Annotated in this window: 54 protein-coding genes, 1 pseudogene and 2 riboswitches (2 of these 57 only partly in view); of the genes and pseudogenes, 43 read left to right on the top strand and 12 right to left on the bottom strand. The window is 28.5% G+C overall.

All coding sequences use genetic code 11. From position 1 onward, the window contains the following. Together FGL08_RS09255 and FGL08_RS09250 are read left to right on the top strand one after the other, a co-directional pair. Nucleotides 1-347, top strand: partial view of a polysaccharide deacetylase family protein gene (locus FGL08_RS09255; protein ID WP_138210513.1) — the 3' portion only. Its footprint begins 577 nt before the window's first position; only the last 347 of its 924 coding nucleotides appear in the window; the start codon falls outside the window, past its left edge; it ends in the stop codon at nt 345-347. Nucleotides 348-376: 29 nt separating this feature from the next. Further along, on the top strand, nt 377-976 hold the full coding sequence (locus tag FGL08_RS09250; RefSeq protein WP_138211318.1) for an HD domain-containing protein: 600 nt from the start codon (nt 377-379) through the stop codon (nt 974-976). 419 nt (nt 977-1,395) lie between these two features. On the opposite strand, the gene FGL08_RS09245 is transcribed toward FGL08_RS09250, so the two are convergent. From FGL08_RS09245 to FGL08_RS09235, 3 genes are all read right to left on the bottom strand, one after another. Beyond that, a complete protein-coding gene (locus FGL08_RS09245) occupies nt 1,396-2,091 on the bottom strand; it encodes an LrgB family protein (RefSeq protein WP_138210512.1) in 696 nt (231 codons plus the stop codon). Beyond that, complete coding sequence (locus tag FGL08_RS09240) at nt 2,088-2,438, bottom strand: CidA/LrgA family protein (protein ID WP_138210511.1); 351 nt, start codon at nt 2,436-2,438, stop codon at nt 2,088-2,090. The genes FGL08_RS09245 and FGL08_RS09240 overlap by 4 nt, the downstream gene beginning before the upstream one ends. 199 nt (nt 2,439-2,637) lie before the next feature. Further along, the gene (locus FGL08_RS09235) at nt 2,638-3,102 is read right to left on the bottom strand and encodes a methylglyoxal synthase (protein WP_138210510.1); all 465 of its coding nucleotides are present in this window, start codon (nt 3,100-3,102) and stop codon (nt 2,638-2,640) included. A 239-nt stretch (nt 3,103-3,341) separates the two neighbouring features. On the opposite strand from FGL08_RS09235, the gene FGL08_RS09230 reads away from it, so the two are divergent. Both FGL08_RS09230 and epsC read left to right on the top strand, forming a co-directional pair. Then, nucleotides 3,342-4,367 (top strand): WG repeat-containing protein, encoded by a 1,026-nt coding sequence (locus FGL08_RS09230; protein WP_171012033.1) that lies wholly within the window; start codon nt 3,342-3,344, stop codon nt 4,365-4,367. Nucleotides 4,368-4,718: 351 nt separating this feature from the next. Then, complete coding sequence (gene epsC / locus FGL08_RS09225) at nt 4,719-5,219, top strand: serine O-acetyltransferase EpsC (protein WP_415578626.1); 501 nt, start codon at nt 4,719-4,721, stop codon at nt 5,217-5,219. Nucleotides 5,220-5,282: 63 nt separating this feature from the next. Here the strand turns inward: epsC and FGL08_RS09220 are convergent, their stop codons facing one another. Beyond that, nucleotides 5,283-5,855: a flavin reductase family protein gene (locus FGL08_RS09220; protein WP_138210508.1), complete on the bottom strand. Its 573-nt coding sequence runs from the start codon at nt 5,853-5,855 to the stop codon at nt 5,283-5,285. Nucleotides 5,856-5,881: 26 nt separating this feature from the next. After that, nucleotides 5,882-6,754 carry an FUSC family protein gene (locus FGL08_RS09215; RefSeq protein WP_138210507.1) on the bottom strand — a complete coding sequence of 291 codons (873 nt, stop codon included), beginning with the start codon at nt 6,752-6,754 and terminating at the stop codon, nt 5,882-5,884. 197 nt (nt 6,755-6,951) lie between these two features. On the opposite strand from FGL08_RS09215, the gene FGL08_RS09210 reads away from it, so the two are divergent. From FGL08_RS09210 to FGL08_RS09190, 5 genes are all read left to right on the top strand, one after another. Beyond that, a complete protein-coding gene (locus FGL08_RS09210; protein ID WP_138210506.1) occupies nt 6,952-7,152 on the top strand; it encodes a cold-shock protein in 201 nt (66 codons plus the stop codon). A 212-nt stretch (nt 7,153-7,364) separates the two neighbouring features. Further along, nucleotides 7,365-8,792 (top strand): cardiolipin synthase, encoded by a 1,428-nt coding sequence (gene cls, locus FGL08_RS09205; protein WP_415578627.1) that lies wholly within the window; start codon nt 7,365-7,367, stop codon nt 8,790-8,792. A gap of 13 nt (nt 8,793-8,805) precedes the next feature. Then, a complete protein-coding gene (locus FGL08_RS09200) occupies nt 8,806-9,588 on the top strand; it encodes a histidinol phosphate phosphatase (RefSeq protein WP_197733559.1) in 783 nt (260 codons plus the stop codon). Nucleotides 9,589-9,708: 120 nt separating this feature from the next. After that, nucleotides 9,709-10,266, top strand: a complete 558-nt coding sequence (locus FGL08_RS09195; RefSeq protein ID WP_138210503.1) for a cob(I)yrinic acid a,c-diamide adenosyltransferase — start codon at nt 9,709-9,711, stop codon at nt 10,264-10,266. 252 nt (nt 10,267-10,518) lie between these two features. Continuing rightward, nucleotides 10,519-11,040 (top strand): peroxiredoxin, encoded by a 522-nt coding sequence (locus tag FGL08_RS09190; protein ID WP_138210502.1) that lies wholly within the window; start codon nt 10,519-10,521, stop codon nt 11,038-11,040. Between the two features lie 140 nt (nt 11,041-11,180). On the opposite strand, the gene FGL08_RS09185 is transcribed toward FGL08_RS09190, so the two are convergent. From FGL08_RS09185 to FGL08_RS13685, 3 genes are all read right to left on the bottom strand, one after another. Then, nucleotides 11,181-13,268, bottom strand: coding sequence for an Ig-like domain-containing protein (locus tag FGL08_RS09185; protein WP_138210501.1), 2,088 nt, complete (start codon nt 13,266-13,268; stop codon nt 11,181-11,183). Between the two features lie 127 nt (nt 13,269-13,395). Further along, nucleotides 13,396-13,980: a rubrerythrin gene (gene rbr / locus FGL08_RS09180; RefSeq protein ID WP_138210500.1), complete on the bottom strand. Its 585-nt coding sequence runs from the start codon at nt 13,978-13,980 to the stop codon at nt 13,396-13,398. Nucleotides 13,981-14,085: 105 nt separating this feature from the next. Next, the gene (locus FGL08_RS13685; RefSeq protein WP_138210499.1) at nt 14,086-14,898 is read right to left on the bottom strand and encodes a peptidylprolyl isomerase; all 813 of its coding nucleotides are present in this window, start codon (nt 14,896-14,898) and stop codon (nt 14,086-14,088) included. 273 nt (nt 14,899-15,171) lie between these two features. Here FGL08_RS13685 and FGL08_RS09170 point away from each other — a divergent pair, with 273 nt between their 5' ends. The 9 genes from FGL08_RS09170 (at nt 15,172) to FGL08_RS09130 (ending at nt 27,664) form a co-directional block, all read left to right on the top strand. After that, nucleotides 15,172-18,963, top strand: a complete 3,792-nt coding sequence (locus FGL08_RS09170; RefSeq protein ID WP_138210498.1) for a phosphoribosylformylglycinamidine synthase — start codon at nt 15,172-15,174, stop codon at nt 18,961-18,963. 121 nt (nt 18,964-19,084) lie between these two features. Beyond that, nucleotides 19,085-19,182, top strand: a riboswitch (purine riboswitch). 61 nt (nt 19,183-19,243) lie between these two features. Beyond that, nucleotides 19,244-19,723 (top strand): 5-(carboxyamino)imidazole ribonucleotide mutase, encoded by a 480-nt coding sequence (gene purE / locus FGL08_RS09165; protein WP_138210497.1) that lies wholly within the window; start codon nt 19,244-19,246, stop codon nt 19,721-19,723. Beyond that, entirely contained in the window at nt 19,723-20,427 is a 705-nt protein-coding gene (gene purC / locus FGL08_RS09160) for a phosphoribosylaminoimidazolesuccinocarboxamide synthase (RefSeq protein ID WP_138210496.1), read from the top strand. The genes purE and purC overlap by 1 nt, the downstream gene beginning before the upstream one ends. Nucleotides 20,428-20,540: 113 nt before the next feature. Then, nucleotides 20,541-21,968, top strand: coding sequence for an amidophosphoribosyltransferase (gene purF, locus FGL08_RS09155; protein WP_138210495.1), 1,428 nt, complete (start codon nt 20,541-20,543; stop codon nt 21,966-21,968). Between the two features lie 59 nt (nt 21,969-22,027). Continuing rightward, nucleotides 22,028-23,026 (top strand): phosphoribosylformylglycinamidine cyclo-ligase, encoded by a 999-nt coding sequence (gene purM, locus FGL08_RS09150; RefSeq protein WP_171012086.1) that lies wholly within the window; start codon nt 22,028-22,030, stop codon nt 23,024-23,026. Further along, entirely contained in the window at nt 23,014-23,622 is a 609-nt protein-coding gene (gene purN, locus FGL08_RS09145; RefSeq protein ID WP_138210493.1) for a phosphoribosylglycinamide formyltransferase, read from the top strand. The genes purM and purN overlap by 13 nt, the downstream gene beginning before the upstream one ends. 48 nt (nt 23,623-23,670) lie before the next feature. After that, nucleotides 23,671-25,176, top strand: a complete 1,506-nt coding sequence (purH, locus tag FGL08_RS09140) for a bifunctional phosphoribosylaminoimidazolecarboxamide formyltransferase/IMP cyclohydrolase (protein ID WP_138210492.1) — start codon at nt 23,671-23,673, stop codon at nt 25,174-25,176. Between the two features lie 38 nt (nt 25,177-25,214). Then, nucleotides 25,215-26,462: a phosphoribosylamine--glycine ligase gene (purD, locus tag FGL08_RS09135; protein ID WP_138210491.1), complete on the top strand. Its 1,248-nt coding sequence runs from the start codon at nt 25,215-25,217 to the stop codon at nt 26,460-26,462. A 242-nt stretch (nt 26,463-26,704) separates the two neighbouring features. Beyond that, entirely contained in the window at nt 26,705-27,664 is a 960-nt protein-coding gene (locus FGL08_RS09130; RefSeq protein WP_138210490.1) for a YbgA family protein, read from the top strand. 120 nt (nt 27,665-27,784) lie between these two features. Here FGL08_RS09130 and FGL08_RS09125 read toward each other — a convergent pair whose 3' ends face one another. Continuing rightward, nucleotides 27,785-28,546, bottom strand: a complete 762-nt coding sequence (locus FGL08_RS09125) for a TSUP family transporter (RefSeq protein ID WP_138210489.1) — start codon at nt 28,544-28,546, stop codon at nt 27,785-27,787. Between the two features lie 207 nt (nt 28,547-28,753). Here FGL08_RS09125 and FGL08_RS09120 point away from each other — a divergent pair, with 207 nt between their 5' ends. From FGL08_RS09120 to FGL08_RS09050, 13 genes are all read left to right on the top strand, one after another. Continuing rightward, complete coding sequence (locus tag FGL08_RS09120; RefSeq protein WP_138210488.1) at nt 28,754-30,013, top strand: aminopeptidase P family protein; 1,260 nt, start codon at nt 28,754-28,756, stop codon at nt 30,011-30,013. Nucleotides 30,014-30,501: 488 nt separating this feature from the next. After that, a complete protein-coding gene (locus tag FGL08_RS09115) occupies nt 30,502-32,247 on the top strand; it encodes an ABC transporter ATP-binding protein (RefSeq protein WP_415578620.1) in 1,746 nt (581 codons plus the stop codon). Beyond that, nucleotides 32,247-34,034 carry an ABC transporter ATP-binding protein gene (locus FGL08_RS09110; RefSeq protein ID WP_138210486.1) on the top strand — a complete coding sequence of 596 codons (1,788 nt, stop codon included), beginning with the start codon at nt 32,247-32,249 and terminating at the stop codon, nt 34,032-34,034. The genes FGL08_RS09115 and FGL08_RS09110 overlap by 1 nt, the downstream gene beginning before the upstream one ends. 92 nt (nt 34,035-34,126) lie before the next feature. Beyond that, the gene (locus FGL08_RS09100) at nt 34,127-34,381 is read left to right on the top strand and encodes an NUDIX domain-containing protein (RefSeq protein WP_197733549.1); all 255 of its coding nucleotides are present in this window, start codon (nt 34,127-34,129) and stop codon (nt 34,379-34,381) included. 45 nt (nt 34,382-34,426) lie between these two features. Continuing rightward, nucleotides 34,427-34,960, top strand: a complete 534-nt coding sequence (locus FGL08_RS09095; protein ID WP_138210485.1) for a GNAT family N-acetyltransferase — start codon at nt 34,427-34,429, stop codon at nt 34,958-34,960. Nucleotides 34,961-34,975: 15 nt separating this feature from the next. Beyond that, nucleotides 34,976-35,137 (top strand): GNAT family N-acetyltransferase, encoded by a 162-nt coding sequence (locus FGL08_RS09090; protein WP_179951328.1) that lies wholly within the window; start codon nt 34,976-34,978, stop codon nt 35,135-35,137. Nucleotides 35,138-35,277: 140 nt separating this feature from the next. Further along, complete coding sequence (locus FGL08_RS09085) at nt 35,278-35,673, top strand: Type 1 glutamine amidotransferase-like domain-containing protein (protein WP_138210484.1); 396 nt, start codon at nt 35,278-35,280, stop codon at nt 35,671-35,673. Nucleotides 35,674-35,700: 27 nt separating this feature from the next. Next, nucleotides 35,701-36,030: a hypothetical protein gene (locus FGL08_RS09080; RefSeq protein WP_138210483.1), complete on the top strand. Its 330-nt coding sequence runs from the start codon at nt 35,701-35,703 to the stop codon at nt 36,028-36,030. 50 nt (nt 36,031-36,080) lie between these two features. Next, complete coding sequence (locus FGL08_RS09075; protein WP_138210482.1) at nt 36,081-36,275, top strand: GNAT family N-acetyltransferase; 195 nt, start codon at nt 36,081-36,083, stop codon at nt 36,273-36,275. A gap of 282 nt (nt 36,276-36,557) precedes the next feature. Next, the gene (locus tag FGL08_RS09065; RefSeq protein ID WP_138210481.1) at nt 36,558-37,064 is read left to right on the top strand and encodes a GNAT family N-acetyltransferase; all 507 of its coding nucleotides are present in this window, start codon (nt 36,558-36,560) and stop codon (nt 37,062-37,064) included. Nucleotides 37,065-37,214: 150 nt separating this feature from the next. Then, nucleotides 37,215-37,871 carry a hypothetical protein gene (locus tag FGL08_RS09060; RefSeq protein ID WP_138210480.1) on the top strand — a complete coding sequence of 219 codons (657 nt, stop codon included), beginning with the start codon at nt 37,215-37,217 and terminating at the stop codon, nt 37,869-37,871. 192 nt (nt 37,872-38,063) lie between these two features. Further along, nucleotides 38,064-38,585 carry a DNA topology modulation protein gene (locus tag FGL08_RS09055; RefSeq protein WP_138210479.1) on the top strand — a complete coding sequence of 174 codons (522 nt, stop codon included), beginning with the start codon at nt 38,064-38,066 and terminating at the stop codon, nt 38,583-38,585. A 140-nt stretch (nt 38,586-38,725) separates the two neighbouring features. After that, nucleotides 38,726-38,995, top strand: coding sequence for a ribosomal protein L7/L12 (locus tag FGL08_RS09050; protein ID WP_138210478.1), 270 nt, complete (start codon nt 38,726-38,728; stop codon nt 38,993-38,995). 195 nt (nt 38,996-39,190) lie between these two features. On the opposite strand, the gene FGL08_RS09045 is transcribed toward FGL08_RS09050, so the two are convergent. Next, nucleotides 39,191-39,832 (bottom strand): PHP domain-containing protein, encoded by a 642-nt coding sequence (locus FGL08_RS09045; protein ID WP_138210477.1) that lies wholly within the window; start codon nt 39,830-39,832, stop codon nt 39,191-39,193. 194 nt (nt 39,833-40,026) lie between these two features. Here FGL08_RS09045 and FGL08_RS09040 point away from each other — a divergent pair, with 194 nt between their 5' ends. From FGL08_RS09040 to FGL08_RS09020, 5 genes are all read left to right on the top strand, one after another. Beyond that, nucleotides 40,027-41,106 (top strand): ABC transporter substrate-binding protein, encoded by a 1,080-nt coding sequence (locus FGL08_RS09040; RefSeq protein WP_138210476.1) that lies wholly within the window; start codon nt 40,027-40,029, stop codon nt 41,104-41,106. After that, nucleotides 41,093-42,751: an ABC transporter permease gene (locus FGL08_RS09035; RefSeq protein ID WP_197733548.1), complete on the top strand. Its 1,659-nt coding sequence runs from the start codon at nt 41,093-41,095 to the stop codon at nt 42,749-42,751. The genes FGL08_RS09040 and FGL08_RS09035 overlap by 14 nt, the downstream gene beginning before the upstream one ends. Nucleotides 42,752-42,756: 5 nt before the next feature. Further along, nucleotides 42,757-43,710 carry an ABC transporter ATP-binding protein gene (locus FGL08_RS09030; RefSeq protein ID WP_138210475.1) on the top strand — a complete coding sequence of 318 codons (954 nt, stop codon included), beginning with the start codon at nt 42,757-42,759 and terminating at the stop codon, nt 43,708-43,710. Between the two features lie 444 nt (nt 43,711-44,154). Continuing rightward, nucleotides 44,155-44,952 (top strand): DUF169 domain-containing protein, encoded by a 798-nt coding sequence (locus FGL08_RS09025; RefSeq protein WP_138210474.1) that lies wholly within the window; start codon nt 44,155-44,157, stop codon nt 44,950-44,952. Nucleotides 44,953-44,964: 12 nt separating this feature from the next. After that, nucleotides 44,965-46,380, top strand: coding sequence for a YfcC family protein (locus FGL08_RS09020; RefSeq protein WP_138210473.1), 1,416 nt, complete (start codon nt 44,965-44,967; stop codon nt 46,378-46,380). A 205-nt stretch (nt 46,381-46,585) separates the two neighbouring features. Here the strand turns inward: FGL08_RS09020 and FGL08_RS09015 are convergent, their stop codons facing one another. Next, nucleotides 46,586-47,473, bottom strand: a complete 888-nt coding sequence (locus tag FGL08_RS09015; protein WP_138210472.1) for a phospholipase C/P1 nuclease family protein — start codon at nt 47,471-47,473, stop codon at nt 46,586-46,588. Nucleotides 47,474-47,767: 294 nt separating this feature from the next. Beyond that, nucleotides 47,768-48,076 (bottom strand): hypothetical protein, encoded by a 309-nt coding sequence (locus FGL08_RS09010; RefSeq protein ID WP_138210471.1) that lies wholly within the window; start codon nt 48,074-48,076, stop codon nt 47,768-47,770. 287 nt (nt 48,077-48,363) lie between these two features. Between FGL08_RS09010 and rlmD the strand changes: the two genes are divergently transcribed. From rlmD to FGL08_RS08975, 7 genes and pseudogenes are all read left to right on the top strand, one after another. Next, complete coding sequence (rlmD, locus tag FGL08_RS09005; RefSeq protein ID WP_138210470.1) at nt 48,364-49,725, top strand: 23S rRNA (uracil(1939)-C(5))-methyltransferase RlmD; 1,362 nt, start codon at nt 48,364-48,366, stop codon at nt 49,723-49,725. A 209-nt stretch (nt 49,726-49,934) separates the two neighbouring features. Beyond that, a pseudogene (locus FGL08_RS09000) lies at nt 49,935-50,221 on the top strand (transposase). Between the two features lie 212 nt (nt 50,222-50,433). Beyond that, nucleotides 50,434-53,478 carry a DEAD/DEAH box helicase gene (locus FGL08_RS08995; RefSeq protein WP_138210469.1) on the top strand — a complete coding sequence of 1,015 codons (3,045 nt, stop codon included), beginning with the start codon at nt 50,434-50,436 and terminating at the stop codon, nt 53,476-53,478. 112 nt (nt 53,479-53,590) lie between these two features. Continuing rightward, nucleotides 53,591-54,256, top strand: coding sequence for a DUF2691 family protein (locus FGL08_RS08990; RefSeq protein ID WP_138210468.1), 666 nt, complete (start codon nt 53,591-53,593; stop codon nt 54,254-54,256). Nucleotides 54,257-54,472: 216 nt separating this feature from the next. After that, nucleotides 54,473-54,677, top strand: a riboswitch (cobalamin riboswitch). 217 nt (nt 54,678-54,894) lie between these two features. Beyond that, nucleotides 54,895-56,007 carry a DUF4430 domain-containing protein gene (locus FGL08_RS08985; protein WP_138210467.1) on the top strand — a complete coding sequence of 371 codons (1,113 nt, stop codon included), beginning with the start codon at nt 54,895-54,897 and terminating at the stop codon, nt 56,005-56,007. A gap of 45 nt (nt 56,008-56,052) precedes the next feature. Then, the gene (gene srtB / locus FGL08_RS08980) at nt 56,053-56,811 is read left to right on the top strand and encodes a class B sortase (RefSeq protein ID WP_138210466.1); all 759 of its coding nucleotides are present in this window, start codon (nt 56,053-56,055) and stop codon (nt 56,809-56,811) included. Nucleotides 56,812-56,966: 155 nt separating this feature from the next. Then, a protein-coding gene (locus tag FGL08_RS08975; RefSeq protein ID WP_138210465.1) for an LPXTG cell wall anchor domain-containing protein crosses the window boundary here: on the top strand, nt 56,967-57,671 show its beginning. The gene runs 1,878 nt beyond the window's last position; 705 of the gene's 2,583 nt are visible here — the first part of the coding sequence; its start codon is at nt 56,967-56,969; the stop codon falls past the right edge of the window.

Here is a 57,671-nt window from a genome sequence, read left to right as displayed (position 1 = left end):
TAATGAGATTTCCAGGTGGGAGCAATAATACAGTTAGTCACAACTACGGTGGTACGGGAATAATGAAAGAAATTATAAATTATTTTAAACAAAATAATTATATATATTATGATTGGAATGTAGACTCTACGGATGCATCAAAAGCCCTTCAAAGTAAGGAGAGAATAGTTAATAGCGTAATTTATGGTAGCAAAGATATAGATAAAATAATAGTTCTTATGCATGATAGTGGAGGTAAAACTACTACAGTAGAAGCATTACCAGAAATTATTAAAAGTTTAAAAGAGCGAGGATATAAGTTTAAAACTTTAAGTCCATCAGAGTTTAGAATTACTTTTGCAACCTAAGGAGGAATGTTAATTTGGATAGTTTTGAGATGTATAAAAAAATAAATCATGTACTTTTGCAAGAAGAGAACCCCTCAGAATATTTAAATCAAATAAAAGAAGAACTTAAAAATTCACCATCTCCTTTAAATTTTATAGATAAATTGGAAGAAATAAAACAAGAACCTAAGTATCATCCAGAAGGAGATGTGTTTGACCATACTATGTTAGTTTTGGACTTAGCAGCTAAAAATAAAAAGCATAGCCAGGATGAAAGAGTCTTTATGTGGGGAGCTTTATTGCATGATATAGGTAAGCTAAGAACTACAAGAGTTAGAAAAGGAAGAATAACCTCTTATGATCATGATAAAGTTGGAGAAGAGATGGCGCAGGAATTTTTAACTTTTTTCAATGAAGAAAAAGAATTTATAGATAAAGTTAAAGCTATGGTTAGGTGGCACATGCAACCTTTGTTTGTAATAAAGAATCTTCCGTTTAAAGATATAGAAGGGATGAAAAATGATATAGATCCAAAAGAAATATACTGGTTTTCTTTATGTGATAGATTAGGTAGAGGAGGATTAACAGAGGAAAAGATAAGGGAAGTAGAAAATCAATTAGAATTATTTTTGCAATATACTATGCGTTAATAATGTATAGTTAAATAAAAATTTATTTTAAGTAAAAAAGACACTTATTAAAGCAATATGTCGAAAGAAAAATGTTGACTTATGTATTTTTATGCGATAAAATAATATCAAATAAAGATAAATGTACATGATTTACAAAAGATTTGATGTACAAAAGAAAAAGATAATATATACAAAAGATTTAATAAGACAAAAGAAGAATTAAGAAATAACAAAAGTAAATATAGATTATGTAAAGTACAAAAGTGAAAATTTATCTAAGTAACAAAAGTTTTAAGTATACTAAGGAATAAAGACAATTTTAATTTTGAGATTAAAATTTTAATAAACATAGGAAAAAATAAAGAGAATGATTTTTAAATCATTCTCTTTATTTTTATTCTACGGAATTTAGGTTTATTATACTAGCGAATAAAGTATTAACTACATAAAAGCTTTACAATTAGTGGAGCTAGAAATACTGTTAACAATCCAGCTATGGCTATAGCAAGTCCACTCATAGCGCCTTCGGTTTCCCCTAACTCTAAGGCCTTTGCAGTTCCCATAGCATGAGATGCAGTTCCTAGGGAGATTCCAACTGCAATTTTATTTTTAATATTAAATAGATTACATACTAATGGGCCAATTATAGAACCTAAAATACCGGTTATAATTATGGCTGAAACTGTTATGGCTATATTTCCGCCTAGTTGTTTTGAAACTTCCATTCCAATAGGTGTGGTTATTGACTTAGGTATTAGTGAAAACATTAAACTTTCATCAACTTTAAATAATTTACCTAAAACTATGATAGATGCTATTCCACAGGTACTACCTACAGTAATTCCTATTAAAATAGGGAATATATATTCTTTTAATAGTTTAAGTTTTTTGTAAAGAGGTACTGCTAAAATAACTGTTGTAGGTCCTAGAAGAAAGGAAATATATGCTCCCCCTATATTATAAGTTTCTAAGTTTATATTACTTAGCTTTAAAAATGTAATAACAATAATAATACCTATTAATAAAGGATTAAATATAGGATTTTTAGTTTTTTTAAATATAAAACATCCTATTTCAAAAGAAATTAAAGAAATAGTAATTCCGAAAATAGGACTATTAATTATAGAATTCACTTTTGCCTCCTTCTCAACAAAAACTCAATTGTAGTTCCTGTTGTAATTATTACTATAGTGGTGGATATAAGTATGATTAATGTAAAGTTAAGTAGATTTTTCTTTATAACTCCAAAGCAAGACATAAGTCCTACACCAGCAGGGATAAATAAAAATGCAAGATGCTCTAATAGTAAATCACTTACCTTTTCAATCATCTCTAACTTAACAATCCCTATACAAAGTGCTGTTAGAAGTAATAGCAGACCCAAAACACTACTAGGAATAGAAAGTTTAAAAATTAACTTTACTAATTCTCCTAAAATGCAAAAAAAGAAAATAATCGCTATCTGTCTTAAATATTTCAAAAGTTTCACCTCTTTTCTGTACCTAATTATAATATATAGTAAAAAAAAATAAAATGTCTAAAAATAAGTTTATATTATGATATATTTGAATTTATTTTGTTCTAATACGTAAAAAAAGCAGTTTTCACTGCTTTATTAGATTACTCTTAGATATAAAGATTTTATTAAATAATTTTTATAAAAGTTCTAGCTAATAATATTATTTTAATTGGATATGTCTATTAGCATATTCTGCATGATCATCTAAGGTTATAATGTATTTTTCGTTCATATATGGAGAAGAAATTATAAAGTCTGCTGAAGACTTATTGGTACCACAAGGGATATTATATAAAGTGGCTATTCTAAGAAGAGCTCTAATATCAGGATCATGTGGTTGTGATTCTAAAGGATCCCAGAAGAATATTAAAATGTCCAAATCAAAATTTACTATAGTAGCTCCAATTTGCTGGTCCCCACCTAAAGGCCCACTTTTAAAAGAGGTTATGCATAGTCCAGTTTCATTTGATATTATTTCACCTGTAGTACCTGTAGCAAAAATATTGTGAAGGCTTAAGCTTTCTTTATTTTTATTAACCCACTCTAGAAGTTCTTTCTTTTTATTATCATGAGCAACTAAAGCTATATTTTTTCTAATCCCAACTTCTCTAAATTCTTTATTCATATACAATCTACCTCCAAGCTTTATTTATGTTAAACTATATAGATAGTTAAGAAATTTTCTATAATTATATTTTGCTTTAATTTTAATAAAATAAAATCTAAAAGGAAATTTATTATAAAAAATATGTTATTGTGATAGAATGTTACTATAATCTATATAAAGTTACTTTTAAAGTATACTATAAAATAATAAAAAATGTAATATAATAAATACAGAACTTATTAAAGGAGGATTAAAGGTTGAGTGAGAATATTTTGCATAAAAAAGAGTTATATTTAATAAAGAAAAATAAGAAGTATGGATATATAGACAATAATGGTGATGAGGCAATTTCAGTTCAATTTACAGATGCAAGAAACTTTGTAGGTGATTTTGCCATAGTTTCGCTAGAAGGGAAATATGGGCTTATAAATAAAAATGGTGATTACATAATAGAGCCTTCATTTCAAGGACTAGATTGGATTTCAGATGAGATTTTATGCTATAAAAAAGAGGAAAAGAAAGGTGTTATCAAATGTGATGGCAGTGTTTTATGTCAGCCAGTATATGAAGAAATAAGAACTTTTAATGAAGGATTAGCAGCAGTTAGAATAAATTATAATTGGGGATATATAAATAATAAAGGTGAGGAATTAATAAAACCTAGTTTCATAGATGCCTATGATTTTAGTGACGGTATGGCCTTAGTTCAAGTGGGTGGAAAACTTGGATATATAAATAAAAATGGTCATATAATAATACTAGCAGTTTATGATTATGCAGGTGACTTTAGTGAAGGTCTAGCACCAGTTTCTATAGGTAAAAAATATGGATATATAAATAAATCAGGAGAAGTTAAGATAAAAGGTAAATTCCATATAGCTAAGAAATTTAGTGAGGGTCTAGCGGCAGTTGAACTAGATAATAAAACTGGATATATAAATAAAGACGGAGAAATTATTATAGAACCTAATTTTGACTCAGCAGAAGATTTTATAGATGGAAAGGCTGTAGTATGCAATGATGATAAGTATGGATATATAGATAAGGAAGGAAATATTATTGTAAGTTTAAAATATGATGATGTAGATTATATTTCAGAGAATATTTTAGGCGTTATGATAGAGGAACAATGGGGATATATAAATATGAGTGAAGAGTTTATTATAGAGCCACAATTTGATGAAGCATTTGCTTTTTATAAAGGGTTAGCAGAAGTTCAACGTGGTACAAAAATTGGGTATGTAAATACAAATGGAGAGTTTGTTTGGAATTTACAAAAATAGTTGTAGACAAACATAATAAATTATAATATTATATATCATGAAAAGATATATTTAAAAACTATGAAGAAGGAAAGTAGAATAAAGATGCTTTACAGAGAGAAAATCTAATAGCTGAAAGGATTTTTAAAGATAGCTTTATTTGAAGTGCCCTTTGGAGTTATGTACCGAATATAAAGTAGGCTACATCGGCGGTATCCGTTATTATACTAGAGCATAATATGTGTTTTAAATTACTTTAATTTTAATTAGGGTGGATAATGAAGTTAAGCTTCATCTCTAAGGAGATGAAGTTTTTTATATTTATTAAACGGATTAGTAGAAAAAGGGGTGACAAGGGTGTTTAAAAACTTGATGTACGATTTAGATAATATATTAAGAAAAGATCCTGCAGCAAGAAATAAACTAGAAGTGTTTTTATTATATCCTTCAGTTCATGCTATGATAATATACAGAATTGCACATTTTCTTTACAATAAAAATATATTTTTCTTGGCAAGAATATTGTCTCAACTTGGAAGACTTCTAACAGGTATAGAAATTCATCCAGGTGCTACCATAGGAAAAGGTTTTTTTATAGACCATGGAATGGGTGTGGTTATAGGAGAAACAACAGAAATAGGAGATAACGTTACTATATACCAAGGAGTCACTTTGGGAGGCACAGGAAAAGATAAAGGAAAGAGGCATCCAACTATAAGTGATAATGTTATAGTGGGAAGTGGTGCTAAGATTCTAGGACCTATAAGAATAGGAAGAGGAGTAAAAGTAGGGGCTAATGCCGTAGTGTTAAAAGATGTCCCAGAAGAGGCTACAGCTGTAGGTATACCAGCGAGAATAATTTTGAACAAATAAAACAAAATTATTAGGAAAGTAAAATTTGCTTGAAAACTTTTTATGATTTTCAAGCAAGTTTTTTTATTTTCTTTTTTTCTTTTGAACGGAGTAACCAAATTTTCCTTCTGACTTTTTAGGAAGAGTATAATATTCACCATGACAATATGAGAGTAATCTTGCATTTTCATAGTGAATTTTGCCTTTTAAATCTTTTAAACTATTATCAACATGGACTCCAACTATGTTAGCTATAAACATATGATGGGAACCTAATGGGACTATTTCATGAAGAGAACATTCTATATTTATAGGACATTCTTCTATGTATGGTACAGATATATTTTTACTTTCCATTAAGTGTAGATTAAATTTTTTAATTTTATCTACATCTCTTCCAGAGCGAACTCCACAAAAATCTACAATTTTGGCTAAGTTCTGATTTGGCAAATTTACAACAAATTCTTTTGTGTTTTTAATGTAGTCATATGATAGTCTTTCAGGTCTTATAGAAACTGAAAGCATTGGAGGTTTCGTGCACACAGTACCAATCCAAGCCGCAGTAAAAACATTGACATCTTTTTTATATTTTGATGTAATCAAAGCAACGGGTAGAGGATTTAGCATAGTACTTCCTTTAAAAAAATCTTTTGTCAAGTTTTAAACATCCTTTCTGTTTTATGTTATAACATATTTATTTCATCCAAAGAGTGGAGTATTTTACTGATTTGGTTCATATGATATTTAAATACTATTTGAAGTTCTTTGTCTTCTTCATTTTCTATATTTTTATATGGTATAGTAATTAAATCTTTTATACTATCATAAGTTTCTTTAGGTATTTTAAAATTATTTTTTATATGTTCAATAATGTTTAAATGAGAATATAGCTTATAAAATAGGTCTATAGCTTTTTCGTATTTTTGAAGATTTAAATTTTTATCATAGGTCCTATATTCATCTTCATATGAGGAAATTGATTCTTCTAATCCTTTTATATGCTTATAAAGTATTTGTAGTCTTTCTTCATTATTATTATAAAAATCTTCCCCACAGAGCAGAATTAGATCTTTATGAATTCTATTACTAGAATCATATATATGTTTTTTTAAATTTGGAGGATAAATAATAAGATTTACAATAACAGCAACTATAATCCCTACAAAGGTTTCTAGAAGTCTATTTCCACTGTATACAAACGGATTACCACCTTTTAAATTAGAAGATATAGCAATAAACACTATACAAGCAATACTAATGGATTTGTTATATCCAAGAATATCACAAAGATATATGGTAACGGATATTCCTATGGCCACAAGAAAAGTGTTGCCAGGAAGTATTAGTACAAATAAAAGTCCTACTATAGCACCTAAGGTAGTTCCTATTATTCTGTTTTTACCAACTTTAAATGAGTTATATATAGTTTTTTCCATAGTTATTATGGCGGCAATACAAGCATAGAATGGGAAGCTAACTTTAAATAATTTAAGCACCATTATAGATATAAAGACTGCTAAAGAAGTTTTTATGTTTCTCATTCCGATTTTTTTCATAAAAATAACTCCTTTCTATTCATATTATTATAACCAAATAGCAAGCTAATTTCCATATGTTAAAGAAAAATAAAAAAGGCGAAAAATTTCGAAAACTATGCCTGAAACACTGTTGACAGTGATTTGATAATATGATAATCTAATGTTTATAATGATTATTCATTATGAGTATTTTGATGTTTTGGAGGATTTTTTAAATGAAAACAGGTATTGTTAAATGGTTTAATGCAGAAAAAGGATTCGGATTCATATCAGTAGAAGGAGAAAAAGATGTATTCGTTCATTTCTCAGCTATTGAAGGAGACGGATTTAAATCTTTAGAAGAGGGTCAAAACGTTCAATTCGAAGTAGTTGAAGGTGAAAGAGGACCTCAAGCTGCTAAAGTTTCTAAATTATAATCTTTTTTATATAAATTGATATATAGGTTTTGATTATAATTTTAAAAAAATCACTAAAAGTTTGACTTTTAGTGATTTTTTTATTTAATTAATTAATAAGAGGATAAATGCATCAATTAAATTAATAAAGTTTTTAAATACAGACAATAATATTATTACATAACGGAAAAAATAATGACTACATAATATAATTTAAATAGGAGTAAAAAATGATCTATTTTAATAGTACAATTTATAAACTTCTTCTTATTAATTCGATTATTGCACTTATAATTATAATATTAGAAAGACGGAGACCAGAAAAGACCATAGCTTGGTTAGTTATATTTCTAGCTTTTCCTCCATTAGGACTTATATGCTATATATTTATGGGCAGAAACTGGAAGAAGAATAAATTGAAAGATGATAACTTTGACTTTTCAGAACAATTAAGGAAGGCCTATGATAATGATATAACGAATAATAAGCATGAGGAACTAATGAATCTATTAAAGCATAATAGTAGTTCACCTATATTTTACAAGAATGAAATAGATATTTTAAATAATGGTGAAGAGAAATTTAAGGCACTAAAAAGAGAATTAAAAAATGCAAAGCATCATATCCATATTGAATATTATATATTTAAAAGTGATAATATAGGTAAGGAAATAATTGAAATACTAAAACAGAAGGCAATGGAAGGTGTTCAAGTAAGAGTTATACTAGATAAAGTAGGTTCTTTAAAATTTAAGAGGAAATATGTAAGGGAATTAAAAAAAGTAGGCGTTGACATTGTTTTTTATACATATTTCTTAGCCCCCTTTTTAAGATTTATTAATACTCAAATAAATTATAGAAATCATAGAAAAATTGTTATAATTGATGGTAAGATAGGATTTCTGGGTGGGATAAATATAGGAGATGAATACCTTGGGCAAGGTAAATTAGGATTCTGGAGAGATACTCATTTAATGATAAAGGGTGATTGCGTTCTGGCATTACAGGCAATTTTTATACATGACTTTTGTAACATAAAAAAGGTTATGAAAGAAGAATTTAAGTATGAAGGATATATAGAAGACTATTTTAAAGATTTTAGACATGAGGGCAAAATTATGCAGATAGCTAAAAGTGGTCCCAATTCAGAAAATCCAGCCATAATGCAAGCTATAATTACTATGATGAGTAGAGCTAAAAAGCGAATTTATATAACAACACCATATTTTGTTCCCACAGAAAGTATAATGACGGCCCTTAAAATAGCAGCTCTTGAAGGGGTAAATATAAAAATACTTTTTCCTGGGAGATATGATCATTTTCATGTTTATTATGCTTCAAGGACGTATCTTTCAGAATTAATGGAATATGGAGTTGAAGTATACTTTTATAATGACAAATCTTTTATACATTCTAAAATTATAACTGTAGATGGAGAATTAGCTACGGTTGGTACGGCTAATATGGACGTTAGGAGTTTTGAACTAAATTACGAAGTTAATGCTGTAATTTATGACAAGGAAATTACAGTTGAATTGGAGAATTACTTCTTAGAAGATTTAAAACATAGCAATAAGTTAAGTGAAAAATATTTTAAGGATACATCTTTTGCTATAAAAGTTTTAGAGGCTATAGCAAGGATATTTTCAAATTTACTATAATACTGGGGGAGAAATTATGTTTGATACACATATTCACACAGAAGTGTCTACAGATTCTAATATGATGTTAGAATCTGCAATAAAAAGTGCTAGGGAAAAAGGACTTTCTCTAATATTAACGGAACATATGGATCATCAGTATCCTGTAAAAGAAGGAGAGTATGGAAATTTTACTTTTGATTCTTTGGAGTACTTTAAAAAGTATGGTGATAAACGTGGTGAAGATCTACTTCTTGGTATGGAGATGGGTATGAGGTTAGATTGTATTAAAGAAAATAAGCTGGAAGAGGGTAAAGCTCCATTTGATTTTATTATAGGATCTATTCATGTAGTTAATGAAGTTGAGATTTTTGGAGAAGAGCATTATAAAAATAAAAGCAAGAAAAAAGCTTATGAAGAATATTTTGAAGCAATGGCTCAATGTTTAAAAGCTTATGATTTTGTAGATTCTTTAGGACACATTGATTATATATGTAGATATGCACCCTATGAAGATCCAGAAATTTATTATGAAGAATTTAGTGATCATATAGATGAAGTCTTAAAAATAATTATAGAAAAAGAAAAAGCTATGGAGATAAATACAAGAAGATTAGGTTTAAAAAATACTAGAGAAAGTTTATTAGATATTTATAAAAGGTTTAAGGAACTAGGTGGAAAATATGTAACCTTAGGTTCAGATTCACATAAAGAATCTGCCATAGGTATGAATTTTGATTATGCTATAGACATTGCTAAAATTTGTGGACTTAAAAATGTATATTTTAAAGAAAGAAAAATGCAGTATGACAAATAATAAGTAATCTTAGGTAATAAAAATTACCTTGAAATATGATTATTATCATAGTATTATTAAAATAAAAGTACAAAAGATAAAGTAGGATTAGGTAATACTAAAACATATAGAGGTGATTATATGAAGATTTATACAAAAACTGGGGATAAAGGTACTACATCTAATCTTTTGGGGGAAAGAGTTCCTAAATCAGACATAACAATGGAACTTCAAGGACAGGTAGATGAGATTAATTCTGGAGTAGGCTATTTAAGAAGCCTTTTGAAAGAATTAGGTTTTACACCTAAAGTTGCGCATACTGATGAAATTTTAAAAGAAATTCAATATAATCTATATAAAATAGGTATAGATATTGCATCCAGATTTACTAAACATCATATACTAGATTCTCATGTAGAAGTACTTGAAGAAGAGATAGATAGGATGGTAAATCAAATGCCTCCACTAAAAAGCTTTATTTACTATAGTGGAAGTAAAGAGGGGACTTATTCTCATGTTATAAGAGCAACTACAAGAAGATCAGAACGTACTTTTGTTAAGGCTTTAGCAGAGCTTAATGCAGAGTATCCAGCTGATTACCAATACGTAAATAGATTATCAGATTATTTCCATACATTAGCTAGATATATGAACTTCTTACAAGGAGTTCCGGATGAACCTATGATATTAAGAGACTAATTAAAATATACCTTTTAGACTTATTAGTAATATTATATTTACTAATAAGTCTTTTTCATTTATTAAAAATTATAATAAATGAAAAAACTTATCAATTAATCTTGACAATGGTATAAAAATAGGGTAATATATAATCAACAAATAAATATTATTAATTAATATTTAAACTTAACAAGTACTTAATAAAATTAACATAATTTTATTATAATTACGTATACTTATATACGTAATAAAAATTAGGAGGTATACTTTATGGAAAGATTAGTTGGTAAATTAGCTCCAGAATTTAGAATGAATGCTGTAACTGGAGATGGAACAAAGTTAACTCAAGTTAAACTTGAAGATTACAAGGGTAAATGGTTAGTAATGTTCTTTTATCCATTAGACTTTACTTTTGTATGTCCAACAGAGATTACAGGATTTAGCAAAAAATATGATGAATTCAAAAAAGCAGGTGCTGAATTATTAGCAGTAAGCTGCGATAGTGAATACTCACATCAAGCTTGGATTAAAAATGGCTTAGGAGAAATAAATTTCCCTATAGCTTCAGATATAACAAAAGAAACAGCTAGAAATTTTGGTACACTAATTGAAGAAGATGGTATATCTTTAAGAGGATTATTTGTAATAGATCCAGAAGGATATGTTAAATATTCAGTAGTTCATGACTTAAATGTTGGAAGAAGTGTTGATGAAACTTTACGTGTATTAAGAGCACTTCAAACAGGCGGATTATGCCCAATTGACTGGGAAGAAGGACAAGATTTACTATAGTAATAAGATAAACAACCCATAGATAATTTAAATATCCCTAAATTTAAATTTTACTATAAACCCCTATATAATATAAAGATAAATAACCCTAATTTAAATTTAAAGCTCCAGTTTTACTGGAGCTTATTTTTTATATAACACTATCTTCTTTTTCTTTTGAGGAACGCACCTATACCTACAAGCATTGAACCAAATAAATAATTAGAAATTGGAAGTTCTTCGCCCGTTTTTGGAAGAGGCTTATTATTGGAAACTTGGCCCTTAATATTAAGATTCTTATCCTTATTATTGTTTACATTAGGATTTTTAGGATTAAATTTGTCTTTATTATCTAAAGAACCATTATTATTAGTATCAGTTTTTCCTTTTATATTTATAGATAAACTAATATTTCTATTGAAGTCTTTAAGCTTACCATTTACAGTTATAACGCCTGGAACTTTTGTATTTATTACTTTATCCCATTCTACTTGTACATCTATAACTTTACCATTTTCTAAAGTTACTTTTACGGTTTTTGGAAGAGTGTAAGAAGCACCATAATCTAAAGTTATAGGATTTAATTTTTCTATAGATTTTATTTCAGGATTAACTATAGAAAGTTTTAAATTAGCCTTTTCAGAAGTACCTTCCACAGAACCTTGTAAAGTATATTCGCCTTTTTTATTTACATCAGGTATATTATTCCAAGTTACATTTTTGTCTTCGAGGCTATTATTAGGTAATTTAACCTTTACTTTTTTAGGTAAAACTAGATTGTCTCCTACAAAAATCTTTATAGGTTCTAATGGGAGTATTTTTATGTCTTGAGAATTTTCATATACGTTTATTATTAAGCTAGTTTTTAGTGATGTTCCATCTACTGTTCCAATTAAATTATGAGAATCTACCTTATTATGATCAAAATTTGTCCAAGTTACTGGTAGTTCTTTTTGAGTTCCATTGCTTAATAATACTGTTACTTTCTTTGGAAGTTCAGGTTTAGTACCTTTTTTTATGAATATAGGCTCTAATGGAGTTATTGATTTTACAAATGGGGTCTTAATATTAGTAACTTCTAATATATCGCCATCTTTAACATCTGTAACTTTTACAGTTATATTACGATCAAATCCCCAGAAGTTTTCAGATATATTTAATGTAAAGTTATATTCTTTGTTATCATTTTCTGGTTTATCGTTATCAATTGATACTTCTAGAGTATTAGGATCTAACTTTATATCTTTACCATAACTATTTACATCTTTTATGGAAGACTTAAATTTAGTATTTAGATTAGTTATGTCTTCACCTAAATATGTAATTTTTATATGGTTTTTATCTTTTCCAGGAGATAATAAAAATACTTTTTCTGTATTTACCTTTTTAGAATTTAATTGTTTATTATTAAGCTTTTTATTTTCAAAAGAATTATTAGTAATATCATTTATATTTAGTTTACCTAAAGATGTATATAAATTTTCATATGCTTTTATGCTATTAAAATCATTTTCATTTAGGTTATTTCCTATCTTAGCTAAATTATCTAAGTTTTCTTGCGCTTTAAGTGAATTTTTTAATATATTATTTGCTAGATCTAAATTGGTTTTTACTTTAGTATTTAAAGGATCATTTTGAGATTGGCCTAAATTTGATAAGTTTTTAATTTTATTAGATAGATTATCTGTATTTACTTTTTGAGTGAAATCTACATCCTTATTCATGGCATTTTCTAATTCCTCAAGGGCAATTTCATGTGGGGAAGTAGAGTTAACATTAAACTTTTCAACCATTAATTCTTCTATAGACTCGGAATTCATTGATAGTGTGTATTCTCCAGCTAAATTATCACTAAAATCAAATACAGTATCTATATTTCCATTACTATCACTTTCTATTTCATCAATATGCACAATGTTTTTATCTTTGTCTTCAATAGCTATGGAGATATTTTCATTTGTCTTAGAATTAAGAGAACCAGTAATTTTTAAGGTCTCGTTGTTTTGTGAAATGTTAAGGTTGACTTTATTATTGTTTATAGATTTTAATAAAATAAACCCGTCTTTACCTTGGTTTTCAGAATTCTTTAAAGAAGGGTTTTCTACAGATTCTTTGCCTAAACTTTGAATAAGTGACTGACTATTTTGAAAATTTGAATTATAAGCTTGTACACTTATTGAAGAATTTAATGTTAAGAATACAGTAGAAGATAGTGCTGCAAGAAGTCTGATGTTTTTCTTGTTAATCATATATTATCCTCCTAAATATTAAATTTTCACCCCTAATATGTTAAGTATTTCTCTGATAATATCATAGTAATATTTATAAAAAAAGTCAATGATATAAGTAAAAAAAGTGCAGATGTATCTGCACTTTTTAATAGTTATCACATGATAATTCAAAGTAGCTTTGTGGATGGGCACAAGCAGGACATATATTTGGTGCTTTTTCACCTTCAAATATGTATCCACAATTTAAGCATTTCCAGATAGTTTTCTCCTCTTTTTGGAATACTTTATTATTCTCAACATTTTCTAATAATTTTTTATATCTTTCTTCATGATGTTTTTCAACAGATGCTATGTTTCTGAATACAGCAGCTATTTCTTTAAAGCCTTCCTCATCAGCTACATCTGCAAAAGCAGGATATAGTATAGACCATTCCTCGTTTTCTCCATTTGCAGCTGCTTTTAAATTATCTTTAGTATCTCCTAGAGTAACAGGATAAGCAGCTTGAATTTCTATGGCTTCATGTTTGAAATCTTCAGCTAAGAATTTAAAAAATCTTTTAGCATGTTCTTTTTCATTGTCTGCTGTTTCTAAGAAGATGTTTTGTATTTGTACAAATCCTTCTTTTTTTGCTATTGAAGCATAATATGTGTATCTGTTTCTAGCTTGGGATTCACCGGCAAAAGCCTTCAGTAAGTTTTCAGCAGTTTTTGTTCCTTTTAATGATTTCATACCATGACCTCCTAATATTTTATATATAAATATAAATACGTATTATAGTATATCAAAAATATGATAATATATCAAATTATTGGTTCTTAAATTTACATCAATTATTTACTTTGTTTTTTTATATTTTTCTATATATGCTTTATTTATTTTTATTTCTTGTTTTGGTTTATCTTTATCATCAGTTTCTACAGTAGCAATTTTATCAACTATATCCATTCCACTGATTACATGACCAAAAACTGTATGCCTAAAGTCTAAATGAGGAGTACCACCAACCTTTTCGTATTTTTTAATTACACCTTCGGAAAAGTTAGAATCATTAAGTTGTTTCATTTGTTCAATTATATTTGGCTGTACCTTGTTATTTTGTACTATGAAAAATTGACTTCCGTTGGTGTTAGGCCCTGCATTTGCCATGGAGAGTGCTCCTCTAAAATTATGTAGGTTTTGTGAAAATTCATCCTCAAAGTATTTTCCCCAAATACTTTCACCACCAGTACCAGTTCCTTTAGGATCTCCTCCTTGAATCATAAAATTATTTATAACTCTGTGAAAGACAACGCCGTTATAATAGTTTTTTTCTATAAGTTTTTTAAAGTTTTCTACTGCTTTTGGTGCTTCTTTCGGGAAAAGTCTAAACTTTATTGTACCCATGGTTGTTTCTAGTACAGCAATTTCTTCTCCATCTTTCATTTCTGAATATTGAGTTAGTTCGATTTTTGTTTCTTTCTTTTCGTTATTTGTATTTTTTGACTTACTTTCAGAAGTTTGTGATTGAGGTTTAGAAGAATTATTTTCTTTTTTTGTTTGTTCTTTATTGGACTTAGAACTTTCCTTTTTAGGTGTGCTTCCAGTACATGCAGTTAAGGAAAAAGCTATACTTAAACTTAAAGTTAGTGCTAGGAATTTTTTTATCATAATATCCTCCTTACAAATTAGGAATTTTCAAAGCATTATTATTATAACACATATGGAAAATATTAAGTATATTTTTGAAATACATATATTTAATATTTATTTAATTTTTTAATAAATAAGTATGAATCTAAGAATTGTTTATTTTAAATAAATAAAAACTTTCGGTAAAATATATTGAAATTATAAAATTATGTAATATAATAAAAATATCGAACAATATAATAAAAATACAAAAAAATATTCGTGATTATCTTAAGGTTAAGGGGGATAAAAATGCATCCAAATATTCATAGGGCTTTTGTAGAAAAGAAACTAAATTTTAATGTTGAGGCGCAAAACCTTTTAAAAGATCTAAAAGAAAATCTTTGTATAAAAGGTTTAGAAAATCTAAGATTAGTAAATAGGTATGATATTTTTGGAATAGAAAATGAGGAGTTTGAGAAGGTAATAAAGTATATTTTAAGTGAGCCTAATGTAGATGATGTTTTTGAAGAGAATATAAATGACAAAGGGGATAGACTGTTTGCGGTAGAATATTTGGAAGGACAATATGACCAAAGAAAAGATGCTGCGGAACAATGCATTAGACTTATACTCGAGGGTAAAGAGTGTATAGTTAAGAATGCAAAAGTCATAATATTATACGGAAGCATCTCTGATGAAGAATTTCAAAAAATAAAGAATTACTATATTAATAAAGTTGATTCTAAAGAGGCAAGTATAGAAAAACCTGAAAGTTTAAAGGTTAATTTAAATATTAAAAATGAAGTTCAAAGTTTATTAGGATTTACAGAACTTAATGAGGAAGGACTTAGGGATTTTATAGAAAAACAAAGTCTTGCTATGAATTTTGAAGATATAAAATTAGTACAAGATCATTTTAGAAAAGAAAAAAGAATACCTACTATAACGGAAATAAAGGTTATAGATACGTATTGGTCAGATCACTGTAGGCATACTACATTTAATACTATAATAGAAAATGTTGAGTTTGAAGGTGGAAAGTATACGGAACCGGTAAAAGAAACTTATGAAGAATATTTAAAGATAAGAAAGCAAGTTTATAAAAATAAATATAAAGAGAAATCTTTAATGGACATGGCTGTAATTGGGATGAAAAACCTCAGAAAGTTAGGCAAACTAGATGATTTAGATGAATCTGATGAGATAAATGCATGCAGTATAGTTATTCCAGTGGATATTAATGGAAATGAAGAAAAATGGCTTTTAATGTTTAAGAATGAAACCCATAACCACCCAACAGAAATAGAACCTTTTGGAGGTGCATCCACTTGTCTTGGTGGCGCTATACGTGATCCTTTATCAGGGAGAAGCTATGTATATCAAGCTATGCGTGTAACAGGATCTGCAGATCCAAGAATGCCTATAGAAGATACATTAAAAGGAAAACTTCCTCAAAGTAAAATAACAAAAGAGGCTGCAAGAGGATACAGTAGCTATGGAAATCAAATAGGCCTTGCTACAGGACAAGTTACAGAATTATATCATGAGGATTTTATGGCAAAAAGAATGGAGGTTGGAGCTGTTATAGGTGCAGCACCATATACGAATGTTAGAAGAGAAAATCCAAGTCCTGGGGATGTAGTTATATTGTTAGGAGGTAGAACTGGGAGAGATGGATGTGGTGGAGCATCAGGTTCATCTAAAGAACATGATGAAAAATCTATATTAAATTGTGGCGCTGAAGTTCAAAAAGGAAATGCACCTACAGAAAGAAAAATTCAAAGATTATTTAGAAATCCTAAAGTTGTAAGTATGATTAAAAAATGTAATGACTTTGGAGCAGGTGGAGTTTCAGTTGCTATAGGAGAACTAGCAGATGGACTAATTATAGATTTAGATAAGGTTCCTAAAAAGTATGAAGGCTTAGATGGAACAGAACTTGCTATATCTGAATCTCAAGAGCGAATGGCTGTAGTTATAGAGAAAGAAAACATAGACAAATTTATAAATTATGCTGAAAAAGAAAATTTAGAAGCAACAGTAGTAGCAGAGGTTACTGAAGAGAAAAAAGTAATTATGAAGTGGAAAGATAAAATAATATTAAATTTAGATAGAGATTTTTTAGATACTAATGGGGCAAAACAGTATATCAATATAAAAGTTGCCTCTCCATCTGAGGATGATTACTTTAAACAAAGAAGTGAAAATTACAAGGATAAAAATTTAGCAGAAAGATTTTTAAAGAATCTTCAAGATCTGAATATATGTTCACAAAAAGGTTTAACTGAAATGTTTGATAGTACTGTAGGAGCAGGAACAGTATTTATGCCTTTTGGAGGTAAGTACCAACTTACTCCTAATGAGGTTATGGCATGTAAAATACCAGTTTTGGAAGGAGAAACAAATACAGCTTCTCTAATGTCTTATGGATACAATCCTAAAATAGGGAAATGGAGTCCTTTCCATGGGGCAATGTATTCTGTAGTAGAATCTATTACTAAAATAGTAGCAGCTGGTGGGGATTACAGTAAGATAAGATTATCTTTTCAAGAATATTTCGAGAAACTTTACGATAATCCAGAAAAATGGGGTAAACCATTTACAGCTTTATTAGGTGCATTACATGTTCAAAATAAATTAGGAATACCAGCTATAGGTGGTAAGGATAGTATGTCTGGAACCTTTAAGGATATAAATGTTCCTCCAACCCTAGTTTCTTTTGCAGTAACTCATGCTAAGACATATAATTTAATTACTCCAGAGTTTAAAAAGGCTAATAATCATGTAGTTTTATTTAAGGCTGTGAGAGGAGCAGATGGAGTTACACATTTTGATATTTTAAAGAATAATTTTAATGTAGTACACAAATTAATAAGTGAACGAAAAATAATATCTGCATCATCAGTTAAGTATGGTGGAATAGCTGAAAGCATAGCAAAAATGACTTTTGGAAATAAAATTGGTTTTAAATTTAAAACTGAATTTAATAAAGAGAATATATTCTCCAGTGATTATGGTAGTATTTTAGCTGAATTTAACGGAGATATAAGTATATTAGATAAATATAAAGGTATTTCTTATGAAATAATAGGCAAGACATTGAAAAAAGAAGAAATAGTTTTAGATTGTGAGAATAAGATATCCATAGATAAGGCCATAGATGTGTGGAGCAATCCTTTAGAAGGAATTTTTAAAACTGAATACCATTCTGAACAAAGTGAAATTTTTAAATTTAGCATAGAAGAGCCTAAATTTATAGGAAAGGCATATAATAAGAAAAGTAATCTTCTTATTAAAGATGTAAAACCAAAAGTTTTAATTCCAGTGTTCCCAGGTACAAATTGTGAGTATGATTGTATGAAGGCTTTTGAAAAAGCTGGTGGTGATGCTGAAATATTTATATTTAATAATATGAATAATTATAAAATAAAAGAGTCTATAGATGAAATGGCAAGTAGAATAAAAGAAAGCCAGATTATAATGATTCCGGGTGGATTTAGTGCAGGAGATGAACCAGATGGTTCGGGAAAATTTATATCAGCTGTATTTAGAAATGAAAAGATAAAAGATTCCGTAAGAGAACTTTTAAATGTAAGGGATGGATTAATATTAGGAATATGTAATGGATTCCAGGCTTTAATTAAACTAGGTCTTCTGCCTTATGGTGATATTGTAGATATTAAGGAGGATTCACCAACCTTAACATTTAATGCTATAGGAAGACATATATCTTGCATAACAAATACAAAGATTGTGTCTACAAAGTCACCATGGTTTAATTTGGTACATGAAGGAGATATACACAATGTACCTGTATCACATGGAGAAGGTAGATTTTATGCAACAGAAGATGTGACGAAGGAATTGTTTTCAAAAGGACAAGTGGCAACTCAATACGTAGATTTAAGTGGAAAACCTACTTATGATGTAAGATACAATCCTAATGGTTCTTTAATGGCTATTGAGGGAATTACTAGCCCTGATGGAAGAATCTTAGGGAAAATGGGTCACTCAGAGAGAATAGGAAATGAATTATACAAAAATGTACCTGGGGAGTATGATCAAAAAATATTTAAATCAGGAATTGAATATTTTAAATAAAACACAATAATCACGAATTATAAATCTATAAAATTAATTAATATATGCATTATAACGAATTATATGAAGAAAATTAACAATAATGTATTGACTAGTGTTTTTTTTAGTGATAAAATTAAGTCATAAAATAAAAATAATTCTTAATATAAGCCGAAAATATGGTGAGGCGTTTCTACCAAAGACCGTAAATCTTTGACTATTAGGAATTATGATGGATTGCATTTTAATCCCCATCATAAGTCCTATGATGGGGATTTTTTTATATGAGGGAGGAATAAATATGAAGGTTGCTATAATTTTTGGAAGTAAGTCGGATACAGAGGTTATGAAAAATGCTGCAAAAGCATTAAATGAATTCAACGTAGAATATAAAGCTTTTGTACTTTCAGCTCATAGGGTTCCAGAAAGACTTGAAGAAGTTTTAGCTAATTTAGAGAGAGAAGGTTTTGAATGTATAATAGCAGGTGCAGGGCTTGCAGCACATTTACCAGGGGTTATAGCGTCTAAAACTGTGCTTCCTGTAATAGGAGTGCCAATTAAGGCTGCAGTAGAAGGAATGGATGCATTGCTTTCAATAGTTCAAATGCCAAAATCTATTCCAGTAGCCACAGTAGGAATAAATAACAGTTATAATGCCGGAATGCTTGTTGTAGAAATACTTTCAATAAAATATCCTGAACTTAAAGAAAAACTATTAAATTTCAGAAAAGAAATGAAAGAAAACTTTATAAAAGAAAGTGAAAAAGGGGTTGAATTATAATGGAAAAGTTAGAACAATTATATGAGGGAAAAGCTAAAAAAATATTTAAAACTGACAAAAATGATGAAGTAATAGTGTATTATAAAGATGATGCAACTGCTTTTAATGGGGAAAAGAAGGCGACTATAAACGAAAAGGGAATTTTAAATAATACAATTACATCTATGATATTTGAGCTATTACACGAAAAAGGTGTTAAGAGTCATTTCATAAAAAAATTAAGTGATAGAGAACAACTTTGCAAAAGAGTAGATATAATACCACTTGAAGTTATAGTAAGAAACGTAGCAGCAGGAAGTATGGCAAAAAGATATGGACTTGCAGAAGGTACAGAACTGCAAACTACAGTGCTAGAGTTAAGTTATAAAAATGATGATTTAGGGGATCCCTTAATGAATGATTATCATGCTGTAGCTATGGGGATTATAACTTTTGAAGAGCTGCAATACATATACTCACAAGCATCTAAAGTTAATGATATTTTAAAAGAGTTTTTCTTAAAAGCAGATATAAAATTAGTAGATTTCAAAATAGAATTTGGAAAAATTAATGGAGAGATACTTTTAGCTGATGAAATATCTCCAGATACTTGTAGGTTTTGGGATGTTAATACAGGAGTTAAATTAGACAAGGATAGATTTAGAAGGGAACTTGGGGATTTAGTAGAAGGATATAAAGAGTTATTAAGTAGAATGCAAAAATAATTAAGTTAAATGTCATAGGGAGATTGTTCTTCCTATGACATATTAGAATTAAGAAGATATTACATAGCTTTCTTTAAAAGAATTTCAAATTTATTTGTGGGGGAGAGAAGTTCATGTTAAGAGATATTAAAGATTCATGCAGCGTTTACAAAGACGAATTTGATGATAAATTTCATGATGAATGTGGTGTTTATGGGGTATTTTCAAAGGAGGGAAAACTTGATGTAGCGAGAATCACATATTACGGGCTTTATGCACTTCAACATAGGGGACAGGAGAGTGCTGGAATAGTAACTTCTAATGGAGAAGTAGAAATGAAATGTCATAAGGGCATGGGACTTGTTTCAGAGGTTTTTAATGAAAATATTTTAAATAATATGGTTGGAAATTCAGCTATAGGACATGTTAGGTATTCTACAGCAGGAGAAAGTTCTATTAAAAATGCCCAACCAATTTTAGGAAGCTTTAAACTTGGTGATATAGCTATAGCACACAACGGAAACTTAGTAAATGCGGAAGTCATAAGAGGATTACTAGAAGATGGTGGATGTGTTTTTCAAACATCTATAGATTCAGAAGTAATTTTAAATTTAATATCTAGAGGAGCTAAGAATGGCATAGAGAATGCAGTTGTAGATACTGTACAAGCTATAAAAGGCTCTTATGGTATTGTAATTTTAACTAAAGATGAACTTATAGGTGTACGTGACCCACAGGGTATTAGACCTCTTTGTATAGGGAAAATTGGAGAAAGTTATGTTATAGCTTCTGAAAGCTGTGCCTTAGATACTACAGGGGCAGAGTTTGTACGTGATGTAGAACCAGGAGAAATAGTTATTGTAAATGAAAAAGGTATAAGGTCAATTAATTTTGCAGAAAAGAGTAAAAGAGCAACTTGTTCTTTCGAATATATTTATTTTGCAAGACCTGATAGTGTTATAGATGGAATTAGTGTAAATCATGCAAGAGTAGAGACAGGAAAGAAGTTATTTGAGGAAGCTCCAGTAGAGGCAGATGTAGTAATAGGGGTTCCAGATTCAGGTGTTCCAGCTGCTATAGGATATTCAAGAGCTTCAGGTATTCCTTTTGATATGGCCCTTATCAAAAATAGATATGTTGGAAGAACTTTTATAAAGCCAACTCAAGAATTAAGAGAAAGATCTGTTACTGTAAAATTAAATGCTTTAAAAGAAGTTGTTAAAGGAAAAAGAGTTATTTTAATTGATGATTCCATAGTTAGAGGTACTACAAGCAAAATACTAATCCAAATTATAAGAAATGCAGGGGCGAAAGAAGTGCACTTTAGAGTATCTTCGCCAGTGGTAAATAGTTCTTGTTATTTTGGAATAGATACACCATACAGAAAGGATCTTATAGGTGCTAATAATGACTTAGAAGCAATTAGAGAGGAAATAGGGGCAGATACTCTGGCTTATTTAAGTATAGAAGGATTATTACATTGCCTGGGTAATGCTGAAAATTCAGGATTCTGCTTAGGTTGTTTCAACGGGATTTATCCAATAGCAGCTCCTATCAAATAATATTATATATGTAAAAAGTTTTATGAAATTTGTGAGCGTTATATAGAAAGGGGAAGGTAATTATGGATTATAAATCAGCAGGGGTTAATATAGAAGAAGGATATAAGGCTGTAAAGTTAATGAAGGAATATACAGAAAAAACATACACTGATGGAGTTTTAAATGGAATTGGAAGTTTTGCAGGAATGTTTTCACTTGGTAAAGGCTTTGAAGAACCTATTTTGGTTTCAGGCACAGATGGTGTAGGAACAAAAATTGATATAGCTTTTAGATTAAAAAAGTATGATACTATAGGGATTGATTGTGTAGCCATGTGTGTTAATGATATTTTATGTCATGGTGCAAAACCACTGTTTTTTCTTGATTATTTAGCTTGCGGAAAACTAGAATCAAAAGTTGCTGCGGAAATAGTTAAAGGAGTATCAGAGGGATGTTTACAAGGAAATTGTTCCTTAATTGGTGGAGAAACAGCTGAAATGCCTGGGTTTTATAGAGAAGGGGAGTATGACCTTGCGGGATTTGCAGTTGGAGTTGTAGATAAGAAAAACATAATAGATGGAAGTAAAATAGAAGATGGAGATGTTTTAATTGGTATAGCATCTTCAGGGATTCATAGTAATGGATATTCTTTAGTGAGAAAGGTATTTCCAGATTTAGAAGAGGATTTTAATGGGGAGATAATTGGAGAAACACTATTAACACCAACTAAGATTTATGTAAAACCTATATTAGAGGTTATGAAAGAATATGAGATTAGAGGTATGGCTCATATTACTGGTGGTGGGTTTTATGAAAATATCCCAAGAATGTTTAAGGAGAAATTTACTGCAGTTATAGAAAAAAATAGTTTCCCTATCCTTCCTATATTTAAGAGAATAATGGATAAGGGTGTAGAAGAAGATCATATGTATAACACCTTTAATATGGGCATAGGTTTTGTACTATGTGTAAAAAAAGAGAATGCAGAAGCGATAATAGAATTACTGAACTCCCTAGGAGAAAAAGCATATAAAATAGGTTATGTAAAAACTGGGGGTGTAGGTGTTTGTTTAAAATAGCTGTTTTAATATCTGGAGGAGGAAGTAACCTTCAAGCTATTATAGATAGTATAGAAAAAGGAGAACTAAACTGTTCCATAGAGTATGTTATAGCGGATAATGAAAATGCATACGGGCTTAAAAGAGCTGAAAAATATAATATAAAAACGTTAATTTTAGACAAAAAAGAACTTAAAGAAAACTTATCGGATAAGATTTTGAACACATTAAAAGGGAAAGTAGATTTAATTGTGCTTGCAGGCTTTTTATCTATACTAAAAGGGGATTTGATTAAAGTTTTTGAAAATAAAATAATAAACATCCATCCATCTTTAATTCCAAGTTTTTGTGGTGATGGGATGTATGGTATAAACGTTCATAAAAAGGCATTAGAGTATGGAGTTAAGATATCTGGATGTACAGTTCATTTTGTTGATAAAGGAACAGACACTGGAAGTATAATAATACAAAAATCAGTTCCAATTTATGGTGGAGATACACCTGAAGAACTTCAAAAAAGAGTATTAGTTGAAGAGCATAAAGCACTTCCTCTAGCAATTAAGTATATTATTGAAAATAAAATAAGCATAACAGATAAGATAGTAAACATACTATAAAACACTTATTTTAAACTAAATTTTAATTTAAAAGAGAAGGTGGAAAAAATGAAGAGAGCTTTAATTAGTGTTTTTTATAAGGAAGGGATTCTAGAATTTGCAAAGTTTTTAGAGGAAAGAGGAGTAGAGATTATATCTACTGGGGGAACTTATAAACATTTAAAGGAAAATGGAGTAAACGTTATAGATGTTTCAGAAGTAACGGGCTTTGATGAAATATTAGACGGACGTGTCAAGACCCTTCATCCAAAGGTTCATGGAGGAATATTAGCCATAAGGGAAAATGAAAAACATATGAAAGTTTTAAAGGAAAAAGAAATAACACCAATAGATATGGTTGTTGTAAATCTTTATCCTTTCTTTGAAAAAGTAAAAGAAGATTTAAACTTTGAAGATAAGATAGAGTTTATAGATATTGGTGGCCCTACTATGCTAAGATCTGCGGCTAAAAATTTTAAGGATGTAGTTGTAATTTCAGATACTAAGGACTATAAAAAAGTTATGGAAGAGATAGCTGATGGAAATAATGTATCACTTAAAACAAGAAGATATTTAGCAGGAAAAGTATTTAATCTAACATCAGCTTACGATGCTGCTATTAGTAATTTTATTTTAGAAGAAGAGTATCCAAACTACTTATCTTTATCTTATGAAAAAGCTATGGACTTAAGGTATGGTGAAAATCCTCATCAAAGTGCTGCTCTTTATAAAGATACTAACGGAGAAGGATTAATAAATAATTATACTCAGCTAAATGGTAAAGAACTATCTTATAACAATATAAAAGATATGGATATAGCATTTAAAGTAGTATGTGAGTTTGAAGAGGCTGCCTGTTGTGCATTAAAACATAATACGCCTTGTGGAGTAGCAGTTGAGAGCCATGGTGATGGTATAAAAGATGTGTACTCAAAAGCATTTCAATGTGATCCTATATCAATTTTTGGAGGAGTAGTAGCCTTAAATAGGACTGTAGATAAGAGTACAGCAGAGGAAATGGTTAAAATATTTTTAGAAATTGTTATAGCTCCAGATTTTACGGAAGAAGCTTTGGAGGTTTTAAGATCTAAGAAAAATCTAAGAGTAATTAAATGTGAACTTAAAAGAGAAAATAAAAAAGAACTAGTAAAAGTAGATGGTGGTATACTAGTACAAAGCACGGATAATAAATTAATAGATGAAATAAAAGTAGTTACAGAAAAAAAACCTACAGAAAAAGATATGAAAGATTTAATATTTGGCATGAAGGTTGTAAAATATGTAAAATCTAATGCTATAGTTGTAGTTAAAGATGGAATGGCTAAAGGTATTGGTGGTGGTCAAGTAAATAGGATTTGGGCTACAGTGGAAGCTCTAGATAGAGCTAAAGATGGAGTAGTCCTTGCATCAGATGCTTTCTTCCCATTTAGAGATTGTGTAGACGAAGCACATAAATACAACATAAAGGCTATAATTCAACCAGGTGGTTCCCGTGGTGATGAGGAATCTATAAAAGCATGTGATGAACATGGAATTGCTATGGTATTTACGGGTATAAGACATTTTAAACATTAATATCTAAAAAGTTATACTAAAGTATTGGGGGAATTTAAATGAAGGTTTTGCTTATAGGTTCAGGTGGAAGAGAACATGCAATTTTGTGGAAATTATCACAAAATAACAGGATAGAAAAGATATTTGTATGTCCAGGCAATAGTGGTATGGCTTTAGAAGAAAAATGTCAGTGTATAAACCTAAATACTAATGAAGAAATATTAAATTTTGCTAAAATGGAAGATATAAATCTTACAGTAGTGGGACCAGAAAAACCACTATGTGAAGGAATTGTAGATTTATTTAAAGAAAATAATCTTAAGATTTTTGGTCCATCTAAAAGGGGTGCAATGCTAGAAGGCAGTAAAGTTTATGCAAAAGATTTTATGAAGAAATATGGCATTAAAACTGCTGAGTATGCTACATTTAAAGAAAAAAATAAAGCTTTAGAATACATAAAAAAAGCTTCATATCCATTAGTTATAAAGGCAGATGGACTAGCAGCAGGGAAAGGCGTTGTAATTTGCGGAAGTGAAGTAGAAGCAATAGAAACCTTAGAAGATTTTATGACAAAAGATATATTTAAGGATGCTGGAAATGAAATTGTAGTAGAAGAATTTTTAGAAGGAATAGAAGCATCTATACTATCTATAACAGATGGAGAAACTATAATTCCATTTATTTCTTCAAAGGATCATAAGCAATTACTAGATGGAGATGAGGGTCCTAATACTGGAGGAATGGGGGTTATAGCACCCAATCCATATTGTACGAAAGAAGTCCTAGAAGATTTTAAAGAAAATATAATGGAACCTACTCTAAGAGGTATAAAGGAAGAGAGATTAGATTTTATAGGTATTATTTTCTTTGGCATAATGATTACTGAAAAAGGGACTTATCTTTTAGAATATAATGTAAGAATGGGAGATCCAGAAACTGAATGTATTCTTCCTCTTATGGAAAGTGACCTTTTAGAACTAATTGAATATGCCTTAGAAAAACAACTTAAAGATAAAAATATTTTATGGAAAAATGCTAGTACTTGTACCATAATAGCTGCATCAGAAGGATATCCTAAAGCTTACGCTAAAGGATTTAAAATAGAAACAGATAAAGATATGCAGGGAAAAATATTTTATGCTGGAGTTAAAAGTTCAGAAGATGGGATTTTAACCAATGGGGGAAGAGTTTTGGCTTTGGTGGAAATTGGAGATACATTAGAAGAGGCTACACAAAAAGCGTATAGGGAGATTAGTAAAATAAATTTTAATGGAATTTATTTTAGAAAAGACATAGGAAAAATATAAAAAAATATTAATGATGGGGTTTTCTAATAATTATATTTTATAGGTGAAGAGTGTTAACTTGTAGTATTGTTACAGGTTAATACTTTTTTTATTATAACATCAGTATACATGAATTTTTTATGGAAAAGTAATTGATATATAATTAAGCGTTGATTAAAATTAAGTGGGGTAATTATTTTAATAAAAGGAAGGTGAGGATTCTGGATATGTAGTAAGAAAGACTATAAGTTTCCAGAGGCATAATGAATAGAAATTTTAATAAACCAAGAATTGTTGCAAGTAAATGTTTAGGATTTAGCCCTTGTAAATATAACGGTACTATGGATAGCTCAGAATTCATTGAAGAACTAAAAAAATATGTAGAATTTATCACAGTGTGTCCAGAAGTTGGGATAGGTATGACTACTCCAAGAAACATTATAAGATTAATTGAGGATAGAGAGAAGAATATTGTTAATTTAGTCCAACCATCTACGGGAGAGAATTTTACAAAATTTATGGTGGAATTTTCAGAGGACTTTTTAAAAAGCTTAGGGGATGTCGATGGATTTATATTAAAAGAAAGATCTCCTTCTTGCGGAATAAAAGAGGTTAAAATATATAATGGCAGAGAAAATGCTATATGTGTAAAAAAAGGAAAAGGTGTATTCGGGACAATTGTGACAGAGAAATTAGGTCACCTACCTATAGAGGATGATGGTAGATTAAAAGACCATAATATAAGACAACATTTTTTAACTAGGGTTTTCCTTATGAGAGATTTTAGAGAGGTTGAAATTAAAGGTTCTATCGAAGAACTTTTTAAATTTCATGAAAAAAATAAATTACTTTTTATGGCTTATAGTCAAAAGGGATTCGGTTCATTACGGAAAATATTAAAGAATCAAAAAAAATATGAATTAGAGGAAATCTTTAATTTATACAAAAAAGAATTATGTAATGCCCTGCAGAGAGCACCTAGATATACTTCTAATATTAATGCTTTAATGAAAGCCATGGAATGTTTTAAAGATAGAATGGAGAATGAAGAATATACCTCTATATTAGAAGTTATAGATAAGTATAGGTATAATAAAGTTCCTTTTAGTAATCTTTTATATTTAGTAAGAAAAAGTGTTATAAGATTTGAAGAAGAGAAGCTATTAGAACAAAGTTTTTTTCAGCCTTACCCTAGGGAATTAGAGTATCTAACAAAATTATAGAATAGGGAAATTAAATATATATAATTTTAATGTGATATAATCTTATACTACTAGAAAAGCCCTCTTTATTTTAAGATTTTAATAAAGGTGGGCTTTTTAGTATATTTACAAAGACTAATTTTAAAAAAGTTTATTAATATAAGGAAATAATATTTTAATTCCAACAGCAAGAGACATTACTATAAATATAGGTTTTATAAATCTAGCTCCATTATCTATAGCAAGTTTAGTTCCAATTTTTGCACCTAATATCATAAATATTGCTATAGGAATGGCATAGCTATAAATGATTTGTCCTTTTATAGCAAACATTAAAAGAGCAGAAACATTACTTATAAAGTTTAGAAATTTTGCATTTCCAGTTGCCTTCGTAAAATCATGTCCAAAAATTTTTATAAAACCAAATATTAAAAAAGAGCCTGTACCAGGTCCAAAGAACCCATCATAAAAACCAAGAGAAAAAGCAAATATAATACCATATAAGATGTGTTTTTTACTTAAGGTAATTTCCTTATCTTCCATACCTAAAGTTTTAGAAAATATAGTATACACTCCTATAAATAGAATCATTATAAATACAATTCCTTGAAGGAAGTCTGAAGGTATGAATCCAACTACCACAACGCCAAGAACAGAACCTAAAAAAGTGAAAGGAATTAAATATTTTATAAGATTAAAATTTACCTTTTTACTTTTTGCGAATTTTATAGAGCTGGTTAAAGAGCCTGAAGTTGCACAAAATTTATTAGTTCCTAAGGTTAAGTGAGGAGGTATGCCTGCCATTAAAAAGGCTGGAACACTAATTAATCCCCCTCCGCCTGCAATGGCATCTACAAACGCTGCTAAGAATCCTGCTACACATAAAAATATTAATTTAAACATAAGTTGCACCACCTAAAAATTTACTAGATTATCTTATGAAGCAAATAGTACATATATAATTTTGGTATTAATATACTAATTATAATAGAAAAGATATTAAATAAAAAGTTATTTTATATAATTTAGATATATGTATTGAAATTTACCATATAAAGTGATAGTTTAGTAGTAAGAGAATGGTAAAATTTTTAAAATGGGGGGAAAATAATGAATAAAGAATTTTTCATTAAAAACAGAAAAAGGTTATCAGAACAATTAGAAGATAACTCTGTTGTTGTACTTTTTGCAGGAGATGCGCCTTATAAATCAGCAGATTATAAATACTCATGGGTACAAAATAGAAACTTCTATTATATTACAGGTTTTCCAAGGGAAAAAGCTATATTCATGTTAATTAAAATGGGTGGACAAGTTACTGAAAGTCTATACATTGAAAGACAAGACCCTGTAATGGCAAGATGGGTAGGGGAAAGAATATCTGCAGAAGAAGCTCAAGAAATTACAGGTATAGATAATATTAAATATCTAGATCAATTCCAAGATGCTTTTGGACGTGTTGGGGTAAGGCTAGGTCTTGAAGATATATATTTAGATCTTGAAAGACAAGAATATGGTATAAGAAAAACAGAAGCTCAAGAATTCTCAGAAGAAATAATCAGAAAATATCCACATTTCAACATTAAAAATGTATACAATAAAATAGCAGATTTAAGATTAGTAAAGACAGAAGAAGAAATTGAATTAATTAAAAAGGCAATTGAAATAACTAAAGAAGGTATCTATAATATGTGGTCTAATGCAAAACCAGGTATGATGGAGTACGAACTTGAAGCTTATTTTGATTACTCTTTAAAGAAAAATGGTGTTACATTTACAGCATTTAATACAATTATAGGTTCAGGACATAATGGAACAGTTCTTCACTATGAAGATAATAATTGCAAAGTAGAAGATAATACTTTAGTACTTTTAGATTTAGGTGCTCAGCATAAATTATATAATGGTGATATATCTCGTACATTCCCAGCTAACGGAAAATTTACTGAAAGACAAAAAGCTGTATATAATGCAGTATTAAGAGCTCAAAAGGCTATAGAAGCTGCTGTTAAACCAGGTGTTTTATGGAGAGATATTAATGAACTATCTAAAAAAGAACTTGCAAAGGGATGTATGGAACTTGGCCTAATTAAAGAAGAAAGTGAATTAATCAATTACTACTTCCATACTTTTGGACATCATTTAGGATTAGATACTCATGATGTTGGAGATTATAATATTCCACTAAAACCAGGAATGGTTTTAACTAATGAGCCAGGTCTTTATATTGCAGAAGAAAGCATTGGAATTAGAATAGAAGACGATCTACTTGTAACTGAAGATGGTTGCATTAACTTATCAAAAGATATAATAAAAGAAGTAGATGAAATAGAAGAATTCATGGCAAAAGCTAAAGAAAACCATAAATAAGTATATTTATTTAAAAGTAAGCAAAGGAATATAATTTATTTTTATAATATAAAGCACTATAATTTTTTGAAATTATAGTGCTTTAATTATTTATAAATATGCAGAAAATTTTAAAAAAGGGTGTTGACTTTATAAATATAATGCAATATACTATTTAGTATAGAATAAAATTTGTTTGTTATTCTAAATAATAGAAAAGGAGGTAGGCAATATGTGTAACTTAATGTTTTCCAAAGGAAATTCAGGAGTTTTAAAAAATTACAACAAAATAAATTTAAATGGTAACCCTATCTCTGTATATGAGGATTTGAGAAAATAAAAGTGAAGCTTTTATACATAGAGTTCTACTAATATTTTATTAGAGGACATCTTTAAGGTCATGGGGTATCATCCATGACCTTTTTATGATTATATGGGCCCGTATAGGCGTTTTAAGGTCATGGTTTTCCATGGCCTTTTAATTTTGCCATTTACAGTAAAAAGGAGTGATGATATTGAAACATATTTTAAAGTATATAGGTAGGTACAAGGTTTTAGTAATAGTACCAACCATAGCCATGATATTTAGCATAATATTAGATTTAATGATACCTTATCTTTCAAAAGAACTTATAGATAAGGTGATTATTGGAGGAAATAAGACTTTAATAGTGCCAATACTTTCAGCAATTTTAGTAATTACTATTTTAAGATCAATTATTGGATATATAAAAGAATATCTATTCGATGTTTTCGGCACATATGTTCATAGAGATATTAAGGTAGACTTATTTGAGCATATTCAAAAACTGCCTTTTAAATATTTTGATAATATGAATACAGGCGAACTTATGTCAAGAATAGGAGAAGATGTGGAGAATATTTGGAGAACCTTATCTTTTGGTTTAAGGCTTTTTATAGAAAATATAATCTATGTTATATTTGCATCTATTGCATTACTTTATCTCAACTATAAACTTGCCATAGCTTGTATTTTAGTTATGATACCTATAGGATTTATAGCTATAAATCTTGAAAAGAAAGAATCTAAAGTTTATGACGATATAAGTGATCATAATGCAGAAATGAACACAGTAGCTCAGGAAAATATAGCAGGTGTCAGGTTAGTTAAAGCCTTTGCAAGAGAAAAACATGAGATTTTAAAATTTTTAAATATGAATAAAGCATATTATAAACTTAATATGAAACAAGCTAAAGTACTTTCAGATCACTTTCCCTTTATGGAGTTTTTAACGAACTTGTCTATAGTTATTATGATAACTTTTGGAGGGTATTTAGTTATAAAGGGTGAGTCCATAGGAACACTAGTTGCTTTTAATGGATATATATTTAATTTAATTTGGCCTATGAGAATGCTAGGTTGGCTTACTAATATGTTAGCCCAAAACAAAGCATCAACAAAGAAGATATTTAAAATTCTAGATATAGACCCAGAGATTAAAAATTCAGATAATCCTATAAAACCATCTATGATAAAGGGTGATATAGAATTTAAAAATGTAAGTTTTAAATACAATAGTGAGGAAGTTTTAAAAAATATAAATTTCAAAGTAAGAAAAGGCATGACCGTAGCAGTTATGGGAACTACAGGTTCTGGAAAAAGTTCCTTAATAAACTTAATAGGAAGATATTATGATGTATCAGAAGGTGGGGTTTATATAGATGGTACTAATATTAAAGATTTAGACCTTTATACTCTAAGAAACTCCATGGCAGTTATCCCTCAAGAGGTATTCCTATTTTCTGATACTGTAGAAGAAAATTTAAAATTAGGTAAAAGTGAAGGAACATTGGAAGAAATTAAAGAGGCTTGTAGCCTAGCTTGTGCAGATAAATTTATAGAAAACCTCCCAGAAGGTTATAACACCGTAATAGGGGAAAGAGGTATTGGTCTATCTGGAGGACAAAAACAAAGACTTTCTATAGCTAGAGCTCTAATTAAGGAAGCACCTATATTAATATTAGATGACTCAACTTCAGCTTTGGATATGGAGACAGAATTTAAACTTCTTAAAAACTTAAATGAAAGAAAAAAACAAAGCACAACTTTCATAATAGCTCATAGGATTTCAGCGGTTAAAAATGCAGATTTAATTATCTTTATGGATAATGGAGAGATTGCAGAATATGGAACCCATAGAGAGCTGTTAGAAAAGAATGGTAAATATTACGAAATCTATAGTGAACAATTTAAAGACTTTATAAAAGAAAGTGAAGAAAAAGAGGTGATATAATGGCTATTAATGCAACAAGAGAGGACGAGAAAATAAGTTATCATTCTAAGTCCTATATAATAAAACGATTACTAAAATATTTAAAACCCTTTAAAAAAGAGGTTGCAGTAGTAATTACATTAATGGTGTTTGTTATGATTTGCTCATTATTAAATCCGTACTTATTAAAAATTGCAATAGACACTCATATTAAAAATAAAGATATAAACGGACTTGCTATAATAGCGATAATACTTACAGTATTAAACTTATTAGCAATGATTGCTTCAAAGAAAAGAATAAAAGATATGGCTAAGATTACAAATAAGATTTTAATAAATATAAGACATGAATTATATACTCATATTCAAAAACTTTCATTTTCATTTTTCGATAATAGGCCAGTTGGTAAAATACTAGCTCGTGTTATGGGAGATGTTAATGCTCTACAAGATTTATTTAATACTAGTGTTACAAACCTAGTTCCAGAACTTTTAAGTCTTATATCTGTAACTTTAATGATGTTTTGGATGAATTATAAGTTAGCCCTTTGGTCAATTACTATACTTCCAATACTTTTTATAGCACTTTTTTCTATAGAAGCAATATCTACAAAACGTTGGGGGAAATTTAGGCAAAAACGTTCCAACTTAAATGCTTTTACCCATGAAGATTTTTCAGGAATAAAGTTAGTTCAAAGCTATGCATCAGAAGAAAAAAGAGCAAATACTTTTAAAGAAATGACAGAAGATATGCTGAAAGCCTTTATAAGATCAGTAAGATTAAATGATTTTTTTTGGCCCTTGGTAGAACTTTCTTGGGGTGCTGGCTCAATACTTGTATATATTGCAGGAATTAGATTAATAAATAGTGGAGATATTTCAATTGGTACTTTAATATCCTTTACAATTTATATAACTATGTTTTGGAGACCTATAATGAATATTAGTGATTTCTACAATACACTAATTACTAATCTTGCAGCGGGAGAAAGAATATTTGAAATTTTAGATTTAAATCCACTCTTAAGTTCAGAGGATGGAGCACCATCAATGCCTAAAATTAAGGGTAATATAGAATTTAAAAATGTAGACTTTTCTTATGATAAGGAAACTAAGGTATTAGATAATTTAAGCTTTAAAGTAAATGAAGGAGAAAGTATAGCCTTAGTTGGTGCCACAGGAGCAGGAAAAACTACTATTATAAATTTAATTAGCCGTTTTTATGATGTGAATTTAGGTGAGGTTTTAATAGATGGAATAAATATAAAGGATGTAGATTTAGAGTCCTTAAGAAGTCAAATGGGTATTATGCTCCAAGATACCTTCTTATTTTCAGACACTATAAAAGAAAATATTAAGTATGGAAAGCTAGATGCTACAGATGAAGAAATCATGAATGCTGCAAAAGCAGTTAATGCTCATGGATTTATACAAGGCTTGGAGAAAGGCTATGATACAGAAGTAAAAGAGAGAGGTTCAAGACTATCTGTAGGACAGAGACAACTTATATCCTTTGCAAGAGCCTTACTTGCAGACCCTAGAATTTTAATATTAGACGAGGCAACCTCTAATATAGACACATACACAGAAATGCTTGTGCAAGAAGGTATTAAGAAACTTCTAAAAGGAAGGACATCCTTCGTAATAGCTCACAGACTATCAACCATAAGAGATTGTGACAAAATCATGGTTATAGAAGATGGAGGAATTAAAGAATGTGGAACTCACGAAGAGCTAATTAAAAAGAAAGGAACTTACTATAAATTATATATGACACAATATAAATTCTTAAAAGAGGGAGCTTAATCCCTCTTTTCAATTATAAACTTATGAAAATCATAATTTGATAGTTAAATATGGTCATATAATTATTTTTCAAATGTGAGGAGGAAATCAATTTGGGAGAAGCAAAGTTTTATTATAAAGATAATAATGCACCAAAACCCAATAAGTCCATTCACATAGGGACTTGTTCAATTATTAGATATAATGGAAAGGTGTTATTTGAAAAAAGAACAGACAGTGATCGTTGGGCTTTAATAGGTGGTGGACTTAAAATAAATGAAAGCCTTGAACAATATATAATAAGAGAGGTAAGGGAAGAAACTGGGTTAATAATTTCGGAAGAATCATTACGTTTTCTTAATATGTAATATTCTTATATTACGTATCAATTGTATTTTAGGGAGGGAGATTTTATGTACAAAGGTGAAAAGGTTAGATTACGTGAATATAAAAAAGAAGATATTAAATTAGCTCAAGGGTTTGTAAATGATGCGGAAGTGAAGAAAATGATAAATCCAGGCATTCCTTATTTATATACTTATGAAGATGAAGAAAAATGGTTTGAAAAAGTATCTGCATTGAATCAGACTTATGTTTTTGCTGTTGAAACATTGGAGGAAAATAAGTATATAGGTGGATGTGGTATAAATGAGCTTGATTGGAAAAACAGTATAGTAACTATTGGAATATTTATAGGTGATAAGGAATACTGGAATAAAGGATATGGAACAGATACTTTAAACATTTTAATTAAATTTATTTTTGAACAGATGAATATACACAAAATTAAATTAAATGTTTTTGAGTATAATAAACGAGCAATAAAATGTTATGAGAAATGTGGTTTTAAGACAGAAGGCATATTAAGAAAGGAGATATTTAGAGACGGGAAGTACTATGATGATATAATTATGGGACTTTTGAGAGATGAGTATTATAAGAAATAAATAGAGTTGACAACTATGAATGATAATAAAAGAGCTCAGAGTTTTTACAAAAAACTAGGGTTTAAAGAAATAGGGGTAATTAGAGATGGGTATTTTGATGGTAGAGTTGGAGAATTTGTAGATATTATATATATGGATTTATTGAAAGGTGATTTTGAAAAAAATATTTTTAAATAAGAGTATGTTTTAAACAAGGGTTGATAATTGCTTGATTTGTGAAAAGTAGCTTATAAAAGATAATGAAGATACATGGTGAAATAACTTTTAATAGTGTAAATGTTATAGATGGAAGAATGTCAAAATAAACTCCGCAAGATATGGTTAGAAATGCAGATGTTTTATGGCTGGCAGGCGGCGATACACCTACACAGTTCGCTTATTTGGAATCTTACGGCCTCATACCATGTATCAGAGAACAAAAAGGTGTGATTATCGGAATGAGTGCAGGTTCCATAAATATGACAAAAACTGCTGTGTGTACATTAACCTGCGAACACGATGAACTAAAAATATATGAAGCACTGGGATTAGTTGAATTTTCAGTTGAACCCCATTTTGATAAATATAATATAACCAAGGAGTTACTTATGATTTCCCGAAAATATCCATTGCATGGGATATGTGATGACGGTGCTATCATATGTACGAATGATAGCACTTCATATATAGGCGATGTATTCCTCATAGATCGTGGACATGTAACCCGAGTTTGATAAATAGTAAAGGAGGGAGGAATTGATATGGACAAATTTCAAAGTGGACTTCTAACAATTAGTTCAGTGAACTTATTAATTTTTATTATTTATACACTAGTAAATGAAAATAAGTCATCTAAGTGGTTTAAGTGGTACAATCAAATGGATAGTGAAGAACAGAAAAAATATAATCCTATAATTGCTGTCCATAAACTGAAGAGAGTACTTTTTTTAATAGTATTGGTTGGAATTTCTGGATTCTTGATATCATTCTATATTTCATCAATTTCTATAGTTACATTTGCTTTAATTCTTATCATACTTCTTGTTTCTATACGATATTTGGGACCAAGAGGGTGTAAGATTGAGAAGTGAATTAAATTTGTAAATTCTAATTTAATATTGAGTAATATAAATGGTGATTTATGGAGGTAATAACTGAGTATAAAAATCGAGGTATAGGAAAAACATTAGTAAAAAAAGCAATTGAGGAAACAAGTGATTTTTATATGATTGACCTTAGTTGTGACGACAATTTAACAAGTTTTTATGACAAATTCAACATGTTTAAAACTAATGCAATGATAGTTAGAAATTATGATAAACAAACTGGTGAATAAACTTTAGTTAAATAGCTAAATTAGAATTTGGAGAGTTGTTTACAGGAAGATTTTATTTAATGGAGGTAACAAAATGATAATACAAACTGAGTGAATGGAGCTTATTCCGTTAACTCCTAAGCAGTTAAAACTATGGATTGAAGACATTAATGCACTTGAAATTGATACTAATGATAGACATTTAAGCTGTAAAGATGATTAAACCTTAGTGGAAGCTTGAAAAAAATTGAAAATCAGTGTAAATAACTTTATACTAACTTAAATTGAGAGGAGATACAAAAGATGAATATTATTATTAAGGAATTATCAGAAGAATTATTTTTAACCACTGTAAAAATGATTACAGAATTAATGAACTATCATAGAAAATTAAACAATTCTCCTAAAAAGTATTGGTCAACTGATGAGGAATCTGAAGAAACATTAGAACAATGGATTAAAGATGGAACGGTATACAATGTATTTTTAGAACATAAGGCAGTTGGATTTTTCTTTGTGAAATTTGGAGGACAAGATGTAGCTTGGTTAGAAGACTTATTTATATTAGAGGATTATAGAGGTAAGGGAATAGGAAAAGGTGCTATGAGAAAGCTAGACGAGCTAATGGTTGAAAAGAAAGTAGTTTCAATGTTTGTTGATGTTATACCAAGAAATACAAGTGCCATAAAATTATATAGAGAGTGTGGATTTGACCATTTAAACTTAATACAGCTAAGAAAAAATTATGATAAAAATTTAGACAAAAATGAAGACGTAGAAATATTAGGATTTAAGTTAAAAAAATATTAAATACATAGAAAAATAAAATCTTCATTAAATAAATGTTTTTTAATATTAAGTTTAAAATCATAAAGTTTTTTCTGAAGAAATTTACTAGTATGTTAGAATTTTATTTGTAATATATTATAGAATATTATTTATATTTTTGGGGGATGGAGAATGGTTAAATACAAGACTATAAAATGGAATGATCATATTGCCTTAGGATTATATGCTTTTGCAGGATTTGGCATGGAAATTTTCCTTATTTTTTTGGAAAGTATACTAGTTGGAAAGTCAGTTAGTGAATTTGGGGTACTAGGGAATATTGTACATTGGTTGTTAACGTGTAGTATGTGGGGAACAGTGGCGTTTTTATTAATTAAACTTTCAAAAAAGAATAATTCTTTTGATGTGTTTATATATAAGGATAAACCAAGTGAAAAACAATTAAATTTTTCTTTAATTTTATTAATGATAACAACTCTAATTAGTTTTGTAGCATGGAAAGGATTTAAACCATTTATTGAATTTAATAGGAATGGTACTATTAAATTTATCTTTCAATATATTTATTATATTTTTGAAGCTTTATTGATTGTACTAACAATTACCTTTGGTCAAAGAGCAGGAGAAATGCTTTTTAAGAATAAGATGATTCCTTGGGGGGGATTTTTTCTTAGTATTACTTGGGGATTAATGCATATATTGATGCAAGACCTTACTACAGGTATATTTGCAGTTATAGTTTCAATTCTATATGGCATTGAATATATTTTGCTTAATAAAAATATTCGTTATGCATATCCATTGATATTTCTAATGTTTATATTATAAATTAAGTAAATTTTAGGTATAATTCAATTAAAAACTACTAATATAATTATTTAAAGAATAAGGTAAAATCAGAACGATATATTGAATGAAGTTAATATATTGTCCCTTAATAGAAAGATAGTAGGTTAAAGTTAGAGATTTATAATTTGTATAAAGAATTATTACTTTAAGATGTATAGGAGAAAAGTAAGTATGGACAAGATAGGAAAAAGAATAATGATTATAGGTTCTCCAGGTAGTGGCAAAAGTACATTCTCAAAAAAACTTGCTAAATTAATAGGAATACCACTTATTCACCTTGACAAAGAGTTTTGGAATTATGGATGGGTAGAGACACCTAGAGAAAAATGGATAAAAAAACAAGAAAAATTAGTTCAAGGAGATACATGGATAATTGATGGTAATTATGGTGGAACTTTAGATATTCGTCTTGAAAAGGCAGATACAGTTATTTGCTTCCAATTAAATAGAACTGTATGTGTTTTAAGCTATCTTAAAAGGGTTATAACTAATATAAACAAAGTAAGATCAGATATGGGAGAAGGGTGTCAAGAAAAACTTGACTTTGAATTTATAAAATATATATGGAATTTTAATATAGAATCAGAAATGAAAAAGATTGAAAAGGTGACTAAGTATAGGAATAAGCAGATTATAATTTTTAAAAAGAGAAGTGAAGCAGAAAAATTTTTAAACGAAATAGGTTTTAATTAGAATCATATAAAAAGATAAGTAAGTTTTATTGATACTGCTATTGATAATCAGAGAAATCTAATTAATGTTATAATTAGACATGGCAAACTATAATATAATACTCATTTGTAGAATTATATGAACTTGAAAGGAGTGTAAGTATGAATTACATAACTATTGGTGTAATTGCATTAGCAGGGCTATTATTATGGATAATAAGTAGCATTAGTCAGATACGAGGTGATATACAAAGAATAAATATAAATTTAAATAAGATTTCTGAACAAGTTGGAGTACCTGATACAATAACAGATGAATTAAAAAGCCTTATTTTAGAAGGGAAAAAAGTTGAAGCAGTAAAAAAATACAGAATTGCTACTGGACTTGGATTGAAAGAAGCCAAGGAATATATTGACTCTTTAAGCAAATAGAAAATTCAAATTTACTAATAATTTTTAAAACACAAATTAGAGGAAGGGATTTTTGATTTCCCTTAAAAATTTATATATTATTAGCACTATTCTAAAACATATTCTAAAAGACAATAAAAAAAGACTATTTTTAAAGTAATATAGTAAAGAAACTTTAAAATAGTCTTTTTTATAATTTATTTAATTTTAGAATACTTATTTTAGAGTATTATATATGTTTATTCTCTCAAAGGAGTTGTTTTTTCTTATAACGGGACAATAATTTTTAGATTTAACAGCGTTAATAAAATCCTCTTCATTTTTTATAGGATTTTTAAATTCTGTAGCATATGTACCAACTTTTTCAGCAATATGAGAATCACCGGCACCAAAACAGCCTAGTTTAAATTCCATAGCTATAGAATAGGCAGAAAGATTGGCATGAGGAGAAGTGCTTCCGTTAAAGGTTTCAACTCCATCTAAAAGAGTATGTAGATCTCTTATGTTATCACCTAATCCTCTATTGTTATTTCTATAAGGATGAGCGCAAATAGCTACACCACCTACATTTTTTACTATTTGTAGAAGTTCTTTCGCATGTAGTTTTTCTTCTGGCAAATTTTCAACTCCGAATACTAAAATATCCCCTTCATAAGTTAATATCTCAGCACCAACGATAACTAAAATTCCATCTCTTTCAAAGAAAGGTCCGATATCTTTTCTTAAACCATTACTTTCATGGTCAGTTACACAAATTCCATCTAGACCAATTTGTTTTGCTGTAGAAATAGCTTCATCTAGTGAAAGAAAGCTATCTTCAGAATATTTATTTTCATGTAAGTGAGTATCTATAATCATAATTAACATCCTTTCTAGTTAGCACATACTATTTTCTAAAAATATTTTATCATAAAAAAAATATATATAATCAACTATAGTTTTTATCAATAGATACTTAAACATCTATAAAATAAAACAATATAAGAATGTTTTGAAATATGTGATATAATTGCTTTTGTAATATTTAATAAAAATATGGGGGGACATATATAATGAAGAAAAAAAATAGGTTTTTATGTATGCTTATTTCAGTAGTAATGGTCCTTTCTCTAACAGCTTGTAATTCATCAAAAGCTACTAAAGAAAAGGAAGAAACTTCGAAAGATACAAATGCAAAAACAGAAGAAAAGTTGGGGGGGACTCTAAAAGTAGTAACTACTTCTGAAGTTTATAAACCATTATTTGATAAGTTTACTAAAGAAACAGGAGTAAAAGTTGAATTTTTATCCATGTCTTCTGGTGAGGTTCTTTCAAGAACTAAAGCAGAAGGTGGAAAACCAATGGGAGATGTTTGGTTTGGAGGCGGTATTGATGCCTTTATGCAAGCAAAAGAAGAGGGGCTATTAGAAAAATGTGATTTTGAAGAATCAGAAAAGATTGTAGAACCTTTTAAAGATAAAGAAAATTATTGGTTTAGCAAGGGATTAACCATAGTCGGATTTATTAGTAATAATGATGTTTTAAAAGAGAAAAAATTAGAAGCACCAAAAACTTGGGATGATTTAAAAGATCCTAGATATAAAGGTGAAATATTAATGTCTAATCCGGCAGTTTCAGGAACAAATTATGCTGTTGTTAATTCATTACTTCAAAATAAGGGTGAAGAAGAAGGATGGAAGTATTTTGAAGCATTAAATAAAAATATTCCTTTCTATTCTAAGAGAGGAAAAGATCCTAATCAAAAAACAGCAGCAGGTGAAATGGCTATAGGAATCACTTACATAGATAATAGTGTAGAAAAATTAAAAAATGAAAAGAATGTAAGTATAATATATCCAACAGATGGCATTCCATGGATGCCAGATGGTGTTGCAGTATTTAAAAATGCTAGTAATATGACGGCAGCTAAAAAATTTGTATCTTGGGTATATAAAGATGAAAACTTAAGAGAGCTTGCTAAGTTAGATGGAAAAGATACTATTAAGTTAATAAAACCAAGCCTTGAGGGAGTAGAACTTTCAATTACTAAGGATAAACTTTTAAAGCAAGACTTATCTTTATTTGGTAAAAATAGAAAAGTTGTTTTAGAAAAATGGGCTAAACTAGTTGGAGATAAAGGTGCAAGTAAATAATTTAAATAAAAAGGTATCTAAAATAGATACCTTTTTTGATAACTTTTTTGAGATTTTATTATTTCTAGCTATAATTTCATTAACTTTTATATTTATACTTTGGCCCATTATATGTGTAATAAAAGAAAGCTTCTTAATAGAAGGGAAATTTAGTTTAGAACTATATAAAAATTTAATACATAACAATAAACAACTTATATATAATAGTATTTTTGTTGGAATATTAACTACAATATTTGCCACTGTAATATCTTTAAGTATTTCAATTTACATAAGTTTTAGCAGTAGAAGAATGCAAAAGATATTAATGATTATTTTAATGATAACTATGATATCACCACCTTTTGTATCTTCCCTTGCTTATATAAATTTATTTGGTAGACGTGGATTTATAACCCATCATCTATTAAAATTAACAATTAACCCTTATGGATGGGGTGGTATAGTTATAATGGAAACTATATCTAATATATCCCTAAATAGTTTACTACTTATAGGAATTATAAAGGGGATAGATAAAAATCTTTTAATGGCTTCACAAGATTTAGGATCTTCATCCTCCTATGCAATAAAAAAAGTATTAATTCCCATTATTAAACCAGGAATAATAGTATGCGCTCTTTTAACCTTTATTAGATCTTTAGCTGATTTTGGAACTCCAATGATAATAGGAGGACCTTTTAATGTATTAGCTACAGAGGTATATATGAAAATTATTGCTGGTGGCAATATTTCCATGGCTTCTGCTATGAGCGTTTTGATTTTAATTCCTGCTTTAACAGCGTTTTTTGTTTACAGAATTTATATGAAGAAGTTTTCATTAAATTTATCAGGGAATAATAAAATAATTTCTACGGATACAGTTTTTAAAATAAAAGGACTTTTAAATATTATTTTAAGTATAGTAACTTTAAGTTATATAGTTGTAATGCTTCTTCAATACCTAACTATTTTTATATCATCCATTTCTAAATATAAACATAACAAATTTATGTTTACTTTTGAACACTATATAAAACTTGAAAATTTTAATCTTAATTGTTTTATTCGAAGTATTGTATATGCATTTATTGCAGGGGTATTAGGAAGCATACTAGGAATGTTAATAGCTTATTTTACAGAGAGAAAAAATATAAGATGTATGAAATTTGTAGATTTTGTTTCAACTCTTCCTTATATAATACCAGGTACTTTTTTTGGAATAGGATATATTCTAGCTTTTAATAATCCACCTTTAGAACTTACAGGAACGGTTTCTATAGTAATTTTAAATTGTATTTTTAAGCAGATGCCTATGACCACCAAAGTTAGTAGTGCAGTGATTTCTCAGATAAATGGAGATATTGAATATGCAGCAAGAGACCTTGGGGCTAAAAGTATTTATGTAGTACGTGATATTATATTTCCTAACCTAAAAAGAGCTTTTGCCTTAGGTTTTATAAATAATTTCACATCTACAATGACTACGGTAGGTTCTATAATATTTTTGGTTTATCCGGGACAAAAGGTTGCCACTTTAGAAATGTTCGATGCCATACAAACTGGCAATTATGGAGTTGGAGCAGCTATAGCAACTATAATTATATTAATTACCTTAATAGTTAATTTAGTTTTTTCTAAGTTTATTTTGAGAGAAAAGAGGTAAATCAGATGTATCTTCAAATAGATAAATTAAGTAAAACTTTTGAAAATAAAAGGGTGCTGGATAATTTAACTTTAAATATAGAAAAGGGGGAAATTCTATGTCTTTTAGGACCCTCAGGTTGTGGTAAAACTACCGCATTAAAACTTATAGGGGGATTTTTAAAAGAGGATTATGGTAATGTAAAGATTGATGGAGAAGATATTTTAAGTCTTCCACCGGAAAAAAGACCGGTATCTACAGTATTTCAGTCTTATGCACTTTTTCCTCATATGACAGTAATTGAAAATGTCATTTATGGTTTAAAGTTTAAAGGATATAATAAAAAAGATGCTATAAAACATGGGGAACAGTATCTAGAAATAGTAGGATTATTACCTTATAAAAATAAAAAGATATATGAATTAAGTGGAGGACAACAGCAAAGAGTTGCACTAATAAGGGCAATTATTATAAAGCCTAAAGTACTTCTTCTAGACGAACCTTTAAGTAATTTAGATGCTAAGTTAAGAGTTAAAATGAGAGAAGAGATAAAAGAAATTCAAAGAAAATTTAATATAACTATGATATTTGTAACTCACGACCAAGAAGAGGCTTTAAGTATTGGGGATAAAATAGCTATTATGAATAAAGGGAAATTGGAACAGATGGGAACACCACAGGAGATATATAATAATCCTAAGAATTTATTTGTATTAGACTTTATAGGTAATTCTAATGTTATAAGTAATAATGAAGGAAAAATACAATTTATAAGACCAGAACATATTATAATTTTAAAAGATAGTAAAGGAATTAAAGGCAAAGTTTTATCTAGAATGTTTATGGGATCTTATATAATGTATACTATTGATACAGAGATAGGTAAGTTAAACGTAAAGGAAACTAATTTAGAAGAACAAATATTAAGTATAGATGAAAATGTGTATTTAAAGATATTAAAAGAAGGAAATATAATTTAGATATAAAAAGTTATGTTGGAAGTTATTATTCTAACATAACTTTTTTAATTATTAGGTATTAATAACTTATAATCTAAACTTCTCTTAATGTAATTACAAAATACACTATAGAAAAAACATATAGTATAAAGAGTAATTATATAAATAACCTATAAATATATAAATTTATATTGCATAGTAGTAAAATCTATAATTGAGTAAAATGGCGATTTTTTAGTTTTATAATATAATTATAGACTAAATAATAAAAAACGATCAATTTATGATGAAAGATGTAAAATTATATTTTTAAAATTAATAGGAGGTGAGAATTGATATTATAGTTTAAGAGTTCTGATTAGTTCAGATATATAATTGCACGATTAGGAGTCACAATATTAAGAAAAATTACAACGGGGTATATCTGTAAAAGAAAAATAAGTAATACATTAGGGGGATAATTTGATGTTATCAAAAGATAAAATTGAAGATTTTTATAAGTACTTAGATTTAAAAAGAAAAATAATAGGAGTTAAATTTATTCATTCAGAAGAAGAATATAATAATATTCCTACAAAGGAATTAGATATAATGGCTTCTTATTGTTATATGGTTAAGTTGGCTTCAGAGAATAATAGTTTTAAAGCTTGCAATAAGAACTTTAAATGTAATTCATCAGCAATGGCATTGGGCATAAGAAGCACTAGTGAAAGAGTAACTTCAGGACAACAATATTTTTCTTATAAAACCTATGATAGTATTTCTAGAGCTAAAGCTGTTCAAAGGGAAATTACTTATATAGAACATAAGATTTATGGCGTTTTAATGATGCCATTGGAGAAATTCGATATATGTCCAGATGTATTTATTATAATATCAAATAATTATCAAGCTATGAGAATAGTACAATCTTATACATATCACAATGGAATGGCTAACAATATTAAATTATGTGGAAATCAAGGGGTATGCTCAGAGTTAACTGCTAGACCTTATGAAAATAATGATATGAACCTATCTATGTTGTGTTCGAATACTAGATTTTCTTGTCAGTGGGATGATTCTGAAATGGGAATAGGAATGCCATTCAATATGTTTGATTCAATTTATGATGGACTTATACATACCATAAATCCTATGGAATTAGATAAGAAAAAAGAAAAAATAGTAGAAAAAATGAATTCTATAAATAATAAGCTTGATATACAAATAGGAAAAAATTATTTCAATTCATCTGTAGGGTATATTGAATTAAATAAATAGGAGAGTAAACATATGAATAATTTAACTTGTAAAAAATCGGAGAATAAAAAGAAATTTAAATTTCCACACTCTTTTATAATTTTATTTATAATTATAGTAGCTATGACAGCATTAACATATTTAATACCAGCTGGACAGTTTAGTAGAAAAGTTGTTGATGGTAAGACTGTAGTTGATGTAAATAGTTTTAAGTATATACCAAGAACCCCAGTTGGAATATTTGAGATGTTTAAATGTATACCAAAAGGTATTCAAGAAACATCTCCACTTATAATAATGATACTTACTATTGGAGGAGCTATTAATTTAATTAATGGTACGGGAGCTATAAAATCAGCAATTTTACATTTAAATAAGTTAATAGGAAAGGAAAAAAGTCATTTTGTATTAGTTGGAATATTATTATTTTTTGGATGTCTTGGAGCCTTTCCAGGTATGCTAGAGGCTGCAATACCTTTTGCACCAATTACAATTGGAATTAGTTTGGCATTGGGATATGATGTAATAGTAGGTATGTCTTTACCTTTAATAGGGATAGTTTTAGGATTTACAGCAGGGCCATCTAACCCTTGGAATGTAGGTGTAGGGCAAAGTATTGCAGAACTTCCTATGTTCTCAGGTATAGTATATCGTTTAATAATATTTGCTATTTTTATGATAGTCTCTGCAATTTATGTATTGAGATATGCGAAGAAAGTAAAATTAGATCCTACAAAAAGTATGGTTTATGATATAGATTTTAGTCATCTTAACATTGACAATGGTACAGAAACTAAGTTTGATTTTAGAAATAAACTTGTACTATTAATATTTGTAATTACCATAGCTGTTATAGTGTATGGAACTTTAAATTTAAAATGGACAGTAATAGAAATGTCTGCAGTTTACATAATAGGAGCTATAGTAGCTGGAATAGCAGCGGGATATGATGGTGAGAAAATAGTAAATGAAATACTAGAAGGTGGTAAAACAATATTTACAGGGGCAATGGCCATTGGAATTGCAAAATCAATACAAATAATTATGAATAGCGGAAATATATCAGATACAATTATTAGGGCAATATCATCTTCTATAGCTGGATTTAAACCAATGGTAACTGGAGTTATAATGTTTTTAGTACAATCAATGATAAACTTTTTAATTCCTTCAGGAAGTGGACAGGCTATGATTACTTTACCATCAATGATACCGGCAGCTGATATTGTAGGATTAAATAGACAAATAGCTATCTTAGCATTTCAGTTAGGGGATGGAATAAGCAATCTTTGTTTTCCTACAGTTGGAGTTTTAGTTGGATTTTTAATGTATACAAAAATACCTTTTAATAAATGGTTTAAGTATATAATGCCATTAATCGGAGTATTATATTTAATAGCAATTATGTTGTTAGTAGTAGCAACAGGTATAAATTACGGACCTTTTTAAAAATTATAAGTTATTAAATAATATGTAAAAATAAGATTACTTTAATGATAGGTTTTAGTAAGATAAGTAAATATATTAATTAGAAGTAATAAAGGCTATTATAAAAGAAATCCATGAGGATACTATTATAATAGCCTTAAATAATTATGAGTGATTGATTTTCAGTATATACTATATAGAGATTTATTTTCCCATAGTTTTAAGTTTAAATTTCTTTAACTTCAACTAAAAATCTATACAAAAAAGCCGCTAAATGTTTTTGAGCGTAAGGCACTACATTTTCACTAGCTTCTCTTAAATCGCTAGCTTTTTTAGAGGTAGCTTTATCCTTAAAATTATAAGCATTAAAAGCACAGTCTTTAAGTAAAGCTTCACAATAATTTTCAAAATCCATATCATTATATTTATCATAAGTATCTTCTGCTGAGGATATAGCAAAATCTTTTCTATACATATCTACAAATCTTTCATAATCTGAATGGTTACTAAGCACTGCAACCAGATTTGCAGCATGGTGAGGTACATTTAAATCCTCAAGATAATGACAGGCTCTGCCAAGTTCTTCTATGGCGTATGGTTTATTTATATTATAAAATTTCTTAGCATTCATAGCATGTTCTTTAAATTTTATTAAGGCTGTATTTTGCTTTTGTCCTATATAGTTTTTACCTGTATGGGGATTGTAAAAGTGTGAAGAATATGGAGCATAAAAAGGTGATTTTTCATCAATATCCGGTTTATCTGCAAATTCTAATAGAGTATCTCCGTAAACATATAGCTTATCTGCAATTTTAGGGCTCATATCATTTTCTAGGATACCTAAAGCACGAGCAACCAAGTATTGATGAGTATGGTCTATACCACCACTTTGGAATCTATAAATATTGGAGTTTGGATTTTTAGTATTCTTTTTCTCCTCTTCATCACCGTGAAGAAGTATACCTTCACCAAAAATCTCATTAGAACCATTTGCTATTTTATAAACTTTACTCTTAATTTCATTCTTCTGAATGTTTTCCTTTGCTAAGGCACTAGTGCCTAAAGTAGAAAATAAAAGAGTTCCTATTAAAATTGAAGATAAAAATTTTTTCATAAAAATCTCCTCCTAAAATATAGTTTTAATCTCTTTTTTTAAATAATACATAAAGAAAATGAATTTAGTGTAGTTTCATTTAAGTTACTATAATTCATATATTACATAAAAAGATTCCATAAAACTACATTTATTAAGAGGGTTTAACAAATACTGTAATACTCTTAAAGAAATGAAAGATTACTTAAAATAATTAACATAAGTAATATATTAAACTAACTAAAAACACAGGATAAAACTCTATTTTAAAAAGAGAATATACTGTGTTTTTAGATATATTAAAGAATTTAGATATCATTCTCTAAATTTTTTAAGCCATTGTTGTCCTAAAAGTTTATTTATAATAATAGGAAGAGCTATAAGCATAAGAGTTATATACAATTTTACAGGTTTAATAAAATTAATCACTCCTATTATGCCAGTATAAAGCCCCATAAGTACAAAATAAGCCCTTTGAAATTTTACAAAGCTTTTATTTATTTCATTAAAATTTTCTTTTATAGCATTTTCATCAACTTCCCTTTCTTCTGGAAGGCTTAAACCTAAATATGCTTCAAATATTCCTAGTAAAATAATAATAAGTCCTAATATTTTTTGAGCCATTATAATCCTCCTTACAAAATATTTTAATTAAATTAGTATATAATAACTATGTTATCAAATCTAAATTTTCAATTCAAAGAAAGTGATAAAAGTTAAAAGAAAGTTTTCCTAAATAAAATATATTTATAGGAATTAAAGTAGTTATAAATTGCATAAATCGTGAGAAATAAAGAATTAACATCAATTACTATTTTAAAATAAGCTTTTATGATAAAATAATATGGATTAACATAAAGTTTAAAATTCAAATATAGATACAGATATATTACATAAGTAGGAGAGATAACATGAGAAAAGGAAAAAACTATGAATTTATTATAGAAGGAACAGAATTCCCAGGTATGGGGGTAGCCTATGTAGATGGAGTTAAAGCTTTAGTAAAGGGAACATTTCCTGGGCAAAGAGTTATAGCTACAGTTAAAAAGAAAAATAGTGAAAGAGTAGAAGCAAAATTAGTAGAAATTTTAGAGGATGTAGACTATAGAATAGAACCTAAGTGTCCTGTAACAGAGTTCTGTGGAGGCTGTACAGCCCAGCAAATCCCGTATGAAAAGCAATTAGAACTTAAAAAAGAGCAGCTTTTAAATCTATTTAAGGGAGCTTCAATTGAAAACTTTGAATTTCAAGGTGTAGAAGGAAGTCCAGATATATTTGCATATAGAAATAAAATGGAATTTACCTTTGGTGACATGGAAAAAGGTGGAGAACTAACCCTTGGAATGCACGTTAAGAATAGAGGATTTTCTATAGTAAATACGAGCTGTTGTGAGATAATAGATGAAGACTTTAGAAAAATACATAGTACTGTTATAGAATACTTTAGAGGAAAAAACCTAACTTATTATAAGGTTATGAAAAGGGAAGGATACCTAAGAAATCTAGTTATAAGAAAAGGACTAAACACAGGTGAGATACTAGTAAACTTAGTTACTACATCACAAGTAGAGCTTGACCTAACAGAACTTGTAGAACTTATAAATGGTAAGGATTATAATGGGGATATAACAGGGATAATACATACTATAAACGATTCCTTAAGTGACGTGGTTCAAGCAGATAGAATAGAAGTATTATACGGAAGAGAATACATATACGATGAATTATTAGGACTAAGATTTAAAATAAATCCTTTTGCATTCTTCCAAACAAACACAAAAGGAGCAGAAAAACTATACAGCATAGTCCGTGATTTTATGGGAAACACAGAGGACAAAGTAGTGTTCGATTTATACTGTGGCACAGGAACCATAGGCCAAATAGTAGCTCCAAAAGCTAAAAAAGTAATAGGAATAGAACTAATAGAAGAGGCAGTAGAAGCAGCAAAAGAGAATGCTAAATTAAACAATCTTAACAACTGTACCTTCATAGCAGGAGACGTAGCAAAAGTAATAGGGAACCTAAAAGAAAATCCTGACACAATAATACTAGACCCACCAAGACCAGGAGTGCACCCAGTAGCACTAAAATACGTAACAGAATTTAATCCTAAAAATATAATCTACGTATCATGCAATCCAAAGAGCTTAGTTGAAGATCTAAAATACTTCATAGGCAAAGGCTATGTAGTGGAGAAAGTTAGGGGGATGGATATGTTTGCGCATACACCACATGTGGAGTGCGTGGTTAAGATAAAAAGGAAATACATTTAGAACCTTGAGAAATCAAGGTTTTTTTCTTGTATAAAGAATACCACATGTTATATCTGTGGTTCTAAAAAGCTTTTAGCTATGAGTAAAAAAAATAAAACCTTCAATGTAAAATGAAAGTAGGTTTGCCGACCACAATCATTAAACAAAGGAGGTATATCCAATATGATAATAGTAGTTTATAACACAACAAGTGGAATTGTAAATATCATATAGTTTTCGCACCTAAGTATAGGAGACAAGTAATATATGGGAAGATAAAAGGAAATATAGAACAATTATTAAGAAAGCTATGTGAACATAAAGGAGTAGAAATAATTGAAGCAAATGCGTGCAAAAGGAAAGAGTTCATTAATGATATTTGATAGGCATGCAAATTTAAAATATAGATACATAAATAGGCAATTTTGATGCAAGGGTATTATGTAGACACAGCTGGTAAGAATAAAAAAGCAAATAGGTGGATATAAGAAATCAAATACGAGAATATATAGCATAAGAACAGGTGAGCTTAAAAGAATATGTGTACCTGTTTATGTATAATCCTGACTTAATAACTTTATAAAAATTATAAATATAAAAAGCTTTCTTTTATATGTTAAAATAGTAGTATTAGTGGAATATATATCCTTTACGGTATGAAGAATAGTTTATATTTATACAAGAATATATATTACATAAAAATAAAAAAAGTATATATGGAGTTAAACTATGATTAATAATATAACAAGGTATTTTAAGAGTGCTTTAATTGCAAAAAATCAAGGAATAATAGATTTTAATAACTCAGATAATGGATATGGAATTATTGCAATGAAGAACTTTAATGATGGAATAGTTGATTTAGAGATTTTAGAAAAATTAATCCCTGATAAAAAAGATAGTAATGATAACATTGAAGTAATAATAATACCAAAAACTGTGAAAGTAAATTTTAATGACAGCAAGAAAGCGAATGAGAATATTAATGAACTTACAGGGATATTATATGTACCAGCAAGTATAAACTCTAAGGGAGAGTTAAAGATTAATGAGAAATATGATAAGTGGCCATGGATACCAAGAGAATTTCTAGAACCAATGATTGAACTACAGTTAAGTTTAGGAAAAGTAGATGATGTAGATAAATTTTTATCTGATACTACAGATAAAAGAGAGAAGCTAGAAAGTTGGAATGATTATGTAAATTACATAAAAGAATTTTATGCAGAAGTAACAAAATTTGAGTTTGATAAAAATTATATTGAAAGAGATGATTTAAACATATCATTTGAAGAAAATGTATATATCGTTTTAGACGATATGGTAAATGCATCATTTCAAGTAGAGCAATTATATAGTGATATATTAATTAATAATGAAGATAAGCCATTGTATGAGAAATTTATTACACCAGTTATTGAAAAATCTAAAAATTTAATACCAAATGATTCACATTTAAAAATGATAGAACATAAGGGACAAATGGGGGGAGAATATCCATTAGCAGAATCCCAAAGAGAAGCTGTAAATCATTTTTCAGAGTTAAAAGAAGGTGAAATACTAGCAGTAAGTGGACCACCTGGAACAGGAAAAACAACATTATTACAATCTATTGTATCAGATTTATATGTTAAAAATGCTTTGGAAGAAAAGAAAGCGCCTATTATAGTAGCATCATCAACTAACAATCAGGCTGTTACTAATATTATAGATTCATTTGGGAGTATTGCAGGAATAGGAATTAAAAATTTAGAAGGGCGTTGGATTGAAGGTGTTAATAGTTTTGCATTATATTTTCCATCTCGTAACAAAAAACATGAAGCAGAAAGACGAGGATATCATTGTACTAGTAATAAGGGTGATGCATTTGCGTTAAATATAGATTCACAAGATAACCTTTTAAAATCTAAAGAAAAAATGTTTAAGAGTGCATCTAAATATTTTAATAAGGAAATTAAAGATGTATGTGAGTGTAAAGATATAATTTATTCAGAACTTGTTAATATTGATAAAAGAAAAAATAATATTATAGAATTATTACATGAAATAAAAACAATAATAAAAGAAAATACATTAGAGAAATATATTGAAAACTTAGAGATAGATATATTGCATTATCTTAATAAGGAAAAAGAACTAAATAATTTAAATATAAACAATAAAGAAAATATATCAAAATACAGGAAAAGAATAGATGAGTGGAATAAAATATATATGAAAATTCCATGGTATATTAGAATCTTGAAAAGATTTAAGGGATTTAGAGATAAGATAAGTATTCGATTAAATATACACAAAGAATCATATGAATATGAAATTATAGGAGATGCTAATTCTTTAGAAGAAATTCTTTTTAAATATGCAAAAAGAATAGAAGAGATTAATTATGAAAATTTAGAAATAGAAAAAGAGTTAAAATGCGGAAGAAATATTATAGCAAGTAAAAAGGATGAGAAAAAATATATAGTAAATTTAAGAAGTCATATAAAGGAAGAATTTATGGAATTAAAAAGGTATAGCTGCGATATTTACTATTCAAATAGTGCTAAAGACATAGAAAAATTAGAAAGAAGAATTAATAAAGACTTAGAAGAATGCTCTTTAGTAAAGATAAATGAATATATAGATACACGAATTAGATATATTGAATTTTGGTTAGCCGTTCATTATTATGAGTGTAGATGGTTACTGAAAGAAGATTATATTACAGATAAACAAAGAGGGAAAAATTTTGCTAATGTAATAAAATCTTTATATAGTAGATTAGCTATGATTACACCTTGTATGGTAATGACATTTTTTATGTTGCCTAAGCAATTTAAGGTTTATTATAGCAATGAAAAAATAAGTAGTTATTTATATAATTTTATTGATCTTTTAATTGTTGATGAAGCGGGACAAGTATCGCCAGAAATCGCATCAGCATCTTTTGCGCTAGCTAAGAAGGCAATGGTAGTTGGAGATGAAAAGCAAATACCTCCTGTTTGGGGAATTAACTATGCGTTAGATAAAGCATTAGCTATAAGGAGTAATATGGTAAATAAGGATATAACTTTTGAAAATTTAATGGAATATGGTCAAAACTGCTCACAATCTAGTGTTATGAAAATTGCAGTTAATTCATGTTGCTATGATAAATATGAGAAAGGTCTTTTCTTAAGTGAACATAGAAGATGTTATAATGAGATAATAGAGTACTGTAATGCTTTAGTATATAAAGGAAGACTTCAAGCTTATAGAGGGTTAGGAGAAAAGGATAAAAATTATCCAATCTCTCAATATCCACATATGGGATATAAAAATATAGAGGTTAGTAATTCAGAGAAAAAGGGATGTAGTAGAGTCAATGTAAAAGAAGCAGAGGAAATTACAAAATGGTTATCAAGTAATTATCAGGAAATAGTGAATTCATATATAGAGAAAAATTATAATTTAAAAGAAAATGAAATAATAGCAATTATAACACCTTTTAAGGCACAAGTTGGTATATTAAAAGAAAAATTAAAGATGCATTTACCTAAGTATGCAAGGAATATTGATGTAGGAACAGTTCATACGTTCCAAGGTGGTGAAAGAAAGGTTATAATTTTATCAACAGTTTATGGTGCAAATGATGGATGTTTTTTTATAAATGAAAATGAGAGCTTAATGAATGTTGCCGTATCTAGGGCTAAAGATGCTTTTTGGATATTTGGATCTAGAAAGTGCTTAGATGAAAATGGAGAGAGCTCAAGTGCATTACTTAAGAAGTACGTTAATAAGGAGATAAAATAGAGTAATATAATTAGTTTTAAATATATAGTATATAAATTTTGAAGAATTACATTTATTATAATATATAAATATAAAGAAGGTTACGTTAGTATATAGGGGGTGAGGTGGGAAAATGAAAAGTGCAATATTAGAAAAAGGCCAAGAAACATATAGTTATCTTGGTGAAATTTTTAATGCTATAGATAATGAGCAGCTAAGATACAATTGGTTAATTACAGATTGTGAATGCTATCCTATAAATAAAAAATATGAAAACCTATTTTCTAAGGAATATATTTGGCTTACAGGTGAAGAACTTACAGATATTATAAATGAAGAGGATATGCAGTTTATTTGGGGAGTTTTTTCTGGATTTCCTAAAGAAAATAATCTTGAAGAAGTTTTAAAATATGATTTACCATTTGCAGATGGGTATGAGGGATTTTGGATAGATGATGTAGGAATTCAGCATCCCCTTGCTAGTATTGAAATTGTTCCTTGGGATAGTTCTCTTACATTATTTACTAGTAAACATGATGATCTAGTAGATAAGTTTAGAGCTAGTTTTCCTTTATCAGAAGATTTATATGCACAAAACACAAGAGATAATTCTGAAATTAATTATATAGAAAAGTTGTTAATAGAGGAATTAGGCAGAAGAAATATTGAACTTAATGAAAAAACATTACATCAAAAATATTTTATTTGGAATAAGTTATATTCAGAAAGAAAATCTTTAGTTAAAGATGAAGATATTATAATCTGTATAAATAAAATCTTAGATGAAAACTTAAAATAATAAATCTATACAAATACTTTATGAAAAGTATTTGTATAGATTACATTAAGTAATTATCAAAGATTAGTTATCTAAATGGAACAATTATAAATTAAGCGTTGTAGTGTTAAGTTATGAAGTTACATATGATATGGAAATAGTAATCTAGGAATAAAAGAAAAATATTTCAAGGTCTATTGTCTTATTTCCATAAATGATATATAATTCAGTTAAAACCAAATATTATAGACAAGAGGTTGATATTTAAAAATACATTAAAAGGGAATATGGTGCAATTCCATAACAGCCCCCGCTACTGTGAGAAGGACGAAAGCTTATTAAAGAACATATTTTTATGTTTTTAGTCACTGGTAATACTGGGAAGACTTAAGCAAGTAGAATGATTTCGAGTCAGGAGACCTGCCTTTATGTTTTGCTACTCAAGCAATGTCGGTGGGATCTTGACTTGATTATTTTAATGGAAGTAATAAGTATTTTTATTGTGACTTATTATTTATAATTAAGTTTTTAATAATCTGTTTTAAGAGAGAACCGAATTTCGGTTCTCTTTTTATTTTTTGGTTAGTGTGAAAATTTAACGCTAGCTATTTTAATAGACTATATAATAGTCAATAAAAAATTATAAAGGGGGAATAAAAATGAAGACCAAAAGTATGAAGGCAAAAAGAATCTTTGGTTTGTTATTGGTGCTGTTCATGATGATAATGGCAGTTCCTACATCAGTTTCAGCTGCTGTAACTGGAGAAATTTCTTTAGAAACAACACTGACTGATGGTGTTACACTAAAAGGCAGTAAAAAAACATTTGACGTTATGGCAAGACTAGATGGTAAGAAAATTCCAAGCGAGGTTACTCTCAATGGGGAAGAGGTAAAGCCAAACTGGGATGATCAAAACAAGACAAGCTATACAATTAAATTTAAACAGGAAGGCAAAAATATTGTTGTTGTAAAGGCTTCTGCTAACAATAAAACAGAAACTAAGACCTATGCAATTACATACAAAAAAGCTTTAGATGGTGAATTGATTGGTCATGCCACATGCACAGTAGAAGCATTAACCATTGGTAGAGGCTTTATAGTTGAACCTATAAGGGTTCCTCTTTATGAAGGAGAAAATTCTGCGCAGGTACTTGATCGTATTCTTACTGAAAAAGGCTTTTCTTATAACCATACTGGGAGATTAGAGAGCTCTTTTTATCTATCAATGATAGGAGATGGTGGAGTATTTAAGAAAGGCTGCAAGGATAATGAAAAAGCTCAAAAATTGAATGCTCCTATAAATATCGAGAATAAAGTTCCAAGTAATCTGAAAAAAATTTTGGAGAAAGAAGGACACTGGCCACCAGATGAACTATCTGATTCTAAATCTTTAGGAGAGTTTGATTATACTTTTATGTCAGGATGGATGTACGCTGTAAACAATGTATTCCCAAATGTAGGGTTTTCAGATTCTTATTTAGGTGATGGTGATGTATTGCGTGCACAGTTCACTTTATTTGGATATGGTTCAGATATTGGTGGTGGATATGCTATGGGTGGTGAAAGCACAGACTTTTATAAAGTAGCTAATAAAGATCAGTTGTTATCATTGCTTTCATCTATAAATTCAGATAAGAATAAAGAAGAAATACTATCAAAAGATTTGGTTAAAACAACATATGAAGAAGCAATGAAAGTAGCATCTCAATTAGATGCTACACAAAAATCAATAGATGAGGTTTACGCAAAATTAAATAAAGTTTTGAAGTAGATGTTACATTAAAATATAGGATCACTTTTGGGGAAGGGGTTAAATATGATATTTAACAAAGATATTAAGATAATAAGAAAAATAATATTTATAATTTCATTTATTGTTTTTCTCTTTTCAGGAATTAGTTTAATTAATGTGATATATAAATCACACAAGAATAAAAAATTAAACGATGAATTATCTAATACACTTTCCCAAATAGTTGAAAATCAATTAAATAAAAATAACACTGATAATAGAAATCTTATTCAGGAATTACTTGATATAAATAGTGATATAAAAGGAAGTATAAAGATTGAGAATACAAAAATAAATTATCCAGTAGTTCAATGTGAAAATAATGAATTCTATATTAAAAATGATATTAAAAAGAATGAAAGTAAGTATGGAACTATTTTTATTGATTATAGAAATAAATTAACTAGTAATAGTTTATCAGGACAAAATATAGTTTTATATGGTCACAATATGAAGGACGGAAGTATGTTTGCAGATTTAAAAGGTTTTCGGGATAGAGAGTTTTTTAATAATAACAATGTAATAGAATTAACTATATTTCCTGAAAAATATAAATTTCAAGTATTCTCCGTCCTTATTATAGAGGCGGACTTTGATTATAGAAAGACTTTCTTTAATAATAGTAAAGATATGGATAGCTATTTAAAAAGAATACAAAAGTCAGCATTATATTTTAAAGATACAGAGTTAAATTGTAAAGATACAATAATTACTTTATCTACTTGTTCATACGAGAGGGAAAATTCTAGGATTGTGGTTCAAGGAAAATTAATTAAGGATTAATAGTTATAAAAATTTAGGATGTTAATTAAAATGAGTAGAAATATGTATACGTAAAGCTTACGACACAAGATGTTATATATAGTATTATAAATACTAAATTTATGTTTCTATAGTAATAAGTTGTTATATTAATAAAATGAGGGGAAGTGTATATTTTGAAGTTTAAAAGGAAATTATTGAGTATAATACTCATAATGTGTATGTTATTCGGAATGCCAGCTAGTGTTTTAGCGAAGGATGCAAAAGTTAATTCCATTTCAAATGAAAAATTAGAGGAAACTATTGAGGGGATAATAAAGTGGGCAAAACAAGGTAATGAGAAACTACTAAACCCTGAATTTTTACAAATGGCGGGAACCACACCTGGGGATTGGTTTCCAATAGGTATTGGAAGATATGGATATAAGGATGATTATGGTGCATACCTTTCTGCCATAGAAAAAGATATTACTGAAAGATATAAAAGTTCAGGTAAGTTACATCCTGTTAAAGCCACAGAATGGCATAGGACTTCTTTAGCTATTCTTGCTATGGGAGGAGATCCTACAAAAATTGGGGTTGACCCAAATGGAAAACCTATTAATTTAATTGAAGATGGTACCTATAATTGTGTTGGAAGAAGAGGAGTTAAAGGACAAGGTATAAATGGTGCTATTTGGTCACTTATTTCAATGGATAGTTTAAGATATGAGGTTCCAGAAGGAGCTAAATTTACAAGAGAATATATTATTAAATTAATACTTGAAGAACAGTTACCAGATGGTGGATTTAGTCTTGGTGGAAAAACAGCAGATCCAGATATTACAGGAATGACTATGCAAGCTTTAGCACCTTATTATAATAGCGATAAAGTGTATAAA

Origin of the sequence: Hathewaya histolytica (assembly GCF_901482605.1) — a bacterium.
Taxonomy (GTDB): Bacteria; Bacillota; Clostridia; order Clostridiales; family Clostridiaceae; genus Hathewaya; species Hathewaya histolytica.
The sequence above is the reverse complement of the archived record's forward strand: the minus strand, read 5'-3'. Positions and strand labels throughout refer to the sequence as shown.

Coding starts and splice junctions, on each gene's coding strand:
- FGL08_RS09250 (WP_138211318.1), top strand. CDS start 377: ATGTATAAAAAAATAAATCATGTACTTTTGCAAGAAGAGAACCCCTCA.
- FGL08_RS09235 (WP_138210510.1), bottom strand. CDS start 3,102: ATGAATAAAGAATTTAGAGAAGTTGGGATTAGAAAAAATATAGCTTTA.
- epsC (WP_415578626.1), top strand. CDS start 4,719: ATGTACGATTTAGATAATATATTAAGAAAAGATCCTGCAGCAAGAAAT.
- FGL08_RS09215 (WP_138210507.1), bottom strand. CDS start 6,754: ATGAAAAAAATCGGAATGAGAAACATAAAAACTTCTTTAGCAGTCTTT.
- FGL08_RS09210 (WP_138210506.1), top strand. CDS start 6,952: ATGAAAACAGGTATTGTTAAATGGTTTAATGCAGAAAAAGGATTCGGA.
- FGL08_RS09195 (WP_138210503.1), top strand. CDS start 9,709: ATGAAGATTTATACAAAAACTGGGGATAAAGGTACTACATCTAATCTT.
- FGL08_RS09190 (WP_138210502.1), top strand. CDS start 10,519: ATGGAAAGATTAGTTGGTAAATTAGCTCCAGAATTTAGAATGAATGCT.
- FGL08_RS09185 (WP_138210501.1), bottom strand. CDS start 13,268: ATGATTAACAAGAAAAACATCAGACTTCTTGCAGCACTATCTTCTACT.
- rbr (WP_138210500.1), bottom strand. CDS start 13,980: ATGAAATCATTAAAAGGAACAAAAACTGCTGAAAACTTACTGAAGGCT.
- FGL08_RS13685 (WP_138210499.1), bottom strand. CDS start 14,898: ATGATAAAAAAATTCCTAGCACTAACTTTAAGTTTAAGTATAGCTTTT.
- FGL08_RS09170 (WP_138210498.1), top strand. CDS start 15,172: ATGCATCCAAATATTCATAGGGCTTTTGTAGAAAAGAAACTAAATTTT.
- purE (WP_138210497.1), top strand. CDS start 19,244: ATGAAGGTTGCTATAATTTTTGGAAGTAAGTCGGATACAGAGGTTATG.
- purC (WP_138210496.1), top strand. CDS start 19,723: ATGGAAAAGTTAGAACAATTATATGAGGGAAAAGCTAAAAAAATATTT.
- purF (WP_138210495.1), top strand. CDS start 20,541: ATGTTAAGAGATATTAAAGATTCATGCAGCGTTTACAAAGACGAATTT.
- purH (WP_138210492.1), top strand. CDS start 23,671: ATGAAGAGAGCTTTAATTAGTGTTTTTTATAAGGAAGGGATTCTAGAA.
- purD (WP_138210491.1), top strand. CDS start 25,215: ATGAAGGTTTTGCTTATAGGTTCAGGTGGAAGAGAACATGCAATTTTG.
- FGL08_RS09130 (WP_138210490.1), top strand. CDS start 26,705: ATGAATAGAAATTTTAATAAACCAAGAATTGTTGCAAGTAAATGTTTA.
- FGL08_RS09125 (WP_138210489.1), bottom strand. CDS start 28,546: ATGTTTAAATTAATATTTTTATGTGTAGCAGGATTCTTAGCAGCGTTT.
- FGL08_RS09120 (WP_138210488.1), top strand. CDS start 28,754: ATGAATAAAGAATTTTTCATTAAAAACAGAAAAAGGTTATCAGAACAA.
- FGL08_RS09115 (WP_415578620.1), top strand. CDS start 30,502: ATGATATTGAAACATATTTTAAAGTATATAGGTAGGTACAAGGTTTTA.
- FGL08_RS09110 (WP_138210486.1), top strand. CDS start 32,247: ATGGCTATTAATGCAACAAGAGAGGACGAGAAAATAAGTTATCATTCT.
- FGL08_RS09095 (WP_138210485.1), top strand. CDS start 34,427: ATGTACAAAGGTGAAAAGGTTAGATTACGTGAATATAAAAAAGAAGAT.
- FGL08_RS09090 (WP_179951328.1), top strand. CDS start 34,976: ATGAATGATAATAAAAGAGCTCAGAGTTTTTACAAAAAACTAGGGTTT.
- FGL08_RS09085 (WP_138210484.1), top strand. CDS start 35,278: ATGGTTAGAAATGCAGATGTTTTATGGCTGGCAGGCGGCGATACACCT.
- FGL08_RS09080 (WP_138210483.1), top strand. CDS start 35,701: ATGGACAAATTTCAAAGTGGACTTCTAACAATTAGTTCAGTGAACTTA.
- FGL08_RS09075 (WP_138210482.1), top strand. CDS start 36,081: ATGGAGGTAATAACTGAGTATAAAAATCGAGGTATAGGAAAAACATTA.
- FGL08_RS09065 (WP_138210481.1), top strand. CDS start 36,558: ATGAATATTATTATTAAGGAATTATCAGAAGAATTATTTTTAACCACT.
- FGL08_RS09060 (WP_138210480.1), top strand. CDS start 37,215: ATGGTTAAATACAAGACTATAAAATGGAATGATCATATTGCCTTAGGA.
- FGL08_RS09055 (WP_138210479.1), top strand. CDS start 38,064: ATGGACAAGATAGGAAAAAGAATAATGATTATAGGTTCTCCAGGTAGT.
- FGL08_RS09050 (WP_138210478.1), top strand. CDS start 38,726: ATGAATTACATAACTATTGGTGTAATTGCATTAGCAGGGCTATTATTA.
- FGL08_RS09045 (WP_138210477.1), bottom strand. CDS start 39,832: ATGATTATAGATACTCACTTACATGAAAATAAATATTCTGAAGATAGC.
- FGL08_RS09040 (WP_138210476.1), top strand. CDS start 40,027: ATGAAGAAAAAAAATAGGTTTTTATGTATGCTTATTTCAGTAGTAATG.
- FGL08_RS09030 (WP_138210475.1), top strand. CDS start 42,757: ATGTATCTTCAAATAGATAAATTAAGTAAAACTTTTGAAAATAAAAGG.
- FGL08_RS09025 (WP_138210474.1), top strand. CDS start 44,155: ATGTTATCAAAAGATAAAATTGAAGATTTTTATAAGTACTTAGATTTA.
- FGL08_RS09020 (WP_138210473.1), top strand. CDS start 44,965: ATGAATAATTTAACTTGTAAAAAATCGGAGAATAAAAAGAAATTTAAA.
- FGL08_RS09015 (WP_138210472.1), bottom strand. CDS start 47,473: ATGAAAAAATTTTTATCTTCAATTTTAATAGGAACTCTTTTATTTTCT.
- FGL08_RS09010 (WP_138210471.1), bottom strand. CDS start 48,076: ATGGCTCAAAAAATATTAGGACTTATTATTATTTTACTAGGAATATTT.
- rlmD (WP_138210470.1), top strand. CDS start 48,364: ATGAGAAAAGGAAAAAACTATGAATTTATTATAGAAGGAACAGAATTC.
- FGL08_RS08995 (WP_138210469.1), top strand. CDS start 50,434: ATGATTAATAATATAACAAGGTATTTTAAGAGTGCTTTAATTGCAAAA.
- FGL08_RS08990 (WP_138210468.1), top strand. CDS start 53,591: ATGAAAAGTGCAATATTAGAAAAAGGCCAAGAAACATATAGTTATCTT.
- FGL08_RS08985 (WP_138210467.1), top strand. CDS start 54,895: ATGAAGACCAAAAGTATGAAGGCAAAAAGAATCTTTGGTTTGTTATTG.
- srtB (WP_138210466.1), top strand. CDS start 56,053: ATGATATTTAACAAAGATATTAAGATAATAAGAAAAATAATATTTATA.